Genomic DNA, 57,058 nt, shown 5'->3' with positions numbered 1-57,058 from the left:
CTTCAGCGCCGCATTGAAGGCGTCGATGCGGATATTGTCGATGGCCGTCGGGATGCCGCGCATGACGACGATCTTGCCGCCGTCCGGGAACTTCTTCTTGAAGTATTCGGCGGCCGCCGTGCCGTATTGCGGGTTGTCGCCGCCGACATAGAGGTCCTCGATGCCCTCTTCCGCAAGGCCGCGGTCGACGGTGGCGATAAACACGCCCTTGGCCTTCGCCGCCTTGACCGGCTCGGTCAGCGGGTCGGATTCGAAGGGCAGCACGACGAGCGCGTTGATGTTGCGCGCCATCAGGTCCTCGATGTCGTTGACCTGCTGCGTGGCGCTTGACGAGGTCGCCAGCACGAAGTCGATGTTCGGGAAGGCTTCCTTCATCCGGTCGATCGTGCGCTTGGTGTGGTAGTTGAGACCACCCGTCCAGCCGTGCGTCGCCGCCGGGATCGAGACGCCGATGACAGCATCGGCCGCGAGCGAGGGCGCTGCCCAGACACTGGCGGCGACGACGCCAGCCACTATGATCGATTTCAGTTTGTAGAACAATTCATTACCTCCCTGTTGAAATGAAGAACGGAATTCGCGCTCAGCCCTGCGAGCGGTCACGTTGCAGGAGCACGGCGATGATGATGATCGCGCCCTGGAAGGCGCCGTTGAGATAGGGGCTGACGAAGCCCGTGAGGTTGAGGATGTTGCTGATGAAGCCGAGGATCAGCACGCCGACGATGGTGCCCCAGATGCGCCCGAAGCCGCCGCTGAGCGCCGTGCCGCCGATGATGACGGCGGCGATCGCCTCCAGTTCCCACATGAGGCCCGTCGAGGGCGTGGCCGCGCCGAGCCGCGGCACATAGATGACCGTGGCGACGGCAACACAGAGACCCTGGATGACATAGGTGAGGATGCGCACGCGGCTGACCGGGATCGCCGAATAGAAGGCGACATGCCGGTTCGAGCCGGTGGCGGCGACATGCCGGCCGAAACGCATGCGCCGCAACGTCAGTTCGCCGATGACGGCGATGACGGCAAGCACGATGATCGGCACGGCGATGCCGAGGACCTGGCCGTAGTAGATCGGGCGGGCTGCGTCGCGCAACGAGAAGTCGAGCGAAATGGAGCCGCCGTCCGCAAGCCAGGTGATGGCCGAGCGGAAGATCCCCATGGCGCCGAGCGTCACGATGAAGGCCTCGACCCGGCCCTTGACGATCATGAACCCGTTTATGAAACCTGCCAGAGCGCCGATGACGAGCGCAAAGACGATGCCCGCGACAACGAGCGGCCAGCCGGGGCCAAGCGTGGCGGCAGCCGCATTCATGAACATGATCGTCATACCGGCGACGAGCGCCGAGAGCGAGCCGACGGAGAGGTCGAGCCCGCCCGCCGTGATGACGAAAGTAGCGCCGACCGCGATGATGCCGATGATGGCGCTGCGCGTGAAGACGTTCGAGAGGTTTTCCGCGCCGAGAAAGCTGTCGCTCATCAGCGAGCCGATGAGCATCAATAGAATAAGGGCGATGAGCGGGCCGGCGGCCTCGAAAATACCCGCGAGGGTACGGCCCGGCGACGCGACGGCGTTGCTTGCGGACGTAGCGGTGATGTCAGTCAATGGCTTGCCTCCTCCTGCGGGATCCTGTCTTCAAGACCCATGGCAAATCGTATGATGTCGGTCTCGCTGATCGCGTCGCCGGAAAGCTCGCCAGTAATGCGGCCGCGGCGCATGACGAGCACGCGGTCGGAAAGGCCGACGATCTCCTGCATTTCGGAAGAGATGACGACGATTGCCTTTCCTTCGGCAGCCAGCGTGGCGATGATCTCGTAGATCTGCTGCTTGGCGCCGATATCGACCCCGCGCGTCGGCTCGTCGAAGACGATGAGATCGGGTTCCACCCCTAACGTCTTGGCGATCAGTACCTTCTGCTGGTTGCCGCCGCTGAGCGCGCCGGCCGCTACATCGAGGCGGCCGGTCCGGATGTCGTATCGCCCGATGGCCGCTTCGAGATCGCGCCGCTCCGCCCGCCGGTCGATCCAGCTCGCCCCGTTGATCGCGCCCTTGGTCAGCGCCACGTTCTGGTCGAGCGACTTGCCGAGCAGCAGGCCCTTACCCTTTCGGTCTTCCGTCAGATAGGCGAGTTTCAACGCCCAGGCCTCGCGCGCGGCCGGCAGCTTGCGCTCCACGCCGCGCAGCACGAAGGACCTGCACTTTGCCGGACGCAGCCCCAAGAGCGCTTCGAAAAGTTCGGTGCGGCCGGAGCCGACGAGCCCCGAAATGCCGAGAACCTCGCCTTCCCGGATATCGAGCGTCGCCTCCTCCACGGCTCCTGGAGCCGTGAGGCCAATAACGCTGAGAAGCACCTTGCGCGCCGCCCCGCCCCGCCGCGTCGGATAGATTTCCGAGAGCGGCCGCCCGACCATCGCCTCGGCCATTTCCTCCTCGGAGATATCGCGCGCATTCTCGACGCGCACGATCTGGCCGTCACGCAGCACGGCGACCCGATCCGCAATGTCCTTCACCTCGTCGAGGCGATGCGAGGTGAAGATGACTGAGCCGCCCACATTCCGGAAGGCACGCACACATGCGAACAGGTTGCCCGCCTCCATCGCCGAAAGCACGGCGGTCGGCTCGTCCATGAGTATGAGCTTCGGCTGGCGGGCGAAGGCCTTGGCGAGCTCGATCATCTGCCAGTCGGAAACCGGCAGGTCGCTAAGTCGCGCCCGGACGGGAGCCGCAGATCCGAGTTCGGCCAAGAGGTTCCGTGCCCGCGTTTCCATGGCCTTGCGGTCGGTAAAGAGACCGCGTGTGAGTTCACGACCAAGGAAGACGTTTTCCGCCACCGTCAGATGCGGCGCCAGGCAGAACTCCTGGTGCACCATGACGATGCCCGCGCGCTCGGCCGCATACAGCGCTGCCGGAGCCGGCCCACCCTCAAACATCAGCGTGCCGGAAGTCGGAGCGGCGAGCCCCGCGGCAATGCGCATGAGCGTCGATTTCCCCGCACCGTTCTCCCCGACGAGCGCCAGCACCTCGCCCGGCTCGACGGCCAATTCAATACCCTTCAGCACCGGCACGATGCCGTAGGCTTTGGCAACCTCGTGAAACGACAGCAGCGACATCGCTAGTTTCCGACCGCCGAGACCCTGTTCTCTGCCAACTCCGATCCGTTCACCACTAGCGCGGCATCCAGCGTGTCGTTGAAAAAGTCGAGGATGTTTTGGGCCGCCGATATCGCCATGCGGCGCGCGCACGCTTCCGTAAGGCCCGCATTGTGGGGGGACAGGACGATCCGCTCATTGGCGAGCAACGCGGAGCCCGGCCTTGGCGGTTCATCCTCGAACACGTCAAGGGCCGCGGCTGCGATTCGACCCTCTTCAAGAGCGTCAAGCAATGCCCCTTCATCGATCAGCCCGCCACGTGCGGTGTTCACGAGGATGGCGGAAGGCTTCATTACCGCCAGTTCCTTCGCGCCGATGAGGGCGTCGTCACTAGCTTTCGGGACATGAAGCGAAACGACATCGGCCGAGCGGAGTGCTTCGATCAGGTCTGCCACGGGTGTCGCGCCTTGGGCACGAATGGCTGCGGGATCCTGAAACTTGTCATAGGCGAGCACGCTCATCCCGAGCGCGGTCGCGATCTGCGCCAGTCGCTTCCCGATGCGGCCGAAACCGATGAGCAGCAAGGTGCCACCGTCCAATTCCGCGGCGTCCAGGCTGTTGCGATAGTTCCAGTCCCCGGCGCGCATCTTCTTGTCAAAAAGCACCGTGCGCCTCGCCGCAGAAAGCATGAGCATGGCGGCATGTTCCGCCACGGCCCGGGAGTTGACGTCTCCGATCACGGCGAGAGAAATGCCACGCCCGTTCAGCGCCGCCACATCGACGGAATCGTAGCCGACCCCGTGGCGCGACACGATCTTGAGATTGGGCGCCTCCTCGACATGCGCGCCAGTGAGGGGCTGCGTACGGATGAGCAACGCATCGGCGACGGGCAGAAACGGACGGTAGCTTTCCGCCGAAACTTCCTCGACGTAATCGACCTCGACACCCGGCGCCTGACGGAGAATGGCCAGTCCGTCCGCGTGAATTTTACCGGCGACCAGAACCCTTGGCATTCAATATCCTCCCGTATCGATTTTGTTCGCAGGAGCGACTTCTTGCGTAAGCTCCCGGAATTTTCGGACGCTCGCTTCGGCGGCGCCGGCAAGAAGACGGACGTCGTTTGAAACTGTCACGAAATCGAAGCCCCAGCCGACCGCTTCCGCCGCATAGTCGGGCGTGCCGTTGTGCAGGGCAGCGCGCTTGCCGGCCCTGTGGGCGGCGTGGAGGATGGTCTTGATCGCCTCGATCATCTCCGGCTCGCGGCGGTCGAAGCCGGGTGCATAACGCTTTCCCTGCAGCCCGAGCGTCAGGTCGGCCGGGCCGATATAGACGCCGTCGAGGCCGGGAGTCGCGAGGATGTCCTCCAGGTTCTCGTAGGCCTGCGCTGTCTCGATCATGGCGAGGCAGATCATTTCGTCATCCGCTTCGGCAGCATAATCCGGACCGGCGGAAAACAGCGCCCGGCTCGGGCCGAAGCTGCGCACGCCGGCGGGCGGGTAGCGCACATAGGATACAAGCCGCTCGGCCTCGGCGCGGGTGTTGATCATCGGGCAGATCACGCCGTAGGCACCGGCATCCAGCGCCTTCATGATGTCGGCGGGATCGAGCCAGGGCACCCGCACCAGCGGCGTCACGCCGTTCGCCCGCATGGCCTGGAGCATCGGCACCGCACCGTCATAGCCGACGATGCCGTGCTGCATGTCGATGGTGACCGAGTCGTAGCCCTGCGCGGCCATGATCTCCGCGCTGAATGAATTGGCGATGGAGAGCCACCCGTTGAGGACGGGCTTGCCTTCGGCCCAGCGCTGCTTGACACCGTTCTTGATCATGGCTGCCTCCTCAGACCATCATCTGCGCGTGCTTGACGTTGGAATAGTCGAGGATGCCTTCTGTGCCGCCTTCGCGGCCCATGCCGCTCGCCTTGATGCCGCCGAAGGGTGCCTCGGCCGCCGCGAGCGCAAAGCTGTTGACACCGACCATGCCGGCCTCCAGCCGCGCCGCCGCCTCGCGTGCACGTCCGGCATCGCGGGTGAAGACATAGGCGGAAAGGCCCATTTCCGAGGTATTCGCCCGCTCGAAGACCTCGTCGGCCGACGAGAAGGGCGTGATGGCAGCGATCGGGCCGAAATTCTCCTCGGCGATCGCCTTGGCATCATCCGGCAGGCCGGTGATGACGGTCGGCTCGAAGAAGAAGCCGGCATTCATATCGGCCGGACGGCGGCCGCCAGCGAGAATCTTGCCACCGCGGTCGCTGGCATCGGCGATGATCTCCTCGATCGCCAGCCTGCGGCGCTCGTTGATCAGCGACCCCATCTGTGTCGTCTCATCGAGGCCGTGGCCCAGCTTCAACGCCTTCGCGCGGGCGGCAAAACCCTCGGCGAAACGGTCGTGCAGCGATTCGTGCACGTAGAAGCGGTCGGGCGTGACGCAGACCTGGCCGGCATTGGCGTATTTCGTCGGCACGGCAAGATCGAGCGCCCTCTCGAGATCGGCGTCGTCGAAGACGATCATCGGCGCATTGCCGCCGAGTTCCATGCTGACGCGCTTCACCGTCTCGGCGCTGTCGCGGATCATCTGCTGGCCGACCCGGGTCGACCCCGTCAGCGACACCTTGCGCACGACCGGCGAGGCCATGATGGGCTTGTAGGTGTTGCCCGTCGGGCCGATGAGAAGGTTTGCGACGCCTGCGGGAAGTCCGGCCTCACGCAGGCAGTCGAAGAGGATCATCGCGACGCCCGGCACCTCGACGGAGGGCCTAACGATGACGGAGCAGCCGGCGGCAAGCGCCGGTGCCACCTTGCGGGCAATCAGCGCCGCTGGAAAATTCCACGCCGTGAAGGCCGCGGCAACGCCGACCGGCTCATGCGTGACTTCAATGCGCCCACCCGGCGCACGGCTTTCGACGATGCGGCCATAGATTCGGCGCGCCTCTTCCGCGTACCAGCGGAACTGGTCGACGGCGAGGCCCCATTCACGACCGGCCTGCGCCAACGGCTTGCCGGTTTCGAGCGTCATCTGTCGGGCAGCTTCCGCCGTTCGAGCCGCCATCACATCGGCGACCTTGTGCAACAGATCGGACCGCGTCCAGGCGGGTGTCGCCTTCCAGGTGAGGAAGGCGCGAGATGCCACGGAAATTGCTCGTTCCGTATCCTCGACGGTGGCCACGGGTACGGCACCGAGGATCTTGCCATTGCCGGGATCGGTGATCTCCGTCGAAGCCCCACGCGCCGGGCCGGACCAAGCGCCGTCAATGAACAAACCGTATGAGCCGTACATGTTTCCTCCTTCAGCAGCCGCAACTCTACGGCCGCAAAGCAATTTTTGTTTCCTATTAGATCGAAGGGCAAATTTTGTTGCGCGTCAAGTGCAAACACTGCCGATCAGTCAGCTCGCGCGCTTAACTCAGCGCGCGAAAGACATTCCTGGCGCCTCCTCCTCCCGTCTCAGAAATTATTATTGCATTCCATTATGATTTGCAAGATAAGTTGCCCCGCAAATGTGGACGGCGGTGGGGTTCGATATGCGCCCAGTTGGCATAGCGATAATCGGAGCGGGAGCCGCCGGCCACCGGTTGGCAGCGGCATCCTCCAAGTTGGTGCGCGACTATCGCGAAAGTAGCGAGCGACCAAGGCTCATGACGATTGCCGATCACGACGGACCGCGTGCGGCCGAACTCGCTCGCAAATTCCAGTTTGCACGATGGCGGGTACACTGGCCGATTGTGCTGGAGGATCCGGAAATCGACGTTGTGAGTATTTCCGAGCCCAACAACGAACGAATTGCGTTCGCGGCTGCCAAAGCCGGCAAGAACATACACCTGGAGTACCATCCGTTCAGCTCATCATCCGGTGTAGAACTGGTCATTGCGGCCCAAGAGGCGGGCATATCGGCGAATGTCAGCTACCCTCACCTGTCGAATCCGTCGATTGCGCTTCTCCGCGATATGATTTCGGCCGGTGAACTTGGAAGCATCGTCCATGTTCGCGCTCGTTTGATTGCAACAGACGCACCTCGTTGCATGGCTGAAGATTTCCGTCAGGGCACGGACAATCGACAAGAGTTGAAGGCTATTTTGCTTGCGGTACTGGCGATTGCAACAAAAGCCGTAGGCGAAATCAGAACTATCGCCATTCAGGGCAGCGGCAATGGACCAGGTAGACCGCACGTAGCCCTGCGGTTCGGACCGGGTTTCAACGGAACGATCGAGTTCTGCGACGGCTTTCTGGGTGCCACCCCTTCGTTTCAGATCGAGGTGCAAGGCATCCTTGGAACGGCCGCATTCGACACCAACGAACCGGGCGTGCTGAAGTACCAGAAAGAGCTGGATGGCAAGTCCGCCGAACTTCCGACAACCATGTATCCCACCTCAAGACACCTCCCGGCGAACGTGCATTGGGAGTTCCGAAACCCCCATTTCGACTTGGTGGAATTGAAATCGATTGAAATGGCTTCATTCCTCTCGGTGGGCGAAGCAGGCGGTTGTTTGGGAGCCAATCTGCATGACGCTCGGCGTTTGCAGGATTTGATCAACGATGCGCTCGTGCAGTCCACTCCGCATCCGTTCGGGATCTGAGCGCCCGTCACCATTTTCCATTGGGGAGTTCCAATGCCCATTTCCAAGATTCTTGGCGCCAACCGTTCCGAAATCGCCATTCGCGTGTTCCGCGCGGCCAATGAACTGGGGCTCAAAACGGTCGCGATATGGGCGGAAGAGGACAAACTGGCACTGCACCGTTTCAAGGCGGACGAGAGCTACCAGATCGGCCGCGGCCCGCATCTTTCCCGCGATCTCGGGCCGATCGAGAGCTATCTGTCGATCGACGAGGTGATCCGCGTCGCCAAGCTCTCGGGCGCCGACGCCATTCATCCCGGCTACGGCCTTCTGTCGGAAAGCCCGGAATTCGTCGATGCCTGCGATGCGGCCGGCATCACCTTCATCGGCCCGCGGCCCGACACGATGCGCCAGCTCGGCAACAAGGTGGCCGCGCGCAATCTCGCCATTTCCGTCGGCGTTCCGGTCGTGCCGGCGACCGATCCGCTGCCGGACGACGAGGCGGAAATCCACCGTCTCGCCGCCAGGATCGGCTATCCCGTCATGCTGAAGGCCTCCTGGGGCGGCGGCGGACGCGGCATGCGCGCCATCCGCGATGCCAAGGACCTGATCCGCGAGGTGACGGAAGCCAAGCGCGAGGCCAAGGCCGCCTTCGGCAAGGACGAGGTCTATCTCGAAAAGCTCGTCGAGCGCGCCCGCCATGTCGAAAGCCAGATCCTCGGCGATACACACGGCAATGTCGTCCATCTCTTCGAGCGCGACTGCTCCATCCAGCGCCGCAACCAGAAGGTCGTCGAACGTGCGCCCGCACCCTACCTTTCCGAGGCGCAGCGCCAGGAACTGGCCGGCTATTCGCTGAAGATCGCCCATGCCACCAACTATGTCGGCGCCGGCACGGTCGAGTACCTGATGGATGCCGACAGCGGCAAGTTCTACTTCATCGAGGTGAACCCGCGCATCCAGGTCGAGCACACGGTCACGGAGGTCGTGACCGGCATCGACATCGTCAAGGCACAGATCCACATCCTCGACGGCGCGGCGATCGGCACGCCGGAATCGGGCGTGCCGGCGCAGGACGATATCCGCCTCAACGGACACGCCTTGCAGTGCCGCATCACCACGGAAGACCCGGAACAGAATTTCATCCCCGACTACGGCCGGATCACCGGCTATCGCTCGGCCTCGGGCTTCGGCATCCGCCTCGACGGCGGCACGGCCTATCCGGGCGCGGTCATCACCCGCTTCTACGATCCGCTGCTCGTCAAGGTCACGGCCTGGGCACCGAACCCGCTGGAAGCCATCACCCGCATGGACCGAGCGCTGCGCGAATTCCGCATCCGGGGCGTCGCGACCAACCTCACCTTCCTGGAAGCGATCATCGGCCACGAGGCCTTCCGCCACAACAGCTACACGACGCGCTTCATCGACACGACGCCGGAGCTCTTCCAGCAGGTCAAGCGCCAGGACCGCGCGACGAAGCTCTTGACCTACCTCGCCGACGTCACCGTCAACGGCCATCCGGAGGCCAAGGGCCGCCCGAAGCCGCCGGCCGACGTCGCAAAGCCCGCCGTGCCCTTCATCGAGGGCGAGATCGTCGCCGGCACCAAGCAGAAGCTCGACGAGCTTGGGCCGAAGAAGTTCGCCGAATGGGTGCGCGGCGAAACCCAGGTCTTCCTCACCGACACGACCATGCGCGACGGCCACCAGTCGCTGCTGGCGACGCGCATGCGCACGCACGACATCGCCCGCGTCGCCGGCACCTATGCGCGGGCGCTTCCGCAGCTCTTCTCGCTGGAATGTTGGGGCGGCGCCACCTTCGACGTCTCCATGCGGTTCCTGACGGAAGACCCGTGGGACCGCCTCGCCCGCATCCGCGAGGACGCGCCGAACCTGCTTCTCCAGATGCTGCTGCGCGGGGCGAACGGCGTCGGTTACAAGAACTATCCCGACAATGTCGTGAAGTATTTCGTCCGCCAGGCGGCGAAGGGCGGCATCGACGTCTTCCGCGTCTTCGACTGCCTGAACTGGGTCGACAACATGCGCGTCTCGATGGACGCGGTTGCAGAAGAGAACCGGATCTGCGAGGCGGCGATCTGCTATACCGGCGATCTCCTCAACTCCGCCCGTCCGAAGTATGACCTGAAATACTATACCGCGCTTGCGAGCGACCTGGAAAAGGCCGGCGCGCACATGATCGCGGTCAAGGACATGGCGGGCCTCCTGAAGCCGGCCGCCGCCCGCGTGCTCTTCAAGGCGCTGCGCGAGGCGACCGACCTGCCGATCCATTTCCACACCCATGACACGTCGGGCATTGCCGCCGCGACCGTCCTTGCCGCCGTCGAATCCGGCGTCGACGTGGTGGATGCCGCCATGGACGCGCTGTCGGGCAACACCTCCCAGCCCTGCCTCGGCTCGATCGTCGAGGCGCTGAAGGGTTCCGAACGCGATCCGGGCCTCGATCCGGAATGGATCCGCCGCATCTCCTTCTACTGGGAGGCCGTGCGCTTCCAGTACGCCGCCTTCGAGAGCGACCTCAAGGGGCCGGCCTCGGAGGTCTATCTCCACGAGATGCCCGGCGGCCAGTTCACCAATCTCAAGGAACAGGCCCGCTCGCTCGGCCTCGAGACCAAGTGGCACAAGGTCGCCCAGGCCTATGCCGACGCCAACCGGATGTTCGGCGACATCGTCAAGGTGACGCCGTCCTCCAAGGTGGTGGGCGACATGGCGCTGATGATGGTCTCCCAGGACCTCACCGTCGCCGATGTGGAGAACCCGGCGAAGGACGTCTCCTTCCCCGAATCCGTCGTCTCCATGCTGAAGGGCGACCTCGGCCAACCCCCGGGCGGGTGGCCGGCAGCACTCCAGAAGAAGGCGCTCAAGGGCGAGCAGGCCTATACCGCCGTGCCGGGCTCGCTGCTGCCGCCGGCCGATCTCGATGCCGAGCGCAAGGCCATCGAGGACAAGCTGGAGCGCAAGGTCGACGATTTCGAGTTCGCCTCCTATCTCATGTATCCTAAGGTCTTCACCGACTATGCGCTGGCCGCCGATACCTACGGCCCGGTCAGCGTGCTACCGACGCCGGCCTATTTCTACGGCCTTGCCCCCGGCGAGGAGCTTCAGCCGGAACTGGAGAAGGGCGTCTCCCTCGTCATCCTGCACCAGGCGAAAAGCGAGCCGGATGCACAGGGCATGGTCAAGGTGTTCTTCGAGCTGAACGGCCAGCCGCGCCTCATCAAGGTACCGGACCGCAACCGCGCGGCCACCTCGGCCGTCCGCCGCAAGGCCGATACCGCCAATACCGCCCATCTCGGCGCGCCGATGCCGGGCGTGATCTCCACGGTCTCGGTCTCCGCCGGCCAGACGGTCAAGGCGGGCGACGTCCTGCTCTCCATCGAGGCCATGAAGATGGAGACGGCGCTGCATGCGGAAAAGGACGGCACGGTCTCCGAGGTGCTGGTCAAGGCCGGCGACCAGATCGACGCCAAGGACCTCCTTATCGTCTACGGCGCTTGAAACAGAAAGGACTTATCATGCCGCTTTTGAAAATCCACACGATCGAGGGCCGCACGCCGGAGGAAATCTCCACCCTGCTCGATGTTCTCCATCGCGCCATGGTCGATTCCTTCGGTGTCCCGGAGGACGATCGCTACCAGATCCTGTCCCAGCATCCGGCGGACCATTTGCGGGCGCTCGACACCGGCCTCGGATTCACGAGGACGAAGAAATTCGTGCTCGTCGAGATTGTTTCAAGGCCGCGGACCCGTGCGCAAAAGGAACTGTTCTATGAAAAGGCATGCTCCGGTTTGCTCCGGGCGTGCGGCATCGGCTCAACCGACGTGATGTTCACGTTCGTGACGAATTCAGACGAGGACTGGTCTTTCGGGCTCGGCCAGGCGCAGTTCCTGACCGGCGCTCTCTGACACAAACGACGCTAGAGAGCGGTCGCCAGATAGTCCCAGACCAGCTTCAGCGACAGGCCGAGAAGCGTGATCTCGATCAGGCGGAAGAAGATGCCGTCGGGGATCATCATGGTCAGCCGCCGCCCGACGACGGTCCCGGCAATCGCCGGGACGGCAAGCCATAGCGCAAGCGGGATATCGAAGTTCTCGAACTGCCGCATCTGCCAGTAGGGGACGATCTTCGCCGCGTTGACGATGGCGAACAGGATCGTCGCCGTCCCGGCGAAGGTCATCTTCGAAAGCCGCTGCGGCAAGACATACATCTGGAACGTCGGCCCGCCCGAGTGCGATACAAAACTCGTCAGGCCCGTCAGCACGCCCCAGAACAGGCCGCGCCCGACATCCGCCGGCCTTGCGGTTTCGCGGAAACGTTTCCCGAACCACACATTGGCGCAGAAGAGCACGCCGACGAGGCCGACGAGCATGCCGATGAACAGGCTCGACAGGTTGGCGCTGAAGAGCCAGCCGATCCCGACGCCGACCAATGCCGCCGGGATCAGGATCAGCAGGTTCCGGCCCGAATATTCCTTCCGGTAGAGATAGAGGCCGACGAAATCGCTCGCTACGAAGATCGGCGACAGCAAGGCGGCCGCCGTGATCGGCGGTATGGCCATGGCGAGGATCGGCACGGCCAATGTCCCGACCGATGGAAGCCCGCCTTTCGACATGCCGACGAAGAAACAGGCGATGGCTGCAACGGCCAGCAACCCTGGAGAATGTTCCATCGACCCGTTCTCCGATTCAGGCGAGTGCCGGGAGCAACTGATCGATGCTCTTCTTGGCATCGCCATAGAACATGCGGGTATTGTCCTTGTAGAAGAGCGGGTTCTCGATGCCAGAGTAGCCGGTGCCCTGGCCGCGCTTGGAGACGAACACCTGCCTGGCCTTCCACACTTCGAGGACGGGCATGCCCGAGATCGGCGAGTTCGGGTCTTCCTGGGCGGCCGGGTTGACGATGTCGTTCGAGCCGATGACGATGACGACGTCGGTGTTCGGGAAGTCCTCGTTGATCTCGTCCATCTCCAGCACGATGTCATAGGGGACCTTGGCTTCGGCGAGCAGCACGTTCATGTGGCCCGGCAGGCGGCCGGCGACGGGGTGGATGGCGAAGCGCACGGTCTTGCCGGAAGCCCGCAGTTTTCGCGTGAGTTCCGAGACCGATTGCTGGGCCTGCGCCACCGCCATGCCGTAGCCCGGCACGATGACGATGCTGTCGGCCTCGTTGAGCGCCGCGACCACGCCCTCCGCATCTATGGCCACCTGCTCGCCTGATATCTCCATCTGCGGGCCGGTCGTCGCGCCGAAGCCGCCGAGGATGACCGAGATGAAGGAGCGGTTCATCGCCTTGCACATGATGTAGGAGAGGATCGCACCCGACGAGCCGACCAGCGCGCCGGTGACGATGAGAAGGTCGTTGCCGAGCGTGAAGCCGATGGCCGCGGCCGCCCAGCCGGAATAGCTGTTCAGCATCGACACCACCACCGGCATGTCGGCCCCGCCGATGCCCATGATCAGGTGATAGCCGATGAAGAAGGCGGCAAGCGTCATGACGACCAGCGTCCAGGCCCCGGCGCCGTTGACGTAGAGGATGAGCAGGACGAGCGACAGCAGCGCCGCACCGGCATTGAGGGCGTGCCCGCCCGGCAGCTTCCTGGCCTTGCCGTCCACCTTGCCGGCCAGCTTGCCGAAGGCGACGACCGAGCCGGTGAAGGTGACCGCCCCGATGAACACGCCGAGGAACACCTCGACCTTCAGGATCGTGAGTTCGACGGGCTCCTTGTGGGCGAGGAGCGCGGCAAAGCCGGTCAGCGCGGAGCGGCCGGCTTCGTCGAGGCTTGCGACATGCGCCGCCTCGATATGGGCGTTGAAGCCGATAAAGACGGCGGCAAGGCCGACGAAGGAGTGCAGCGCCGCGACGAGCTGCGGCATCTCGGTCATCTGCACGCGCGAGGCGACGTAAGACCCGAGCACCGCGCCGCCCGATATCATCAGCACGATGATGAACCAGTTGCCGACATCGGGCCCGATGACCGTGGCGACGACGGCGAGCGCCATGCCCACGATGCCGTACCAGACGGCGCGCTTGGCGCTTTCCTGGCCGGACAGACCGCCGAGGGAGAGGATGAAGAGGATGGCTGCCGCGATATAGGCGGCCGAAACGATACCGATGGTCATGATGCAAATCCCCCGATCACGACTTCTGGAACATGGCGAGCATGCGCCGGGTGACGAGGAAGCCGCCGACGATGTTGACCGTGGCGATCAGCACCGAGAGCGCCGACAGCACCACCACCAGCCCGTTGCCGGAGCCGATCTGCAGCAGCGCGCCGAGGATGACGATGCCGGAGACGGCATTGGTGACGGCCATCAGCGGCGTGTGCAGCGCGTGGCTGACGTTCCAGATGACCTGGAAGCCGACGAAGCAGGCGAGCACGAAGACGATGAAGTGGCTCATGAAGGCGGCGGGCGCGAAGGCCCCGACGATCAGCAGCAGCGCCGTGCCGACGGCCAACAGCGCCAGCTGGTTCTTCGTCCCGGCCTTGAAGGCGGCCGCTTCCGCCGCGCGCTTTTCCTCCGGCGTCGGTTCCTTGACCTTTTCCTTCGGTTTCTGCGCGGCGATCGCCGCGATCTTCGGCGGCGGCGGGGGATAGGTGATCGCCCCATCGAAGGTGACCGTCGCCCCACGGATGACGTCGTCCTCCATATTGTGCACGATCTGGCCGTCCTTGCCGGGCGTCAGGTCGGTCAGCATGTGGCGGATATTGGTGGCGTAGAGCGCCGAGGACTGCGCGGCCATGCGGCTCGGGAAGTCCGTATAGCCGATGACGGTGACGCCGTTGTCCGAGACGATCTTCTGGTCGGCGACGGTGAGGTCGCAATTGCCGCCGCGCTCGGCGGCGAGGTCGACGACGACCGAGCCCGGCTTCATCGCCGCCACCATGTCGGCAAGCCACAGTTTCGGCGCGTCACGGCCGGGGATCAGCGCCGTGGTGATGACGATATCCATCTGCGGGGCAAGCTCACGGAACTTGGCAAGCTGCTTCTCGCGGAACTCCGGCGAGGACGGGGCGGCATAGCCGCCGGTCGCCGCGCCATCCTGTACGCCGCCGCCCTGACCTTCGGCGAAATCGAGATAGACGAACTCCGCGCCCATGCTCTCGATCTGCTCGGCAACCTCGGGGCGCACGTCGAAGGCATAGGTCTGCGCGCCGAGCGAGGTGGCGACACCGGTGGCGGCAAGGCCCGCGACGCCCGCGCCGATCACCAGCACCCTGGCCGGCGGCACCTTGCCGGCGGCCGTGATTTGGCCGGTGAAGAAGCGGCCGAAATGGTTGCCCGCCTCGATGACCGCGCGGTAGCCGGCGATATTGGCCATCGACGACAGCGCGTCCATCTTCTGGGCTCGGCTGATACGCGGCACCATGTCCATGGCGATGACGGTCGCGCCCTTCGAACGGGCCTGCTCCAGCAGTTCGGCATTCTGGCCGGGATAGAAGAACGAGATCAGCGTCTTGCCCGGAGACAGGAGGTCGACTTCCGCCGTCGTGGGCGGGCGGACCTTGACGATGACGTCCGCCGCCGCCAGCGCAGCCGCGTCATCGACCACCGTCACGCCGGCAGCCCGGTAGGCATCGTCCGATATGCCGGCCAGAAGACCCGCGCCGGCCTCGATGAGGCAGGCATAGCCCAGCTTGCCGAGCTGAACCGCGCTGTCCGGTGTCAGTGCGACACGGGCTTCTCCCCGGAACACCTCGCATGGCGAACCAATCTTCATCTTGTTTGTCCCTATGTCTATGCTGTCGAGGGGGGTAGGTTCGCCGATTGAGCGATATGTGTTGTGAAACTAGAACTAGACAGCTTCACTTGGCAGCGGCTTGGGAGGAAGTTTGAACTCTACGCGCTGACGCCCGGTCAAGGCCTCGACAATCTGGTCCGCAAGGCATGTCGCGACGAGCCCATCCCACGCAGTCGCGCCTTCCACCGGCGGCGTGCCGCTATGGATGCCATCGATCCACGCCTGGTTCTGTATGCGGTATGCGTCGAGGAATCTCGGAATCCAGTTGGACGGAAACGAACCGCATTCGGCCCGCTGGTGACGGATACGAGTCAGTGCGGGGTGCGCCAGTCCGATGGTCCCTTTCGCACAGACGGCCTCCGCTTGGACATGGTAGCCGTAGGCCGCGTTCATGAAAATCTCCACTGAGACCAGTGTGCCGGCTTTCGTTTCTAGAACGAAGAGAGCCGGATCAGCGGTCTTCCCCTCCTCCGAAGGGTATGGGAAAGCGGTGACCGCTGTATATTCGGTGGACAGGAGCCAGCGAGAAATATCGAGCTCGTGAACAAGGGAGTTCGTGACGGCCATTGCGCCCGTAAACCAGGGCGGCGCCGCCGCATTGCGGTGCTGGCAGTGCAGGATGTGCACGCCGCCGAGCGCCTTCCCCTCGATCACCGCTTTCATCTCACGGTAGGCCGGGTCGAAACGGCGCATGAACCCGGTCTGGACCAATTGTCGGCCGGACCGGATTTCCGCCTGCACGATCTCCATACATTCGGCGCTGCTGGTGGCTAGGGGCTTCTCGCAGAGGACCGGCTTGCCCGCGGCGATTGCCGCGAGCACGAGGCGGTGATGCGTCGAATCCGGCGAAGCGACGAGGACCGCTTCGACGGCAGGATCGGCAATCAGCCCCTCGGCATTCGTCATAGCCTTCGCACCGTTCGCCGCCGCTTGCGCCCGAGGTAGGTCCGCATCGGCGACAGCCACGAGATGCCCACCGGAAACCTCCGTGGCGAGGATGCGGGCATGCTCCGCTCCCATCACGCCCGCGCCGATGACGCCTATCCCTATACTTGCCATGATCCCCTCCCCCCGCACCTTTGTGTCATGAGCGGTCCACGTCGAGCCAGTTGCCCGCGCGGGAAGATTTCTGGATCGTCTCCACCAGCGTCTGGATGCGCAGGCCCGCGCGGAAATTGAATGGCTCCGGCCGCAGGCCGGCAATCGCCTCCAGATAGCCCGCGACCTCGATCGCCTTCAGGTCGTTGAAGCCGAGCTGATGGCCGGGGGCGACGCAGAAGCGGCCATAGGGCACATGGTCGGGACCGGCCTCGATACGGCGGAAACCCTGCCGGCCCTTGGCATCCGCCGTCGAATAGAAGTGAAGTTCGTTGAACCGCTCCTGCGAGAAGGCGAGCGCGCCCCTGGTGCCGTAGACCTCGAAATCGTGCTGCATCTTGCGGCCGGTCGCGATCCAGTTGCCCTCGATCGAACCCGTGGCACCGTTTTCGAAGCGCAGGAAGGCACGGCCGACGTCGTCCGTCTCGACGGCACGGACACCGCCCTTGCCGTCGGGGCGGCCGGCGATCATCGTGACGCAATCGCCCATGACCTTGCTGATCGGCCCGAGCAGGAATTCGGCGGTCGCCAGCGCATGGCTGCCGATATCCGCCAGCGCGCCGCCGCCGGCCGGATCGTGCCGGAAGGTGAAAGGCGCATTCGCATCGGCCATGTAGTCCTCCGCATGGAGGCCGCGGTAGCCGCGGATTTCGCCGAGTTCCCCGCCCTCGATCATCTCCTTCGCGAGGCTGAGCATCGGATTGCAAAGATAGTTGAAACCGACCTGCGTCCTGATGCCGGCCTTTTCCGCCGCCTCCGCCATTTCCCGTGCATCGGTAGCAAGCGGGGCGAGCGGCTTCTCACAATAAACGTGCTTGCCCGCAGCGATTGCGGCCAGCGCCATTTCCTTATGCAGGGCATTGGGGGCCGTGATGTCGATGATGTCGATCGTCGGGTCCGTCACCAGGCTGTGCCAGTCATCCGTGGCATGCGCGAAGCCAAAGGCAGCCTGTGCGGCTTCCGCCTGTGCAATAGTCACGTCGGCGATGGTGGCAAGCTCCACATCGTAGGGCAGGTCGAAGACCCGCTCCGCGGCGGCGAAGCCGAACACATGCGTCTTGCCCATGAAACCCGACCCGATGAGGCCAAGACGGAGCTTCTTCTTCATTCTCTCAATTCCTCGGATGATGTGCCTGCGGCCTCCTCCGGCCGCTCGAATGCAATTATCTTTGCACTGATATTGAATTGTCAATATTTGTTTTGTATGAAACCTCCATGCGAGGAGGAGGCGACAGTGAAGGCCGTTTTTCGGCGGGTCGGACTTCGCGCAGACGAAAGACCGACCCTTTGACGCGGAGAACGACCATGAAAGCCAGACTCGGCATTGCGCCCATCGCATGGTGGAACGACGACCTGCCGGAAATCAGCAGCGACATCTCGCTGGAAGGCTGCCTTGCCGAAGCCGCGGAGGCCGGCTTTACCGGCATGGAGACCGGCCGCCGCTTCCCGATGGACGCAAAGATCCTGCGTCCCATCCTCGACAAGCACGGCATCCAGGTCTGCGGCGGCTGGTTCTCCGGCCTGCTGCTCGATGGCGACATCGAGGCGGAGAAAGACCGGATCGCCGAGCAGATGGCGCTGTTCAAGGCGGTCGGCGCCCCCTGCATCGTATATGGCGAGACGGCCGGCACCATCCAGGGCGATCGCCATGCGCCCCTTTCGACCAAGCGCCGACTCTCCGAGGACGAGATCGCGGTCTACGGCCGCAAGATGACGGTCTTCGGCGAGTGGTGCGGCGACCAGGGCATGCCGATCTCCTATCATCACCACATGGCAGCCCCCATCGAGACCGAGGAGGAACTCGACCTCCTGATGAAACATTCCGGCGAAGGCCTGCCGCTACTCTTCGACGCCGGCCACATGGCCTTTGCCGGCGGCGACGTGCTGCGCGTCATCGACAAGCATCACAAGCGCATCACCCACGTCCACACCAAGGACGTCCGCCTGTCCGTCATCAACGCGCTCGACCGCACGAGGGAAAGCTTTCTCGACGCCGTCATAAAAGGCGCCTTCACGGTCCCCGGCGACGGCAGCCTCGATTTCGAGGCCATCGTCAAGCGCCTCGCCTCCTACGGCTATGAAGGCTGGTTCGTCGTCGAAGCGGAGCAGAACCCCGCCCACAACGCGCCACTCGACATGGCCAAGATCGGCCATAAGGAACTCCTGCGCGTCATGGCCGCCGCCGGCTATGAGGTGATCCGCTAAGGATGCGGCGCGCCGGCTGGCGCGCCGTTCAGCCTACTTTCGGGCCAACGTGGAGACCGCGGCAGTGGCACACTATGCCGCTCGCTTTTTGCCCCCGACGTCGAATGCCTCATCAAGGCACGCGTGGTCCCAGCCTTATTCCACCGCCCGAACGGCGAGCGGCAAGAGTAAGCGGGATCAACACGGAATCACCCCTTCTGCCCGAAATCATCCGTTACCAGGAACGCATGTGAAGTGAGCGACACGACAATTTGGCAATCCGCCGACCACATTGCGCGCGCCCCCGATCCGGATTGATCGGAGACGCGCGCCTTTGCCTTGGGAGGCTAAGCCATTGCAGTTCTGAAACCTGATCGCTATCGGCAATCAGGCTCAATGCGCATTCGACGTGACGCTTTGCCTTACTTGTAGTCGTTGGCGTTGTCCTTGATCACCAGGACAGTGCCAGGGTCCGTAACCAACGGCACATCTTTTCCGGCCTTCATGTCGACGAGGATCTGGATACCGAGGCCGGCCATCTCGGCTGGCGCTTGTGCGATAGACGCCGTCATCTCACCCGCAAGAATGGAGTTGGCCGCATCCGGATTGGCATCGTAGCCGACGACCATCACCTTATCGAGCTTCTCCGCGGCCTTGAGGGCTTCGACAGCACCGAGCGCCATGTTGTCATTGGAGCCGAAGATGCCTGCGATGTTCGGGTTGCCGCTCAGGATCGTCTCCGTCACCGCCAGTCCCTTGGCCCGGTCCCAATCCGCGGGCTGTGCGGACACGATCTTCATTCCGCAGGCCTCAAGTGCCTTTTTGGCCCCGTTGTAGCGGTCCGCGCCGTTCGTCGTCGTCATCACACCCTGGAGGATGGCAACTTCAGAGCCTTCAGGCAGGTTCTTGCACATGAACTCGCCGGCAAGCTTGCCGCCTGAAAGGTTGTTGGTCCCGACGAACGGAACCCCTTCGTTAGTCCCGACACCATCGACGAACACGACCGGAATTCCGGCTTCCTTCGCCTGATCGACCACCGGTCCTAGTGCCGCCGGGTCGGTCGGCGCGAGGGCGATGCCTGAGACCTTCTGCGCGATCAGGTCTTCGATCTGGCTGATCTGCGCCTGAATGTCGGTCTCGCTCGGCGGCGCAACAACAATGACCTCGACGCCGAGTTCCTGGCCCTTTTCCTTTGCGCCTTTCTCGAAGGCGGCCCAGTACGGATTGCCCGATGCAGGTCCCTTCATGCTGACTACATAGGTGTCAGCAAATGCCGCGCCCATCATCATGGTCAGGGCAACACCAGACAGAAGAATGCTTTTCATTTCCAAATCCTCCCAGGTCTCTGAAAGATTTCTCCGGGTGCGCTGAGACAAACACGCCTCCGGACTTGGTTCGTTACTTCCGCGTCGCGGCCTTCCGGCGGATGACGTCGATGTAGACCGCGACAATGATGACGATGCCGATCAGGATCATCTGCCAAAAGGCGCTCACGTTGTTTATGTTGAGGCCGTTGCGGAGGAGGCCCATGATAAGGACGCCCGCGAGGACACCGAGCACGCTGCCCCGGCCGCCGAAGAACGATGCGCCACCGATGATGACTGCCGCGATCGCATCGAGCTCGATGCCGATACCCGCGTTCGGGAAGCCGCTTCCGGTGCGACCGACCAATAGAAGTCCGGCGAGCCCCGCGAAGGAGCCGCAGATCATGTAGACGATGATAAGGACCTTATCGACATTGACGCCCGAAACGCGCGCAGCATGGGAATTGCCGCCGATCGCAAAAATATGCCGGCCAGTCGAGGTGTAGTTCAGGAACAACCAGAGACCCAGAGCGCAGATCGCCACCAGGACGATACTCACCGGAATGCCTGCGGGAGCCTGGAATATCCCCAGCGTCCAGTATTTGACGCCGAGGTAACGGATTTCCGGGGAGAGGCCGGTGACGGGCGATCCACCGGTGACGAGATAGGTCACGCCGCGCGCGATGTTGAGCGTTCCGAGCGTCATGATGAATGGATGCGGCAGGGTGAGCCAAGTTAGTCCGGCTCCGTTTATGAACCCGACGGCGAGACCCACGGCAGGCCCGATCAGAAGACACAATTCCCACGGCACTCCGGCCTGCGCCGCAAGCGCGATGCATACCATGGCGAGAGCCATGATGGAGCCGACCGACAGGTCGATACCCCCGGTGATGATGACCACAAGCATTCCCAAAGCCAGCAACGCCAGTGAGGCGTTTTGCTTCAAGATGTTCGACAGGTTCTCCGCAGAAAGAAACACGTCCGGTTTGATGAGGGCCAGAACGATCATCATAACCACGACGACCGCGATGATGCCGTATGTTTCGAGGAATTTCGAAAGTTTGGGATGATAAAACATGGTCATTTCACCTGGTCATGAGCAAGTTGCGCTGAGTGACCCTTGGTACCCATGATCCAGCCGATAACTTCGTTGCGGTTCGTGTCGGCGAGCTGCGCTTCAGCGAAGTTCGTGCCCTGATAGAGCGCGATCACGCGGTCGCAGCAGTAGAAAATGTCGTCCATCCGGTGCGAGATGATGATGACGGCCACGCCGTGCTCCTTGAGCGACCGGATGAGATCGAGCACCTTGCCGACCTCCTTGATCGCAAGCGCGGCGGTTGGCTCATCCATGATAACCAGCTTGGCGTCGAACGCGGTCGCCCGTGCGATTGCCACGGCCTGGCGCTGCCCGCCGCTGAGGTTCTCAGTGTTCTGGTCGATCGACTTGACGTGGATTTTAAGCTTGTCGAGGTGCTCGGCTGCCATTTGACGGGCTTTGGCGTGGTCCACGATACGCAATGGCCCGATCTTCGGACCGGGCTCGCGACCAAGAAAAATGTTCTCGTAAATCGGCATGTTTCCGGCGAGAGCGAAGTCCTGGTACACCATCTCGATACCGAGCCGGCGTGCCTCTTTCGGACTTGAGAAGTGAACCGGGCCGCCTTGAAAGATGAGTTGTCCCTCACTCGGCGTATAGAGCCCAGACAGGATCTTCATCAGGGTGCTCTTGCCCGCACCATTGTCCCCGACCACGCCGAGTACCTCCCCATGATCGACATGGAAGTTGATGTTGTTCAGGGCGGTGATGGCGCCGAAGTATTTCGATATACCCTTGGCTTCCAGCAACACGCCTCCCCTCGGCTGCACTGTGCTCACTATCTCTCCTCCCTTGTGGTCCAGCATGGCCGAGACCACAACGTTATTTTCAATATATTATTTCAAGCACAATTCATTGCGAATTTTGACAACGCGAATTCCGCCAATGCCTTAAAACTTAGGACGGCGAGAGGTTAGAAATTCGATCCGTCTCTCAACCTGCAAGACGCTCCCTTCGATCGGCTCCAAACTGGAGCCTTTGGACGTCGAAACAATTGGAACACCTCCTCGTCCAATGTCGCGGTTGCCATGTGCGCAAGATTAATTGCATACTCAATGATATGTCAACATTTGTTCCGCAAAGACTTCGCACTTCCGACTTTATCCCTCGAATAGACATGGGACCAGGTAAAGCGGTCGAGGGGCGGCAATCCTGCAGGTTTTGATCGCGGTTGCCATCGGCGAGATATAGCGTCTGAACGGGCACCTAAAGCCCGCAATTGTATCGCGTGTGAACGAGGATCTGCGAGTGGCCCGGCTCGATCGTCACACCATGCAGATTGTCCTTGATCCACCTTGCCGCCGATGCGAGCTCGGCTCCGAAATCATGAGAGATCACATAGTTCATCGTTCCGCTCTCCAGCAGGTGGCGGGAGTGGTTCGACAGTTCGTGCCCAACAAAGATGGTTTCGTCCGCTTTGCCGGCATTTTCCAGCGCTTTGGCGACGCCGCGATTTCCGCCGGCGACGTTGTAGATTGCGGCGGGTTGCCCATTCGCCTCGAAGTATCGCGTCAGTTGATCGCAGGTGCTCTCCGATCTCTCGTCGGAGATTACCCGCTCCTCGATCTTGAGATAAGGAAAGTCGGACCGCAAAACGCGCCGGAACCCCATCTCGCGCTCTTGCTGGCACCGGAATGGCACGCTCATGACGATCAGGATGCTCTTGTGCTCCTTCGGCAACGCGTTGCCGATCAGCAGAGCAGCCACGCTTCCGGCGGCATATTGGTCGTTGCCGACATAGGCGCTTCTTCGCGAGCTCGGCAGATCCGTGGTGAGGCAGATCACCGGCCTGCCGATCGTGCGCAGCTTGCGGATCGCCCTGTTGACCGACGGGTGTTCCCGGGCGATGACGACGACACCGTCGGCTTCGCTGCCCTCCTGCTCGACGCGCCTTGCAAAGGCGAGCGGATCGACCTCGCTGGTCGTCACGTAGGCACCCTGGATGTCTACGCCAGCCAAGGTCCGGTTCACTTCTGAAACCGCCGCCGCTATGGCCGCATTGAATGTTTCACCCGAGTCGCAGAACAGGCGGATCAGCACCGGAATCTCCCTGCCGGTGTTCTCGTCGCGAAGTTTCTCCAGGGCGCCAAGGACACGCGCCCTGGTCTTTTCCCTGACCCCGCTGCGGTTGTTGAGCACCCGGTCCACGGTCGCCGAGCCAACGCCCGCGAGCCTGGCGATTTCCTGGACCGATGGTCCTTTCCACGTTCGCACCTGCACAGGCTCCGCCATTTTCACTCCCGTTTCCTGATGTGTTCCCGATCACCACGCGGAAAGCCGGCCTTGGAAGAACAGGTTTCCGAACACGTTACTGCAAAATGGTGCCGCGCAGCATAGTTGATGGAAAGTACATCGCCAAAGGCCCTCGGTTTCGTTGAATGATGGCATTTCAATCGGGATAATCAAGCTGTCAATTGGAGGAGGAGGATCCGATGAACTTCAACAAGCCCTTACTGGTTTCTGCCTTGCTGGCCGCAACCGCTCTCGGTGGCGCTGTCCACGCACAGGACAGCGAGAAGCAGTACCGTTTCGTCATGGTCTCGCATATCGGCTCGAACGACCCGAACATGGGTTGGCTGACGACGTCGATGGCGGAGTTCGAAAAGCGATATCCGAACGTCAAGACCGAGTATATTTCGACCAACAACTACTCCGTCCAGGAGCACGTCCGTCTTCTGGAGCAGGCGATCTCGACCCAGCCGGACGGCATCGCCGTGCCGATCGTTAGTTCCGACGCCTTCGAAGGCCCGCTGCGCAAGGCGATCGAGGCCGGCATTCCGGTCGTCGCCTTCAACATTCCCGATAGCCGCCCGGATGGCGAGCGCATTCCCTACCTCACCTATGTCGGCGGCGACGAGTTCCTGACGGGCAAAAAGCTCGGCGAATATGCACTCCAGAAGGTGGAAGCCGGCGAGATCCCGAAGCCGACCCACATGGTCTGCGCAAGCCATGACTCGGCCCACCAGGGCCTCAAGGCGCGCTGCGCAGGCATGAGGGAAGTGATGGAGGCGGCAGGCGCCAAGTTCGACGAGCTCTTCATCGGCGCGGAGCCGGCGACGGCGCGCAACACGCTGCAATCCTTCCTGCAGGCCAACCCGGACACCAACTATATCTTCACGGTCGCCGGCTGGTCGTCTCCCTGGGCCTGGGGCGTCGCCAACGAGATGAATCTCGATCCCGATGTCGACGACAAGGGCGTGACCGTGCTCACCGTCGACGAAGGCCCGGTGTCAATCGAAGGCGTGCGCGCCGGGCACATTCTCGCGACGAACAGCCAGGGCTTCTGGCTGCAGGGCTACGCGCCCATGGAATGGCTCTACTGGAATAAGCAGTTCGGCTATGCGCCGCAGTCGGACATCCTGACCGGCCCCGTGGTGATCAACAAGGACAATGCCGACAAGTGGGCCGAGCTGGTTCGCGGCGTCTTCGGCGACAAGGCCTACGACGAGCAGAACACCTGGTAAGGTTTCCTCCCGGGAAGGCAGCGGGATACCCGTAGGGACCCGCTGTCCTTTTTCCTGTGCGCGTGCCTTGCGCGCACGCTGAAACCACTGGGCAGAGTATCATGAAACAGCTTGTTCGAGGCCAGGGCTTCGGCGCGATCATCGGTGCCGTCGTCATGCTGGCCGTCTTTACCCTCATCGATTTTTCCGGCTGGTGGACGATCCAGACCATTTCCAACGTCACCCAGTTCACCGCCATCCTCGCCTTCGTGGCGATGGGTCAGGCCCTGGTGATCATGACGAAGGAGATCGACCTGTCGGTGGGCTCGGTCTACGGCCTTGCGGGCGTTGCCTTCATCACGATGGAGCCGGCGCTCGGTGTTCCAGGCTCATTCCTCGTCGCACTCGGTGTCGCCGCGCTTGTCGGGCTCGTCCAGGCGATCGCCGTGGTCAAGCGCGAGCTTCCCTCGATGATCGTGACGCTGGGCGGCCTGTTCACGGCACGCGGCATCATCTATGTCTGGACAGGCGGCTCCGTGCACAACTTTTCGCCGGATGCGCGCAGCCACCCGCTGACCCGCCTGTTCGGCGGCGAGCTTTTCGGCATCGAGGCCGCCATTCTCTGGCTGGTCGCGATCGCCGCCATCCTCAGCCTTGTTCTCTGGGCGACCCCATTCGGAAACCGGCTGCTGGCCACGGGCGGCAGCCGGGAGAGCGCGGAATCGCGCGGGGTGCGCACGGATCGCGTCAAGATCGCCGCGTTCGTCCTGTGCTCCCTGCTGGCCGGCTTCGCGGGAATCCTGACGCTCTGCAACCAGCCCCAGACCCATGTGACGCTCGGCGAGAACATGGAGTTGGAGGCGATCGCCGCAGCCGTCATCGGCGGCTGCCTGCTGACGGGCGGACGCGGCTCGATCCTCGGCGCCATTCTCGGCGCGCTCATCGTCGTCAGCTTCCGCTACGAGCTGATCGCACTCGGCGCGCCGTCGTCCTGGTACATCACCTTCGTCGGCGTGGTGCTCATCGCGGCGGTCATCTTCAACCAGAAACTGGCCCGGTTCCTCGGGCACAGCGTTTGACGCGGGAGGACGCGCACATGACCGGCACTCACCCCCTTATCCAGGTCCGGAACCTCGACCTCCACTTCGGCGCCTTCCATGCGCTCAAGAACGTCTCGGTGGACTTTCACGCCGGCGAGCTGATCGGCCTCGTCGGCGACAACGGCGCCGGCAAGACGACGCTGATCCGCGTTCTCTGCGGTATCTATGCCCCAAGTTCCGGAGAGGTGTTCTTCGACGGGAAGAAGGTGGAAAAGTTTCATCCGAAGCTCGCCATCGACCAGGGCATCGAGACGATCCAGCAATCCGTCGGGCTTTGCGACAATCTGTCGATCGCGCGCAATTTCTATCTCGGCCGCGAGCCCGTGAAACGGATCCTCGGCATCCCGTTCCTCGATTTTGCCAGGATGCGGGAGAAATCCACCCGCGTCATCAGGCAGTTCGGCCTGCGCGAAAACGTGTCTGCCGACGACGAGGTGGAACGCCTTTCCGGCGGCGAGCGCCAGTCCGTCAAGATCGGCCGGGCCGTCGAATTCAAGAACCGCGTCGTCATCATGGACGAGCCGACGAACCACCTGTCGGTGCGCGAGCGCGAGCATGTCAACGAGCTCGCCGTGCAACTCAAGGAGCAGGGCCTGCTCGTCATCTACATCACCCACGACATCTTCCAGGTGCACAGGCTCGCCGACCGTATCGTCATCATGGAAAACGGCGAGAAGGTCGCGGACGCATCGACCAGCTCCATGACGGCGGAAGAGCTCGAGGAGGTCATCCGCCAGGGCGGCCGCATGGTCGAGAAGCGGGAGGCCGTCTGATGGCCCTTTCCGCCGCCAAGCCCCTCATCCGTCGCCATTCGGAACTCGGCATCTTCCTCATCGGTGCCGTCCTGATCGTCCTGTTTTCGACCACCTCGGACGGCAAGTGGGCCAATCTCTACAACCTCGCCACCATCCTCCAGGTGACGGCAACGCTCGGGCTGATGAGTCTCGGCGTGGCGCTGGTCATCGGCACGGGCGAGATCGACATCTCGGTCGGCTCGACCTTCGGCATGGGGGCGCTCGCCTATCTGTGGCTCGCCGCGCAGGTCGATCCCTCGCTTGCCGCCGTTGCGGCGATTGCCGTCGGGGCGGCGATCGGTCTTGTCAACGGGCTGCTCGTCACGAAAACCGGCGCCCCGTCGCTGATCATCACCCTCGGCACGCTGATGATCTTCCGCGGCATCGCCATCGCGCTGACCGAGGGCTTTTCGTTTTCCATCCCCTATGCGGAGCGCAACGGCTGGACCTACCATGTGCTGGGCGGCGGCGATTTCCTTCGCTTCAACACCGCGCTCTACTGGCTGATCGCCGTTCTCGCCGTCCTGATGGTGATGCTGAAGGCGATGCCCTTCGGCAACCGGCTGCTCGCCGTCGGCGGTTCGGCCGAGAGCGCCCATTCCCGCGGCGTTCGCGTCGACAGGATCAAGCGCGCCACCTTCATCCTCTGCGGCATGCTGGCCGCCTTTGCCGGAACGCTGGAGGCGGGCAAGCTCGGCTTTGCCGACGGGTCGATGGGGCGCCTCATGGAGCTGCAGGCGATTGCCTCCTGCGTGCTCGGCGGCTGCCTTCTCGCCGGCGGGCGGATCTCGCTCCCCGGCGCGCTGATGGGCGCCTTCGTGCTCTCGTCGATCCAGTCCTACCTCGTCGTGACGGGCGTGCGCCCGCAATGGTTCATCCTCATCCTCGGCCTCATCGTGGTCGCCGCCGCCTATGGCGACCGGTCGCTGCGCCAATGGGCACTTCGAAAATAAGGGATCCTGAATGTCTGTCAGAATAGCCATCATCGGCGCCGGCATCATGGGCGCCGACCATGCCCGGATCGTCTCCGAGGACCTGCCGGGGGCCAACCTGCACGTCGTCTGCGACGCGTCCGCTGCGCGCGCGCGGACGGTGGCGGACGATTTCGGCGCGGCCGACGTCTCCACCGACCCGCTTGAGACCGTCCGGCGCAGCGACATCGACGCCGTGCTGATCGCCAGCCCGGACGAGACGCATGCGCCGATGTCGCTCGCCGCAATCGAGGCCGGAAAGCCGGTCCTGTGCGAAAAACCGTTGTCGCAGAATTCCGGGGAATGCCTCAAGGTCATCGAAGCGGAAGTCGCGCGCGGCCGGCGCTTCGTCCAGCTCGGCTTCATGCGCCGCTTCGACCCATCCTACCGGGAGATGAAGGCCGCGCTCGCGGATGGCGCGCTTGGCCACGCGACCATGATGCACAATTTCCACCGGAACGTCGAAGCGCCGGCGAACTTCACCGGCCAGATGGCGATCACCAATTCGGCGCCGCACGAATTCGACGTCGCCCGTTTCGTCCTCGATGCCGACTATACGGCCATCTCCGTCTTCCAGCCCGCCGGCGTCGATGCGTCGAAGACCGGGGCTCCCGTCTTCATGGTCCTCGAAACCGACAAGGGCCAGCTCGTCAATGTCGAGATCAACAACAATGCCGCCTATGGCTACGACGTGCGCGGCGAGCTTGTCGGCGAAAAGGGATCGATCGTCCTCAACACACCCGTCCACACGCGCCACAACGGCCGGCTCATGGCCTTCGAGCGCTATGCGCCCGATTGGCGCCCGCGGTTTGCGGAAGCCTACCGCTTGCAGAACAAGGCCTTCCTGACTTTCGTTCGGACCGGCGTGTTCCCGACAATCGCGTCCGATTGCTGGGACGGCTACTGCGCCGCGCTTGTCGCCGAAGCCGGGGTCGAGGCGCTTCGGACGGGCCGACGCATCGGCATCGACAGGACGGACATGCCGTCGCTCTACATCAGACAACAGGGAATTCTGCAATGAAACTCGGTTTCGTTTCCGACAGCCTCGGCGGCATGCCGTTCGAAGCGCTTCTCGACAACGCCGCGCGGCTCGGCGTCTCGGGCGTCGAGGTCAATACCGGCGGCTGGTCCACCGCCCCCCATTTCGATCTTCAGGCGATGAAGGCCAGCGCCGATGCGCGCCGGGACCTCGTCAATGCCTTCGAAAGCCGTGGCCTGGAGATCGTCGCCCTCAATGCCAACGGCAATCCGCTGCATCCCACGCAGCCAGAACAGGCCGAGTGCCTCAAGGACACGATCCGCCTTGCCGGGGACATGGGCATCAAGACCGTCTGCACCATGTCCGGCCTGCCGGCAGCGCGCGCGGGCGACCTGATGCCGAACTGGGTCGTCTCCTCCTGGCCGCCGGAAACGCAGGAGATCTTGCGCTATCAGTGGGAGGAAAAGCTCCTGCCCTTCTGGACGGAGATCGCCACCCTCGCGAAGGAATACGGTGTGGAGCGCATCGCGCTCGAACTCCACGGCAACCAGTGCGTCTACAACGTTCCCTCGCTCCTGAAGCTGCGCGCTGCCGTCGGCCCGCTCGTCGGCGCCAATCTCGATCCCTCGCACCTCTTCTGGATGGGCGCCGATCCGCTCGTCGCGGCCGAAGCGCTGGGTGACGCGATCTATCATGTCCACGCCAAGGACACGATGCTGAACGCCCCGGTCCAGGCGAAGACGTCGCTCCTGGAGAACGGCTCGCTGACCGACATCGCCGCGCGGAGCTGGTCCTACATCACGCTGGGCTTCGGCCATGGCGAGGAATGGTGGCGGCAGTTCTGCTATCGCCTCAGAATGGCGGGTTATGACGGCTGGCTGTCGGTCGAGCACGAGGACGTGCTGCTGAACAGCCTCGAAGGGCTGGAGAAGTCGATTGCGCTGCTGAAGGGCGTCATGCCGGTCGCCGGGAGCGATTTCAAGCCGCAGGCGATCTGACCGCCGTGCCGGCGGCGATGGCAGCCCCGTGGCTCCCGTTGGGGTGCAAGGCGGGGCTACTTCATCGTTCCGGTGACGACCGAAAATTCAGTTGTGCTGTCGGAATATCCATTCGCGGATGGGTTCGATCGTATAGGCCACGCGCCATGTGTTGCGGTGGCCGCTGGCGCCGGCGGCAGTTTCGCCTTCGGGAACGACCGTGCCGGGGGCGAAGGTCACGTAGTTGATCCGGCTTGCCTCAGCGTCGATCTCATCGAACGCAGCAAGGAATTCCTAGGCCGACCAGCGCGCGTCCCAGATGGCACGGCTGATCTTCGCGCCTTCGGCCTCCAGAACCGCGGTAATGGCGTTCTGGCCGGGAAAAGCCTTGGCGTCGTCCTGCGATACCAGGATCCAGAGCTTCTGCTTCGCCATCGGCTTCACCAGCGCCGGATCCCATTTCCCGGCAACGAGGAAGGAAGCCGCGAAGAAGTCCGGATATTTGATGTTCATGGCGATCGACATCATGCCGCCGCCCGACTGGCCGGTCGTATAGAGCCGGTTTGTATCGATGCTGTATTCCCCGGCAAGCGCCTTGATGAGATTGATCGTGGCGTCGAGTGCGTCGGAGGCTCGGGAATCGTCGTCCGCGATGATCTCGGCGAATTGCGGCGCCAGCACGAAGGCGGGGCGCTTCTCCTGGTCCTCGTGGCTCGCCCAGGAGAGCGCGCCGAGCCCCTGGAACAGGGTTGTGCGTGTCTGGTCACTGGTCGCGCCCGCATCGTGCATGAAAAGCACCAGCGGATAGGATGCTGCGGCGTCCTCGTCCTTCGGCACGAACAGATTATAGCGCAGGCGCTTGCCCGTCTCGAGATCGTTGAACTCCAATTGACGGAAATCGTCGACGACAAGGTTCTCGATAGCCGTCGTCCCGATGGCGCTGCCGCCGCCCTCGATCACACGGCCATCCGCCAGCCCGACCGGCCCGGACTGGACGAGCGTCGCCGAGGCCGGCGGGTAGGTCGTGTCGTAAGCCGGGATATCGCCCGCCTGACCGGGACCACGGCCGCCAGCACCGCCCGGCCCCTCCTCCGGCTCGCCGCCCCCTTGCTGCCCGCTCTTTTGGGCAAGCCCTGCGTTTGCATCCACGGGCGAGAGGGCGACGATGACGAACGATCCCTCTCCCGCCCGGTCCGCCGGGTCGGCGGTGGCGCTGGCAAAGACTTCGGTGACGGTGCGCCCCTCGATCGTGAAGCTGTCCACGGAGAGAGAGGCACCATCGACCGGTGCGTCGTATTCGACCGCCACGGCCACCAGTTTGACGCCTTCGCCGAAGACCTGCGTGACCGCCGTCGCGGACTTCGCATGGTTGCCGCCGCCCTGTGCGAAAGCCGGCACGCCAACCGCAAGCAACGCCCCGGCGCCCGCGCTCATCATCAGAAAATCCCTGCGGTTCTGCATTGAACTGTTCTCCTTCAATATCGTCTGCACGAACTCCAGGACGATCAGCCGCCAGGAACTGGTTGCAGAAGGTTGTCATGCGCCCCCTCTGACGGCAAGTCTGCCGACCTGACGATCCGGAGCACCAAAACGACTACGCCCGCCATGTTAGAGCGGGCGAGCTGAAGGGACAGAAGGAGGAGGTTGACTGGAAGCGGTTACAAATCTCATTGGTTGCGAGGGCTCTTGAAAATGAGCCGGTGACCCTCTGATCAGCGCTGCCTACTAATCTCCAATCAGAAGTCTTCGTGCAAGTGCAGAGACCTGCTCTTCCGTGAGAGCTTTTATCGACTTTCCATCAAGCAACAAGACAAGCTTCGCAGTTTCCTCGAGTTCCTCGATCGCATATTGAGCTTCACGCAGGGTGTGGCCAGCGACGACTGGACCATGGTTCGCCATCAGCACAGCATGGTGGTCTCGCGCGGCGGCCTCCACGGCGAGCGCCAACTGTCTGTCGCCCGGAGCGAAGTAAGGCACCAGGGGCAAACGCCCGACACGCATGACATAGTATGCGGTTAGCGGCGGAAGCACATTCGATGTGTCCACATCGGCACGGATGGATGCGGCGACGGAGTAAGTGGAATGAAGGTGCACGACCGCCTGCGCATTCGACCGTTGGCAATACATGCATGTATGCAGGAACGCCTCCTTCGTCGGCTTGTCGCCGGCGATATGGTTGCACAGATGATCGAGATGCGAGAGCCGTTCGGGCTCCAATGCGCCGAGGGATGCGTTGGTGGGGGTCATCAGCATGGTGCCGTCGGACAGGCGCACGGAAATGTTGCCTGTCGAACCATGCGTATAGCCCCTGTCGAACAGGGAGCGTCCCACCTCGGCGATCAGGTCCCGCACCCGGGTCGCTTCCGAAAGAAGAGCGGTCACGGCAGCATCCTCCAGGCTTTCAGGAAGAAATCGTCCGCTCCGAAGTTGCCGGACTTGAGGGCAAGCGCCAACGGGATGCGCGTGCCTCGCGCCCGTGTCCAGGGGACGCCCGGATCGATCTCGGGGCCGATTTCCAGCGCCGCGACGCCCAAACGGTTGACCACCGCACCGGACGTCTCGCCGCCCGCGACGATAAAGCGGTTGAACCCTTCGCCGACGAGGGCGCCGGCCAGTTCCGCCAGGAAGGCCTCGACCAGCGCGCCGGCGTGCTCACGCCCCAGCCGGTCCTGCGCCAGCCTGACCTCTTGCGGATCGGCGCTGGACCAGATCAGCGGCGGCAGGCCGCCCTCGCCTTGCAGGATGAAATCCAGCGCGTGGCGCACCGCTATGCGCCCCTCGGCGATCGCAATCGCATCGAGCTTCAACGCGGGGACGCCTGCCTCGATGGCGGAAGCGACCTGGCGGCGTGTCGCCGTGGAGCACGACCCGGCGAGAAGAACCGTGCGCCCCGGCGGGACCGGCAGAGGCGCCGTGGCGCGCGCTCGCCCAGGCGGCAGGAAATTCGCGGGCAGGCCAAGCGCGATGCCGGACCCGCCGGTAATCAGCCGCAAATCCCGCGCGGCGCGGCCGATCACCCGAAGGTCGCCATCGTCGATTGCATCGACGATGGCGATGCCGCAGACCGCGTCGAGCGCCGCCTTCAGCGCCACCTCGCCGGCTGCGACCACGTCGCGGGGGACCAGGCCTATGGCGTTCCGGCTCTGGCGGCCGAGTACGCGGACCAGGTTCGCATCGCGCATCGGGGTCAGCGGATGATCCTTCATACTGCTTTCCGAAAGCAGCTGGTCGCCGACGAAGAGATGCCCCCGATAGACGGTGCGCCCCGTCGCGGGAAAGGCGGGGCATGCGATCGTCCGGTCGGTCTCCAGGAAATCCATCAGGGCATCCGCGACGGGGCCGATATTGCCGTGATCGGTCGAATCGAACGTCGAGCAATATTTGAACAGGAACTGGCGTGCACCGCGCGCATGCAGCATCCTCGCGGAGGCCAGCGACAGGTCGACCGCCGCCTGCGCCGGGATGGTGCGGGATTTCAGCGAAACCACCACAGCTTCCGCATCGCCGAAATCCAGATCGGCGGCCGGAACGCCGACCACCTGAAGGACCTTAATTCCCTCGCGCGCCAGCGTCAGCGACAAATCCGTCGCGCCGGTGAGGTCGTCCGCGATTGCACCGATGAACATTCATGCGCCTCCCATGTCCGTCGTCTTTCCAAGCCAGGCCAGCCCCTCGTGCGTCGAAGCGAGCGGCCGGTACTCACAGCCGACATGACCGCAATAGCCGATCTCGTCGAGGAGGCGGAAAATCTGGAAATCATCGAGTTCGCCCGTGCCCGGCTCGTTGCGGCCCGGCACCGAAGCGGTCTGGATATGCCCGATCACCGGCAGCAGCCGTTTCAGCGCCGCGGTCACGTCGCCATGCAGGATCTGGCGATGATAGATATCGAACTGCAACTTCACGTTCGGCAGGCCGAGCGCCGCGATGATGTCCTCGGCCTGGGCGAAATCGGAAAGAAAATAGCTTGGCATGTCCCGCTTGTTGAGCGGTTCCAGCAGGATGTCGATACCATGGGGCGCGGCCAGTTCGGCCGCCTCCCGGATCGCGACGTGAAAGCGCTCGTTGGAGGCTGACGAGACCGGAACGAGGCCCGCCATCAGGTGCAGCCGCGGCACGGCGAGCGCAAGGGCGTATTCGATACCGCGCCGGAGTGCAGCGGAAAGCTCTCCGGCCCTGTCCGGCAATGCCGCGATCCCGCGCTCGCCCGCCGACCAGTCGCCGGGCGGAAAATTGAACAGCACCATGTCGACGCCGGCGCGATCGGCCGCGGCGCGAACGGCGTCGGCCGGATGATCGTAGGGGAACAGGAATTCCACCGATTTGAAACCGGCATCCGCCGCCGCCGCGAAGCGGTCGAGGAAGGGCAGTTCGGTGAACATCATCGTCAGATTGGCCGCAAAGCGAGGCATGGGAGGAGCCCTCATCTGCCGCGCGGGCTCCGGTCGGCCGGGGCCTGCACATCGATATTTCGACGGTTCGGCCGACGAACCCCGGCCGGTTACGTTGCGGCGACCGCTTCGCCGGCCTGATGCAATCGGATGATCTCGTCCATCGAAGCATCGGCGACAAAGCCCAGCTCTTCCGCGCGCTTCGTTTCGAAGCTGCGCGGCCAGCCGGCGATGATCGCGGCGATCGCGGGGTCCTCCTCGCGGCAGATGAGGGCGACCGCTTCGTCTCCGGCGGTGCGGCGCAGCGCTTCGATCTGCTCGGCCACGCTGGCGCACACGCCGGGCATCGTCAGGTTGCGGCGGTTTCCGAGCAGCGCGCTGTCGAGCGCGGCGGCATGAAGGATGAAGCCGACCGCGGCCTGCGGGCTGGCGAACCAGTGCCGCACGGAAGGATCGACCGGCAGCACTGCCGGCTCACCCTTCAATGGCTCACGCAGGATATTGGAGAAGAAGCCGGATGCCGCGCGGTTCGGCTTGCCCGGACGGATACAGATCGTCGGCAGGCGGATTCCGATGCCGTCGAAGATGCCGCGGCGGCTGTAATCGGAAAGCAGGAGTTCACCGATCGCCTTCTGTGTGCCGTAGCTGGTGAGCGGGGCGAGGATGTGGTCGTCGCCGATGGGATCGGGCAACGGCGCGCCGAACACGGCGAGCGACGAGGTGAAGACGACGCGCGGGCGGTAGTCGTCGCCTTCCAGGCGGACCGCCTCGAAGAGATTGCGGGTCCCGTCGAGATTGACGGCATATCCCTTGTCGAAATCGGCCTCCGCCTCGGACGAGACGATGGCGGCCAGATGAATGATGACGTCGGGACGGCGCGCGGCGAGGTCGGCGGCGACGCCCGGCTGCGACAGGTCCTTTCGCTCAAGGCTGAGCTTTCCCGAAAAGCCGGCCGGCGCCGGCGGGTCGAAGACATCGACGAGCGTCAGCGCGCTGACGGCTTCCTGCGCCAGGGCGCCGTCCTCAACCAGCCTCTCGGCAACCTTGCGGCCGAGCATGCCGGCGCCGCCGATGATCATGATATGCATGCCGTTTCCTCACTTGGCTTGGCGGCCCCCTCGGGGCTCATTCCTCGATGCCGAAAAAGCGCAGCAGCGCCGTGGCCTGCCCGTCCGTCATGGCGCTGCCGGCAATGGTGGCGGCGCCTTCGGCGCTCGCCTTGCGCAACAGGGCGGTGGGCGCCGGGGCGGGCACGATGTCGACGACGGTCATGCCTGCGGCGAAGTCGCCGACCTCTCCCGGCAGGCCGTCGTCGGGGTTCATGCCGACCGGCGTCGCATTGACGACGATGTCGTGCCCTGCCGCGTGCGGCGGGCCGCGGCGGATGACGCAACCGGGAAAAGCCGCGACGAGGCCGCTGACGAGGCCGTCCGCGCGGGCATCGTCCAGTTCGGCCACGGTGATGGCAGCGGCTCCCGCCTCGGCGAAGGAGACGGCGATGGCGCGGCCCGCGCCGCCCGCGCCGATCAGCAGGACACGGGCGCCGCGCGGATCATGCTGCGCCTTGACGGCATTCAGCAGGCCGACCCCGTCGAAGATGTCCGCCGTCCAGGTGCCGTCCTCCTCGCGTCGCATCGCATTCAGCCCGCCGACCAGCCTGGCGCCGGTGCTGATGCGGTCCGCGAAGGCAAGGCAGCCTTCCTTGAAAGGATAGGTGACGATGAAGCCCGCCATGTTGCCGAGCGTGAGCAGCGCCGGGAAAACCGTGCCGAAAGCCCCGGCGGGAATGTGGAGCGGCACGATGGCGAGGTCCGCGCCCGCCGCGGCGATGCGCGGATTGAGCAGCGCCGGCGTGCGCGCCTTCGCGATGGGATCGCCGATCATGCCGATAAGTCTGGTCGTTCCTTTCAGGGGCATCGTCGTCTCCATGGGTTGGTCAGGCTGTCGGGCTGACCGGATGCTCACCCTTGCCGAGCGAGAATTGCAATCTGTAGGAACCGCGACGGATCTCGCGACCGGCCCCGGCCGCGTGCAGGCCATCGTTGGAAAGCGGGCCGGCGGAGCGCAACGCCGGCAGGAAGGCGGCATCCGTCAGTTCCAGGAGAAGCACGATGTCGGCGGTCGCGTCCGGGCCTTCGCGCAACCGGGTTTCGGCGGTCGCCTGACGACCGAGGCCGCCCTGCCCCTGAAGCAGATGCACGCCGACGACGCCGTGTTTTTCCGCCATTTCGGGCAGGGCAGTCTCGACGAGATTTGCCAACAGGGCCTCGGGACGGTCGCGGCCGGACAGTTGCAGGGTTTCCACGACCGCGCCTTCACCCTGCCCTCGGCTTGCCACCACGCGGCAAACCGTGCGCGAAGTGTCGGTGAAATGGCGGACGACCTGTTGCGTCCACGGCGAGGGTGCGTTCAGCGCCGCGCGATATTCCTCCGAGGCGAAATCTTCGATCCGGTCGGCCTCGTAGAAATTGAAGAACGTCGGGTGCCCGTCGAGCGCGACATAGCGGCGCCCCCGGCGGAATCCCGGCAGGGCGACGCGCTCGGGGATATGTTCGTGGACGTGCCAGTTGAGGAAATCCGTCTCGGCGCCGTCCCTGATGCCGTTCCAGATCGCCAGCACCGCTTGACCGTGAATTGCCATTGCCAATCCTGCCTATCCGGCGCCGGCCCGACTGCCGACGCCATTCCTGTGATCGAGAGGGTTATACGGTCCGGCGGGCGGCGTGGGCCGTACGCCAGGCGGCGACGACATCGCCGGTCAGCGGCACGACCGCCTGCTCCTGCTCGCCGAGCCCGGTGATCCCGAGCCGCATCACGTCGCCCGGCTTCATGAAGTTCGGCGGGACCTTGCCGAGGCCGACGCCCGGCGGGGTGCCGGTGGTGACGATGTCGCCCGGCTGGAGCGCCATGTAGCGGCTGAGATAGGACAGGAGGAAAGCGCATGTGAAGATCATCCGGCTGGTGGTGCCGGTCTGCACGCGGGTCCCGTTCAGGTCGAGCCAGAGATCGAGGGTCTGCGGATCTCCCACCTCGTCCGCCGTCACGATCCAGGGGCCGCAGGGGGCAAACCCCGGATGGCTCTTCCCCTTGGTCCACTGGCCCTCGCGCTGCAACTGGTAGTGGCGCTCCGAAACGTCGTTGAGAACCGTGTAGCCGGCGATATGGTTCAGGGCCTCGGCCTCGGTCACATTCCAGCAGGGCGTGCCGATGACGAAGGCAAGCTCGACCTCCCAATCGAGCTGGGTCGAATCGTCGGGGAACCAGACAGGATCGTTCGCCCCGCAAAGCGCCCCGGTATGCTTGTTGAAGAGGATCGGCTCTTTCGGGATCGGCGCGTTCGTTTCCTCGGCATGGTCGGTATAGTTCAGACCGATGCAGACGAGGTTCGGGACCGACGCGACCGGCACGCCGTAGCGCACCTTTCCGGAAATCTCGGGCAATCGGCCGGCATCGACGGCGGCGATCGTCGCCAGCCCTTCCGGCGAAAGAGCCCAGGCATCGATGTCGTCCACCACGGACGAGAGATCGCGCAGCTTCCCTTCGGCATCGACAATGCCCGGACGCTCGGCACCAGGCTCGCCATAACGGAACAGTTTCATCGTGGTCTTCCTTCGTTGTCTGATTTCTGCCGCACGCGAAGGCACAGCGTCTCCGGTGCCGGAAGCGGTTGCCGCCGGCAGTCGAAACGATATGGACGGGGCGGTGTGCGCCGCCCCATGCCGGGGGATCAGGCCGGAAGCATGCGGCGCGGTTTACGCCGCCCGTCCGGCACGCGGGCAAGTTCCGCGGCAAGTCCCATCGGGGCTTGCGAAAACAGTCTTGCGTCCATCGTCTTCAGGTCTGTCGCCACCTCTGGCTTGAAGGCCATCTGGGCGAGGACATGCTTTTCAAGATCGATGCCCGGCGCGATCTCGATCAGGCGCAAGCCGTTCGGCCCGACGTCGAAGACGGCGCGTTCCGTCACGAAGAGAGCGATGCGTCCCTCCTCGGCGGCGAAGGCGGCGTTGTAGCAGATCTGCTCGATAGCCGGGACGAACTTGCGGTGCCGTCCTTCCTGGACGATCTCCAGCCGGTTGTCCCGGCAGGCGACCTGAAGCCCGCCGGAGGTGAACGTACCGCTGAACACGACCTTGCGGGCGTTCTGGCTGATATTGATGAAGCCGCCGACCCCAACGATCTTGTCGCCGAAGCGGCTGATGTTGACATTGCCGGACGGGTCGACCTCCGCGAAAGACAGGAAGGCGACATCAAGGCCGCCCCCGTCGTAGAAGTCGAACTGGTAGGGCTGGTCCACGACGGCATCGTAGTTCTGGGCGGTGCCGGAATCGACCCCGGTCAGGGGCGCGCCGCCGATGAAGCCCTGTTCGTTGGAAAGAACGATGTCGTCGATGATGCCCTCTTCCGAGGCAACCGCCGAAACCCCCGTCGAAATGCCCGCGCCGAGATTGCAGACCGCGCCCTTGCACAGTTCGAGCGCGGCACGGCGGGCGACGATCTTGCGCTCGGTGAAGGGAAGCCGGACGAGGCTGTCCATCGGCACCCGCAACGCGCCCGAATAGGCGGGATTGTAGGCCGAGGCATAGGTCTGGCGCTGTTCCGGATCAACCACGACATAATCTACGAGAATGCCCGGGATTTTCACATCACGCGCCGACAGCGTGTTGGCCTTTGCGAGGCGCTTGACCTGCACCACGACCGTCGCGCCCTGACGGCGCGCGGCCTGCGCCGTGGAAAGCATTTCGCCGGGAATCGCCTCCTCCTCCATCGTCACGTTGCCGTTCTCGTCGGCCGTCGTGCCGCGCAGGAAGACGATGTCGAGCGGCAACGGACGGAAGAGCAGCCAGTCCTGTCCGTCGATATCAAGGAGGCGGACAAGATCCTCCTTCGCGCTCGGGCTCTGCCGGGCACCGAGCTGGCGGGGGTCGATGAATGTGTGCAGGCCGGTGCGGGTGACCAGGCCGGGCCGGCCGGCCGCCATCTCGCGCATGAGCTGCGAAATCACCCCCTGCGGCAGGGTCCAGGATTCGATGACGTCGTCACGCGCAAGGTCGACGAGCGGTGGGGAATCGATCAGGGCGCTGGTGATGCTGCGGCGCAACATGCCGGGATGGCGGAAGCAGGCCGCCCCCTTCAGCTTGCGGTCGCCGATGCCCACGGCATGGATCAGGCACAGGTCGCGCGGCGCGCCGCTCTCCAGGAAGCGGCGCTCGACGGCATCGAGGATCGCCTGCGGCACGCCATGGCCGCCGCCGGACCCGCTGGCAAGCACATTGTCGCCGTTCTGGATCAGGCTGGCCGCCTCGTCCGCCGTTATCGTCTTGGTCTTCACTTTGCTCTCCGAACGGATGGCGCGGGGATCGAAACCCGCTGACTTCAGGATATCGGTTCAACCGGCGCTTCGATGCAGCCGTGATGGCTCCGTCAACGGCCCCCTGCGCAGCCTGGCGGGCCACAGGGCGGAGATCTCCGCCGCGGTCGCTTTCAAGGCCGGTGCCAGCTCGTGCATCCGCGCGTCCGTCATCCGGGCGGAGGGGCCTGCGATGCTGACGGTTCCGGCAACGGCCCCGCTCTCCCCGGCCGAGACGACAGCCGCCATCGCGGAGACGCCCTGTTCGGCCTCATTGCGGGCGATGCCATAGCCGCGCTCCATCGTGTGGCGCAGTTCCGCGATCACCATGTCGACGGAACGGGCGACGGACGGGCCATAGCCGTGCGGGTTCTGGAAAGCGGGACTGTTGAGCGCCAGTTGCACCGCATGCTCGGTTTGCAGGGTGGAAAGCCAGGCCTTGCCGCTCGCCGTCGCATGCAGCGGCACGGTGTTGCTCTGAAGCGCCGGCTGATACATCAGCCCGCTACGGGCGCCTTGCGCATGGGCGACCCAGACGAGCTGGTCGCCATCGACGACGGCGAGCCTCACATATTCCGCGCTCAACGCCGCGAGCTGGTCGAGGAGCGGCTGGCAGATATCCGGTATTCCCGTGGCGATGTAGAAGCGCTGGCCGAGAATGGCGAGCCGCATGGTGAGCCGGTAATATCCCGTCTGCGCGTCCTGCTGGACCCAGCCCTGCTCCACCAGGGCGGACAACAGGCGGTGCGTTCCGCTCTTGGGCAGGTCGAGGGTCTCGGCAATCGTGCCGAGCGGGAGTTCGGCCGCCTCTTCCGACAGGAGCTGAATGATCGACAGGCAACGCTCGGCTGGAATATGGCTCATCTGAAACTCCGATCCATCGTGGGCACGAATATGTGTGCCGCATTTTCATATGTTGAAATGCTCATATCACGTCCCCCCGAATTCGGGTTCGCGCTTCGCGAAGAAGGCGCGCATGCCCTCGTGGAGGTCGGCCGAATCGAATATGCGCTGCTGCAGCCGGGTCGAAACCGATAGCGCCTCATCAAGCGGCCGGTCGAGCGCCGCATCGACGAGTTGCTTGGCAAAGCGGTTGGACAGCGGCCCGCGCTGCTGGATCTCGCCCGCGAGGATCCGTGCGGCCTCCAGCGCGGATCCGGGCGTGACCCGGTTCACGATGCCCCAGGACAAGGCCGCATCGGCGTCCAGGATCGCGCCGGTGAACAGCATCTCCTTGGCGCGGGCCGGCCCGACCAGCCTGGCAAGCCGGACCGAGCCGTTTCCGGCAAGTCCGCCCAGCCGCGCCTCGGTAAGGCCCAGCTTCACCCCCTCGCGCATCACCCGCAGATCGCAGGCCAGCGCCAGCTCCAGCCCTCCACCCATGGCCGGCCCGTCCATGGCGGCGATGGTGGGAACCTCGATCTGCGCAAGGTTCCGCAGCACCATGTCCTCGAACAGGATCTTCCGTTCGCTGGCATCGGCGCGCAGATCGGCGAACTCGCGAATGTCGCTGCCCGCGCAGAAGGCTTTCGCCGTTCCTCCATGCAGGATGACGCAGCGCAGGCCAGCATGCTCCCGAACCGCCCCGATCGCCGCATTCAGATCGCGCAGCATCGGCCGCGTCACCAGATTGAGCGGCCCGTTCGACAGGGTGATTTCCGCGCGCGCGGCGGAGAACGTCACGCTGACAAGCGGTTCGACGGGTTGTGGAAGGGGCGATGCGGACATGACGAACCCTGCTCAAGCGCTTTGCGGAAGTTTTCCGAGGCCGTGCAGGACGCCCAGGCGCTCGAAATGCCGGTGGATGCGATCCACATAGGCGCTGAATTCCGGGGCATCCCCCAGGGTGATCGGACGCGGCCGCTCCAGCTCCACGCGAATGTCGTCCACGACTTCGCCGGGGCTCGGGCTCATGACGATGATGCGATCTGAAAGACCGACCGCCTCTTCCACGCTATGGGTGATGAAGAGAACGGTGGGACGACGACGCATCCAGAGCGATTCCAGGTCCATGCGCACCTGAAGGCGCGTGAGCGCGTCGAGGGCGCCGAAGGGCTCGTCCATCATCAGGACCGCCGGATCGTGCACCAGGCTGCGGATCAGCGAGACGCGCTGGCGCATGCCGCCGGAAAGCTGCTTGGGATACTTGTCCACGGCGCGTTCGAGGCGCAATTGCGCGAACAGTTCCTTTGCCCGCTCCTCGATCTGCTTGCGCGGCAGGCCGCGGATATCCGAATGCAGCATGACATTCTGCATCGCCGTTCGGAAATCCAGCAGAAGGTGGTCCTGAAAGGCGATGCCGACATCGGTGAGCGGCTTGTCGACCACGCGCCCATCGACCGAGATCGTGCCCGTCGTCTGCTGCAGGAGACCGGCGACCATCAGCATGAGCGTGCTCTTGCCGCAGCCCGATGCGCCGACGACCGACACGAATTCGCCGGCCTTGATCGACAGCGTGACCTCCTTCAGGGCGCGAAACGGCTTCTCCAGCTCGGGGCCGAAGATCTTGGATACGCCATCGATGGTTATCGGCACGCCGGAAACGGCCTGATCGTCATACATAGTCATCTTGCGGTCCTTTCGGCGACGTGCTGTTCAGGTGGAGGCGGACACTGCATTCAACGGGGTCTTGGAGACCAGCAATGCCTTCTGTCCGCGCTGGACCACCGCCCCGTGCTGGTTGACGACCTCGACGTCGAAGGTCGCGATGGCCTGGTGGGGCCGCGATCTGCTGTCGCGAAGCTCGGCCAGCCGATAGTTCACGAAAATGGTGTCGCCGACGAAGACCGGACCGACGAAACGCCAGTCGTTGATCCCGAGGAACGCGATGGCGGTTTCGCGCAGTTCGCCGGTGCGGGCCCACATGAGGCCATGGGCATAGGCAAGGCCCAGCATTCCATGGGCGACCCGGCGGCCGAACTGGCTGGCCTCGGCGTAGACATCGCTGGTATGCAGCTCGGAGAAATCGCCCGTGAGGCCGGCGAAACCGACCAGGTCGGCATCGGTGATCGTGCGGCCGGGGCTGCGAAAGGCAAGACCGACGCTCAGGTCTTCATAGCGATAGGACGTTCGAATGGTCATGGCCACCCACTCATCGGGTTGAGGGAGGGGATGCCGTACCGGCATCCCCGGTTGCGTTACTTGCAGGGGCGCAAGGCCGAATCCGCCGGCAGGAATTCGTTGGTGTAGTAGGTCGTCGGATCGTTTCCTTCAGGCAACAGCTTCACCTGGGACAGGAGCTTCTGCGTATTCGCCCAATGTGCATCGGTCGCCTTGCCGACGAAGGCCGCCCCACCGCTGCAAAGCAGTTCGGGAATGGCCGCCAATTGCGCGGCTGCCAGCTTCTCGTCCATGTCCGGGAAGGTCGCCTTGAGATCGGCGACGGCCTTCTCGGGATTGTCCAGCGCAAAGCTCCAGCCGCGCAGGCTCGCTTCGATGAATTTCTTCAGCACGTCCGGGTTTTCGGCGATGTATTCCTCGGATGCGAAGATCGACGTGCTGGCCGTCGCGACGCCGTGGCTCGCGAAGGTGAAGCGGTCGAGTTCGGCGCCCTTGGACGTCGCCTGGATCTGGTAGTCGTCGACCGATCCGAGGATGGCGTCGACACTGCCCTGAAGCAGGGCGGGCACCATCGAGGACGGCGGCATGTTCACGAGCGTCAGCGTCGACTCGTCGATATTGTTGGCCGCAAAGAACAGCGGCAGCATGGTGGCCTGCGAGCTGCCGGCCGGCACGCCGATCTTCTTGCCTTCGATATCCTTGACGGACTTCACGCCCGTCGCCTTGAGCGCTTCGACCTCGTTGGGGTTGGACTGGTAGACGGTCGATACGATCCGCATCGGCGCACCCTTGGCGATCAGCTGGCTGACCGCGACGGCATCGGCATAGGCAAGGTCCGCCTGGCCCGACGCCACCATCTGCGCCGTGTTGCCCGAGCCGTTGCCCTGCACGATCGTGACATCCAGGCCGGCTTCCTTGTAGTAGCCTTCGACTAGCGCCGCGGCAAAGCCGGCATTCGCCCCGCCTGCGTACCAGTTCAGCTGGAACGTGACCGGCGTATCCGCCGCCGCCGTGCCCGCCATTGCCAGCCCCGCGAGCATGGTGCCGGCCGTGAGAAATCCCTTGATATTCATGGCGTCATTTCCTCCCTTTTGACGTGTGTGTTCACTTCAGTTTGCGCTGCCATGGGGCGAGGAGCCATTCGCTGAACTCCACGAGATAGTTGATCGCCAGACCGATGACCGTCAGGATCACTAGGACGGCGAAGGTCAATTCAATGTTCATGGTGCTGGTACCGCGCAGCAGGACATAGCCCAGCCCCTCGTTGGCGCCGACGAATTCGGCGACGATGGCGGCGGTCGCAGCGATGGTCGCCGACGTCTTGATCCCCGAGAAGATGACCGGAAGCGCAGCGGGAACGCGCAGATAGCGGAAGGTCTGCCAGGTGTTGGCCCCCATGGAGCGGGTCAGGTAAAGCAGCCTGGCGTCCAGGATCTGGAACCCGCTGATGCTCGCGATCAGCAAGGGAAAGAACGTCATCAGAAGCGTGAGAATGACCTTGGACTCGATGCCGAAACCGAACCAGACCAGAAACAGCGGCGCCATGGCGATCTTCGGCACGAGCTGAAGCAGCATCGCCGGCGGATAGAGCACCTGCTTGGCCAGCGGCGACAGCGCGATGACGAGGCCGAGGGGGATGGCCGTCAGCAGCGTCAGGCCGAAACCGAGAAGGATCTCCAGCAGCGTCACCTTGGTGTTCGCCCACAGCATGGGCGCTTCCGCAATGAGCAGGCTGAAGACGGCACCGGGGGCCGGCAGCAGATAGGAAGGAACCTCGAAGACAGAAACGCTTAGCGACCACAGGCCGACAATGGCCACGAAGGTCATGGGCGGGATGAGGTTCCAAAGGACCTCTCGAACGAGGCGCAATCCGGGATTTCGGTGACGCGGGGCAATATCATTGCCGCCCGCCGACGTGGCAGGAGTATGGGAACTCATTGATTTCTAAAGCCTCCTCCGCAGCTGCACGAAGATTGTTTCGAGGCGTTTTCCATTTCCGCCCTCAGCAGCTCCAATATGGAACGTTATTCCATCTTACCGATGTTCAGTCAAGATGGAATTGTGTTCCATCTTAAAAAAATTGCAACGGTATGAGTGTGCGGGAAGCGACGCAGATGCGTCGCAGGCAGGAAGGACGGAGGACGTCGACCGTAGCGGCTTCTACGGCTGCAAAGGCGTTTGATCCGGCGGCTGCAGCGCTTGCCGCGCCCGACGCCGTTCGGACTGCGCATCGGGGTCGACCACCGGACTCGCCGCGATCAGCCGCCGGGTGTACGGGTGCCCGGGCGCATCGAACAGGGCGGCCGCCGGCCCCTGCTCCACGATCCGGCCGGCCTGCATGACCAGCACGCTGTCCGCGAAACTCCTGACCAGGTTGAGATCGTGGCAGATAAACAGAAGCGCCACATTCAAGCGGTCCCGAAGATCGCGCAACAGCGCGATGACCTGTGCTTGCACCATCAGGTCGAGCGCGGAGATGGCTTCGTCGCACACGATGATTTCGGACGACATGGCAAGTGCTCTGGCAATCGCAATGCGCTGCCTTTGGCCGCCCGAAAACTCGCCGGGAAATTTCTCCAGTGCCTTGGCGTCAAGACCCACGCTTTCCAGCAGGTGGATTGCCTTGTCCCGCCATTGCGCGCGGGGCAAGACGTCCTTCTGGATCGTCCATGGTTCGCAGATGACATCCAGGATCGTCATGCGGGGATTGAGGGAGCTGTAAGGATCCTGGAACACGGCCTGGACGGCCCGCTGGTATCGGCGAATGCCCGCTTTATCGAGGCGGGTGATATCGTCGCCATGAAATCTGATCGCCCCGGACGAGGGGGCCATGAGGCGCAGGATCGAACGGGCAAGCGTCGATTTTCCGGAGCCGGATTCCCCGACGATGCACATGATCTCTCCCTTGTGCAGCGTCAGATTTACGTCATGGACGACCTTCATCTCGCCGTATTGGAGGCAGGTCATTCGATGACGGAAAATGGCGGCAACTCCGGCAGCGCACAATCAGCATTCTGATTGAATTCAATCAGCGGGTCCAGAATCTAGAACGGTAGCGGGTCGGGCAGGTTTTCCGGGCCGTAAAGCACTATCGGGACCTGGACATCCGGCGGAACAGATGATCGGCTCGTATCCAGCATCTCGAAGTGACGAAGTATCAGATTGACCGACTGGCGAACCTGAAGTTCCGGGCTCTGGTCGATAGCAATCGCCATGATCCCTTCCCTCAGGAATTCGGCCGTGTGGCGTGTAAGCTCGTGACCCACGAATAACGGCCTTTTAGGCAGAATTTCAGCTTTGATGGCGCGCGCCACCGATGTTCGCCGCGCCCACGTTGTAAACTGCAGCGATATCGGGGCACTCCTTGAACACCTTTCGCAAAGCCAGCTCGGATCGGTCCCGGTCGTCCAGCCCCTCGATCACGCCGGTAATGCTCCAGCCCGCGGCTCTTTGCTCAGGGTACTCCGAAAAACCGCGTATCCGGTCAGCGTGCGATTGAAAGTTCAAGTGATTGCAGAGGATGACCGTCGGTCCCGGTTCTCGCGTCATCGTGGTGATGAAGTACGCTGCGGAGCGGCCTGCCTGGACATGATCGGTTCCCGCGTACGCCAACCTGGTAGACCCGGGGACATCGGACACCACCGTTACGACGGGAACACACCTCTTACTAAGCCGATCTACGGCTTGGTGAACGAGCGGATGATCCGGCAGATAGGAAACCACGGCGTCAGACGTGCTCTTAGACAGGGCATTGGCGAGGGTTTCCGGTTGCTCGTCCTCGAGGATGGTACGATGTATGGAGATCGATCTATCGAGGAACGGCGCGATCCGCCGGAACTCGTAGCCAAGACGGGCTATCAAAGGCAGTCCCGGCCTGGCGAGTATGACCTCGATCCTGATCTGCCGCCGATGTGCGTCTGGCAGCATTCGGTTGAGACCAAGCTCGCGGGCAGCTTCGAGAACGCGCCGTCTTACCCCCTCGCTCACATTTCCCCGATCGTGAATGACCCTGTCCACACTCGCGGTCCCGACGCCCGCTCGCTGCGCTACGTCGGTAAAGGTAATGCGCTTGGTGGGACGCGGCATGCGGACGAAGCCTCCAGGCGACAGGATTAGAAACCTGGCCAAATGAGTTCGGAAACTGGAATTTTAATAGCGGAATTAAGCCCTTGCCAGATGGGCAAACGGTTTTTTTCATTAGGGCGGCGTGTTCAACATTACGCTGGGAGATCCGCGTTTTTCAACGATGACGGAGGAAGTGTCTGTTCCTGCGTTGCCATCGCGAGGAGTATGGGGCGAGATAGCAAGACGCTGGACATCCTCCGCGAGATCGGCCGCTCCGCGCAGGAGATCGAGTCCCTGCTGGCGCGGAAGATCGTCGCGTGCGCATGGAGCCGCGACTATCTCAGCGACTGACCTCCCGCTCGCTCAGAGCACCTTGAGGCCGAGCGCCGAATCCGTCTCGGGCGAGAGGATGCCGTCGGCCCAGCCGAGTTTTTCCTGCTGCCGCGCGATGAGCGCCAGCCGCGTGACCGGCCCGACAAGCTGGCTCGCGTCGGGAGCCAGGCCGAGCTTTTGCTGGAGTTTCGTCACATCCGGCCCCTTCGAGCCGAAGCGCAGGCGCTTGAGGGCGGCGGCCGCCTTGGCTTTGTCGTCGATCTCGCCGGAGGTGCGCATCGTCGAGGCAAGCGCGGCGTCGAGCCCGGTGAGGAGGACGACGGTGAACTGCCTGCCGTTGTCGGTGTTGGCGAAGGTCTTGCCCATGCCGAGCGCGACGCGGAAGTCGGCCCAGATTCCGGTATGCGTCTTGCTCGACTTGACGTAGTCCCCGGGCAGCGTCAGGCAACCGAGCGAGGAAAAGCCGGTCTGCCGGCGGCCGGGATGAATGTTGTCGGCCGGCGCGCATTTGTGCCAGAAGTCGCGGCGGTCGTAGACCACGTCGTTGACGCTGCGCAGCGCGATGACGACCGAGGCACCGGTCGAATCCTTCGAGAGGCGGAGGACGCCGCGGATCTCGCCGTCGGTGCCGGCGCGATGGATGCCCACCGTATAGATATAGGCGCCGGTCGGCAGCACATTGCCTTCGTAACGGCCCTGCTTGGCGAGCTGGTAGCCTGTCAGCAACGCGTTGACGTTGGGCACCGTCGAGGCCTTGTAGGCCCAAAGTCGCTTGCTCTCGCGATCGAGCACGCCCATGACGCAGCGGAAATCGCGGTGGTTGGGCCGCTGATCGGCGAGCGTGATCGCGGTGACGTTCTCGCGCTTGTCGGCGCCGACGATGCGGGCCCCGCGCAGCGCGAAGACGAGGAGACCGGGAAGCGTGGCAAAGGCGTTGTACTTGACGAGGGCCTCGATGTCGGCGGCGGTGAAATCGAACTCCGTGCCGGGCCGCAGCTTGGGCAGGTGCCGGTAGTCGGGCTGGTCGTCGTCGTTGGGGTTCCACTTGACGTCGGCCGCACTCGGCCCAGGGGCCTCCAGCCCGTCGAACAGGGCCTCGGTCCCATCGACCTCGTCGCCGATATCGGTCTGCTCGGGCACGTCGGCATGGTCCTCGGCGAGCGTCGTGCCGGGCGCCTCTGGCGCGGCGAAGGTCGAGAGCGCGGCAAGGCTCTCGGTGAGCCCGGTTTCCGCCAGGCCCGCCTTAAACAGATCGGCCTCTTCCTCGCGGCGCCTGGAGAGGCTCGACGCGGACCCCCAGATGCGGCGCATGGACAGGAGCTGCTCCGGTATCGCCTCGAAATCCCGCCGCTTGCCCGACGCCATGAGCTTGCGGATTTCGCGCAGCTCGCGATACCGGTCCTCGCTCCGCGTGAAGCCGCCGTTGCCGCGGTTGAAGACGAGGCTGAGGAGCGCGCCGCGCGCATGCGGGTGAAGCCTGTCGAGATTGTCGAGCGCGCCGTAGAGGTCGCTCACGAGCTTGGGCATCTTTGCCGCGTCGAACTGCGCGATGGCCACGTCCCAGCCGATGACGATGTCCTTGAGCGACTGGACCAGCGCCTTGGCCCTGGTGACCTTGGCCGGGCGGTTGGGATCGGCGGTGTTGAAGCCGATCGTCGCCTTCAGCCGGTCGAACTCGGCCCGCGGGATGCGCTGCCCCCAATCCGCGGTGAACTGTGCAAGCCTGTGGTAGCCAAGATCGTAGCCGCAACCAATGGTAATGCCCGAAGCATAACCCGGCCAAACCGGCCGGCCTTTTATGACCTGCTCGTAATAGGCGCGTCCGCCGGTTTCCCACCGGACGACGAAATCGTAGGCCTTGCGGGAGATGACGTCCGGCCACGGCCTGTCGAGCACGGTCGCCTCGAGCCCCTCCATGCTTCCGCCCGCGGCGACGTCGGGAGATTCGCGGTAGCCGAGCGCCTCGGCCAACGCGTCTTCGCTCAAGGGCGGATAGTCTGGAAATGCGGACGATGTGAGCATGGGATGCCTTTCTTGCGCATCTGCGCATGAAATCTCGCCGACAAAAACGCTTTGCCACATTGACACGCTGTAGTTGAGTATGTCAATCTAATTTAGAACTTTGGCAAAACATATGTGCAAGTTGTCTCGCATCAATACGGCAGACACGGCCTGAAGACGAAAACAACACCATAAGTCGTATCATGGCTTGGAAGCCTAGGGGCGGAGGGGCAATCTTGCCCGTGGGGACTTTGTTTCGACCCGGGAACGGGGGAGCAAGCTGTGGCCAGACATGATCGCCTCGACGTGGAAAGACTGGCGCTGCGGCTTGGCCGGCGGCTCGCGCGGCCCGGCGGCTCGCCGCTTGAAAGCCTTGGCGACGCCACGCAGGCGGCGGACCTTTCTCCTGCGGCGATTGCGGAGCGCTGGGGCGCCTCGCGCGCCTTCCTCCTCGATTTCATCCGGCGCGAGATGGGCGACGACCCGAGCCTCGTGGCGCTCGCCGAAGAGGCGCTGCACAACGGCCGCGAGGGGCTTGAACTCATCGGCGGGCATCGCGAGGAGACGGGAACGGAACTGGGCGGTGTCGAGGCGGGGATCGAGGTCATCGTGCGCACCGACGGCTCGCGCCCGGCCTTTCTCATCCGCGACGGGCGGCTGGTCGAAAGCTCGGCGCCGGACAGCCCCTGGACGGAGCTGTTGGGCGATGTGCTTCGCGAAGCGGCGGTCGAGACGCTCATCGGCAGCGTCGGGCGGGTCGACGTGACCCATCCGTTCTATCCCTTCGCGGGGACGGCCTGGCTGATCGCGCCGGATCTTGCCGCCACCAACCGGCATGTCGCGCAGATCTTCGTCGATTTCTTCGACGACGCGGGGCCGAAGATCAGGGCGGGGCTCGATCCCCATGTCGACTTCGGCCACGAGTTCAAGGGGCAGGCCTCGGTGAACCGCCGGCCCATCGTCGAGCTGGTTTTCGCCGGCGCGGAAGCCATTCCCGCCCTTGGCATCAACCATGACCTTCTCGACATGGCGGTATTGCGCCTCGGCGCGCGGGTAACGCCCGGCCCGCCGCAGACCCCGCTCGCCATCGGCACGGGGCCGGCGCTCACCGTCCCGCAGACGCAGGTCGTCGTCACGGGTTATCCGGCAAAACCCCGCCACGACGCGCTCGGCTCGGTGTCGGAGACCGACCGCGTGCTGCAGCGGCTGTTCGGCAAGCTCTGGGGCTTCAAGCGGCTCGCGCCGGGCGAGATCATGCCCCCGAGGCTGACCGGCCGGACGCTGACCCACGACGCGTCGACGCTCGGCGGCAATTCCGGCTCGCTCGTCGCCGGCATCGACACGCTCGCCGCCGTGACGGGGCTCCACTATGGCGGCACCTGGGGCGGCGACCGGGCCAACTGGGGGCATGCCCTGGAAACCGTGCTTGACGAAGAGGGCCTCGCCGGCCTTCGTCATGCGACGCTCCGCGACCTCGCCGCGCACGAGGACGTCCGGATCGTCGCTGCCGGCGGCTAGGCCATGGCTATCGCCGCACGGCTCATCGAACCCCTCGGCATCGCCATCGGCCGGGTTTTCCGGCCGCCGGAACTCGACCTCGTCATGCTCAGGACGACGGGTGACGGGCTTTTTCAATGGGTGCCGCGCGGTCTGAGCGACCGGCAGACGGCGATCGACCTCGTGCAGGTCGTGAGCGAGGCCGATCTCGAGACGATCGTCCTTGCCGACATCCTCGCGCGCCGCCCCGGCAACGCGGCGCTGCGGGCGCTGGTGGCGCAAGCCGCACCCGGGGCACTGGCGGCGCAGGTGGAGGAGATGCCGCTCTCGGCGCAGCATGGCGGCGAGCCGATCCCCGATCCAAACCTCAGCAATGCGTTTGCCCCGGGTCTCCAGCGCAATGTCCGCCCGCATCTTGCCAAGCTCGACCTGATGGTGTGGGTGGAAAGGCTGATGCAGGTGAAGAACCGCGTCTGCCGGATCGAGATTTCGGGCCGGGCGACGGGCACCGGCTTCCTGGTCGGGCCGGAGGCGGTCCTGACCAACTGGCATGTGGTGGAAAAGGCGCATGCCGCCGGAACGCTTGGCACGTCGAAGTGCCGCTTCGACTATGTGAGGCTCCCGGACGGTACGCGCAGGCCCGGCGTCGAGGTCGGGCTCCACGCCGACGGCCTCGTCGATTGGGCGCCCTATGGCGCGGCCGAGGCGACGGACCATCCCGACGATCCACCGCCCACGCAGGACGAACTCGACTACGCGCTGTTGCGGCTCGCCGACGCCGCCGGCGAACATCCCGTCGACGGCGGCCGGCGCGGCTGGCTGACGCTTGCGGCGACCCCGTTCCCGCTTGCGGCGGACGATCCGCTGCTCATCGTCCAGCACCCCGACGGCGCGCCGATGAAGCTCGCCATGGACACCCAGGCGGTGATCGGGCTCAATGCCAACGGCACGCGCGTGCGCTACCGCACCAACACCGAGCCGGGGTCGTCGGGCTCTCCCTGCTTCAGCATGGAGTGGGACCTCGTTGCGCTCCACCACTACGGCGAAGTGGCCCGCTTCAACCAGGGCGTGCCGATCGACCTCATCGGCCGCCGTATCCGGACGGGCCGCAACGCCGCCCTGCTCGGGCCGTAGAGGACGAGGCGACACGATGATCCCCGCCCCTCTCATCGAACCGCTCAGCATCGCCATTGGGCGGCTTTTCCCGCCCGCCGATCTCGACCTCGTCATGCTCAAGACGACGGGCGACGGGCTTTTCCAATGGGTGCCGCGCGGGTTGAACGACCGGGAGACGGCGCACGCGCTCCTCGCCGTCGTCAGCGAACGCGACATGGAGCTGATCGTTCTCGCCGAGTTCGCGGCCCGCACACCCCCCGACAACGGCCTCATCCCGCTCATCGACGAGGCTTGCCCCGGCGCGCGGCAGAAGCTTCCGACCACCCGCGAGCACGTCCAGCAGCTGATCACCGGCATCGACGACATGCGGGCGCGGCTCAACGAGCCGGCGGTGCGGCAGGCGGTCGACAGCTCGAAGGCCAAGCTTCAGGAGATCGTCCGGACCATCGACAGCCTCAAGGTCTACAAGAACCTCCACGAATGCCTGCATCAATTGCAGGTGAAGCAGTTCCAGGCGCTGCGCGCCGCGGCGCGGAAGATGCCGGAAAACCGCGAGCAGGCGCTGGTGCTGCGCGATTACCGGGACCAGTTGCGGGGGGCATGCGTTGCCGCCCGCGGCACCGCGCAGGAGCTGAACGATCCGCCGCGGCGGCAAACCGAGATGTCGTGGATCGACGACCTCGAACAGGCGGGCGACCGTTTCCATGCCGCCATCGCCACGCGCAACGCGCGGGCGGCGCAGACCGCCCTCAAGGATATCCGCTTCGTCATGCGCGCCGCCCCGCCGCGGCTCAACGATCTCATCGCCGCCATCGCCAAGGTGCTGCCGCTCGACGAACTGGAGAAGGCGCTTGGCAGCATCGCGCAGGCCGGTGGCGGCGACACGGTCGCCAACGCGCTTCACGCCCTGCGGCTCATCATCCCGACGATCCGCGCCCGCGTGAACGAGCACAGGAGCTGGCAGGCGGTGGACATCCGCATTTCCGATCTTGACCGGCTGATCGAACAGCAGCCGCGCGACCTTGTCGAGGAATTCGCCAGTGACTGGCTGGAAGTGAAATCGCGCGTCCATGCGCTCGCCGTGCTCGATCCCGGCAGCGATTGGACACAGCGGATCGACGGCTATGCGGGCGAGGTGAGCGACCGGCTTGCGCAGGAGACGGTCGACGAGGCGTTCGAGGATGCCTTCGCGGACTTTCGTGGCGATGCGCAGTACCGTTTCCTCACCGTCGATTCGAAACTCAAGTACGACTGCGGCGAACTCGTCAAGATTGGCGTGCCGCTGCGCGACATGCTGGCGGAGATTGACTGATGACCGAAGGCCCTTCTTCTCCCGTGGCCCTCCCGCAAGCAGCGGATAGCGGCCGTTTCGATTCGCTTGCGGCGCTGCGCGTTGCCCATCTCGACATGATGGAGGGCCTGAAGGCCGGCCCGCGACATGGCGCAGGCGACATCCGCGCCTTCGTCGAGAAGGCGGCGGCGACGGGTACGCTCATCGCCGATGCCGAGGACCGCCGGGCGGCGCAGCGTATTCTCGACTACTGGTCGGCCGAACTCGTCGCCGATCCGGACGGCGAATGGAGCGAATCAGGGCCTGCGGCGCTTGCCCGCTACCGGGACCAGCCGGAAACCGCCGGCGCCGAGGGGCCGCTGGCGGCCGCGACAGACATCGCGCCCGCCAGCGAGGAAAGGCCGGAGAGCAATGCCACATCCGGCAGCAAGGCCGAGGCACGCCTGCACGACCGGCAGGTGCGTTCGCGCCGCTACATCCGCATTGCGGCGCAGGCGCGGCAATGGCGCGAGACCCCGTTGCAGGGATACCTGCTTTCGGGCGACGCGCTCGACGAAGCCCGCGAGTTCCGCGAGGACCCCGATATCGCCGCGCTGCTCGATGCCAGCCTGCAGGCGGAAATCGTCGAGAAACGCCGCGAGCAGCGGCTCAAGAACCACATCATCGCGGCGCTTAGCACGGTCATCCTCGTGCTTGCGGGGCTTGCCTGGTATGCGTCCGACCGCCGGGCCGAAGCGGAATGGCAGCGGATTGTCGCCGAGACAGCAAGCAACGAGGCCCAGGCGGCGCGTGCGGACGCGGAAAAGGCGCTCGCCGACGCCGAAGCCGAACGCGACGCGCTGCGCGAGCAAACGCTGCGGACGGAAGCGGCGTTCGACGACGCGCGGATGTCGCAGAACGCCGCCGAGATCGCCCGCGAGGTGGCAAGCCAGCGCGTACAGGACCTTGAAACGCGACAGGCCGCGCTCGATGCGACGCTCGGCGTCGTCACCACCGGACTGCGCGAGGGAACGCTCGCGCTCAAGGATCTGCCGGAAGCCGTGCAGACCGAAGCGATCGGGCGGCTCGCCGGTGAGATCACCGCCGGGACGCTGCAGCTCGCAGCGCTGCCGCAGGCGCTTCAGGACGCCGTGCGCGCGCTTGTGCCCGATGCCCCGCCCAGTCCGTTCAACGGTGTGCTGTCCGGCTACGATCCGTCGTTCCTGGGGGTCGATATCGCGCTGCCGTCGCTGTCGGCAGAACAGCGGGCAGGCGCTTTCGACGGCGGCCAGCCTGTCCACTATGTCAACTACAGCCTTGTCCTCGATGCCGGGCGGCGCCTGGCGCTGTTCAGCGCGGTCAACTACGATCTGGCGCTTCGCAAGGTGGTCTCGCAGATGCCGGATCAGTTCAGCCCCGATCCGCGCCCGCGGCTGCGCGGGGTGCAGGCCGATCCCGGCTGGTTCGCCGCGACCGGCATCGTGCCGGCACGCCTTGCCGGGCGGAACGACGTCTCGTGGGGCGAGGAGGAGATCACCCCCTCCTGGCTCGCCGAGCTGACCGACGTCTACACCAACGCCGTGCCGCAATATGCCGGCACGACGGGCATGACCTGGGCAGCGCTGGAAGAATGGGTGCGCACGCAGCACAACCCGGCGGCAAACCGAATAACGATCTTCAGCGGCCCGGTCTTCGCGGAGCCGGGCGGTACGATACCGCGATATTTCTGGAAGCTCGCGGTGTCGGCGGCGCCGATCTCGCAGAGGCAGATGGCAAGCCAGCAGATTCTCCTGCCACAGAAGGCTATGCCCTCCATAGGTCCGGGCGACGGTCTCCTCGTCGATGCTTTCCTCGTCCCCAATGAGCCCGGCGGGGGTTACGGCAAGTCGGCGTTCGACCCCGACGCCTACCGCGTGAGCGTTGCCGATCTCGAACGACGGACAGGCCTCTCCTTCGCCGCAGCGATCAAGGCCGGGGATTCCCGCGCCCAACTCGGCGGCGGCCCGGATGGCGAGCGGCTGTCGGCCAGGGTCGCGGGGCTTGACGGCGAGGTGGCCGCCGACCGCATGCGTCTCGCGCAGGAGCTTGTTACCGCCATCCGCGACAAGGATCTGCCGCCGGACGAACAGCAGGCCCTGGTCACGGCGCTGGTGAACATGGCGCAGGATGCCTCGATGCGGACCCTGAGCGCGACCGGGCGCCTCAACCTGCTCGTCGTCCTTGCGCAGGTGCCCGAGGCGCGCTGGGAGGCCGAGGGCTGGCTGCCGCTCAAGGCCGCAGCGCGACGGGCCGTGGCCGACCTCGAAGGCCGCGCCGCCCGCAACGAGACAACCATCGGCCCGCAGACGCGCGCGCCCCTCGACGCGCTCAAGCGACGGATCGGGCTCGCCGGGCCGCCGAAGCAAAGGGTCTACTTCCAGTTCGCCGGCATGACGCGCGGCAGCGCCGTCGCGCTTGGCCAGGCCATGCAGGCGCTTGGCTGGGATGTGCCCGGCGAGGAGCGGACGCGTGCGGCGGCGAACCTGAACGAGGTGCGTTACAATCCCGGCTCGGCCGCGGACAGGGCGGCGGCGGAACTCCTCGCCGCCGACCTCGTTGCGGCCGGGCAGGCAGATGTCGCCGCCAGGCCGGAGAGCCTCGTCGTGCCAGGACAGCTGGAAATCTGGGTCAGCATCTGACGCACGCGCGATCGCTGTCATGATTGCGGGCGCGCCTTCGCTCCGCTCGCCGTCATGTGGGCATGGTCCCTCGTTCCATGCGCTGGAAAAGCCCGCACCATGCCCCCTGGGGCCAAATAGTTTAGCGACGGAACAAAAAACTTTAAATGTAATTTCGACTTTGATAACATCCCTCGGTAGAAAATTTCTCGAGTGTTAAGCCATGACAATCGCAGCCGTTTTCGTTCCAGGCATTATGGGAAGCGAACTTGTCCGGCCGGGAGGCGAAGTCGTCTGGCCGCCGAAAGTCAGCGAGACCGTTCTCGGCTACAAGCGCATTGCCGCCTTGCAGGATCCGGCGGCCCGAGCGACCCGGATCATCGCAAATGTCAGCTGCGTGGACTTCTACGCCCCGATCCAATCGCTGTTCGCCCAGCTCGGCTTCGGCGCCTCGGGGACCAGGAGGCTGGTCGAGCATCCCTATGACTGGCGCCGCGACCTCTTCGACCTGGCCGAGGGTCTGGCGCAACGTCTGGACCACGTCGCCGCGGACGAGATCGTCCTCGTCGCGCATTCCATGGGCGGGTTGATTGCGCGGCTGATGCTGGAAACGCCCTCCTGGCGCGACCGGCCCTGGTTCGGCAGGATCAGCCGCTTTATAGCACTGGCCACGCCGCACAACGGCGCACCGTTGGCCCTGGCGCGCGTCATGGGCCTCGATTCGGCGCTGGGGATCAGCGCGCAGGACTTCGTCACCCTGTCGTCGAACCCGGCCTATCCTTCCGGCTACCAGTTGCTGCCCGCGCCGGGGGAGGATGCCTGCTGGGACACGCGCAAGAATGCGGCGCTTGCACCGCTCGATTTCTACCAGCCCCCGGTGGCCGCGCAGCTGGGCCTGAAGCCCGCCCTCGTTGCCCGTGCCAAGGCGCTCCACGATGCGTTGCGCGCCGGATCCCCGCCTTCGCATGTGCGCTACTTCTACTTCAGCGGCGCAGGCCACAAGACCGTGACGCGGGTAAACGTCGGCGCCGCGGGCGCGCAGAAGGTGGAAGCCCCCGACGCAGGCGATGGCACCGTCCCGATGTGGAGCGCATTCCCCCGCCTGGGACAGAAGCAGACCGTCATCAACGAACACGCCAACGTCTTTCGCGGCGACCCGTTCAAGCGGGTGTTCTTCCGGCTGCTGGGCGGCGATGCCGGTGTCCCGACGGAGGCCCCCGCGGAAGCCGCGTTCCAGCTGGCCGTCTCGCTGCAGAAACCCGTCTTCGTGGAAGGCGAGCCGATCGAGGTCGTCCTGTCCAGCGAGTTGCCCTTCTCGACGCTGGAGGGGCGTCTGGTCTTTGAATCGCGCACGCAGGAGGACGAGGCGGTGTCGGACGCTGCCGCGATCCCGATCGCCTATTCCGGCCCCGGCGTCTATGCGCTGGCCATGACGATGGACGTGGCGCTCGCCCCCGGCCTTTACGAACTGCGCTTCGACGGCGATCGCCAGCAGACGGAGCGCCGCGTCTTCGCGATTACCCGGAAAATGTGACTTTGGCGATCGTCTAGGGGGAGGTGCCGATGTTCCGCAGCCAGTTGGATCAGGTCCGTAGCCGGACCGACGATTTTCGCGACCGGGCCGCACGTATCCTGGCGGCGCGCCGGGCCGCGCTGATCCCCGCCGCCGCGCCGCCGCCGCCGCCGTCCGCGCTGGAACTGGCGGCCGAGGGCCGGGCCGGCACCGCACCCTCAGGCGCGGCCGATACGGCGCTGCTGGAACTCGTGCCTGAAGCGCTTGGCCAATACGGCTGGGCCGAGGCGATCGTGCTCGCGCAATTGCGCCCGGCCTTTTTCGTGTTCGAAAGCGCCATCGACGTCACCGACGCAGTCGAGGCCGACCCGCAGCTGCTGCGGCTGGTGGCCGAAAACCAGGCGACGCTGCTGTCGCGCTGCAAGGGCGTCGGACGTGTCGATCTCACCAATCACTTCAGCTTGCCTTACGGTGGGA

The 57,058-nt window shown here is 64.5% G+C and carries 52 protein-coding genes (2 of these 52 cut by a window edge); 17 read left to right on the top strand and 35 right to left on the bottom strand.

What is annotated here, in order from left to right:
- The 6 genes in view from AB3G45_RS02730 to AB3G45_RS02705 are tightly spaced (at most 40 nt apart) and all read right to left on the bottom strand, a layout consistent with a single transcriptional unit that may run on beyond the window.
- Positions 1–540, bottom strand: partial view of a substrate-binding domain-containing protein gene (locus tag AB3G45_RS02730; RefSeq protein WP_367829125.1) — the 5' portion only. 408 nt of this gene lie to the left of the window's left edge; 540 of the gene's 948 nt are visible here — the first part of the coding sequence; its start codon is at positions 538–540; its stop codon lies off the left edge, out of view.
- A 40-nt stretch (positions 541–580) separates the two neighbouring features.
- Complete coding sequence (locus AB3G45_RS02725; protein WP_367829124.1) at positions 581–1,597, bottom strand: ABC transporter permease; 1,017 nt, start codon at positions 1,595–1,597, stop codon at positions 581–583.
- Complete coding sequence (locus AB3G45_RS02720; protein WP_367829123.1) at positions 1,594–3,102, bottom strand: sugar ABC transporter ATP-binding protein; 1,509 nt, start codon at positions 3,100–3,102, stop codon at positions 1,594–1,596. The genes AB3G45_RS02725 and AB3G45_RS02720 overlap by 4 nt, the downstream gene beginning before the upstream one ends.
- A gap of 2 nt (positions 3,103–3,104) precedes the next feature.
- On the bottom strand, positions 3,105–4,094 hold the full coding sequence (locus AB3G45_RS02715; RefSeq protein WP_367829122.1) for a hydroxyacid dehydrogenase: 990 nt from the start codon (positions 4,092–4,094) through the stop codon (positions 3,105–3,107).
- Positions 4,095–4,910 carry an HpcH/HpaI aldolase/citrate lyase family protein gene (locus AB3G45_RS02710; RefSeq protein WP_367829121.1) on the bottom strand — a complete coding sequence of 272 codons (816 nt, stop codon included), beginning with the start codon at positions 4,908–4,910 and terminating at the stop codon, positions 4,095–4,097.
- Positions 4,911–4,920: 10 nt separating this feature from the next.
- A complete protein-coding gene (locus AB3G45_RS02705) occupies positions 4,921–6,357 on the bottom strand; it encodes an NAD-dependent succinate-semialdehyde dehydrogenase (RefSeq protein ID WP_367829120.1) in 1,437 nt (478 codons plus the stop codon).
- Between the two features lie 220 nt (positions 6,358–6,577).
- Here AB3G45_RS02705 and AB3G45_RS02700 point away from each other — a divergent pair, with 220 nt between their 5' ends.
- From AB3G45_RS02700 to AB3G45_RS02690, 3 genes are read left to right on the top strand one after another with little or no spacing between them, the layout of a single operon-like run.
- Positions 6,578–7,654 carry a Gfo/Idh/MocA family protein gene (locus AB3G45_RS02700; protein WP_367829119.1) on the top strand — a complete coding sequence of 359 codons (1,077 nt, stop codon included), beginning with the start codon at positions 6,578–6,580 and terminating at the stop codon, positions 7,652–7,654.
- 33 nt (positions 7,655–7,687) lie between these two features.
- Positions 7,688–11,146 (top strand): pyruvate carboxylase, encoded by a 3,459-nt coding sequence (gene pyc / locus AB3G45_RS02695; protein ID WP_367829118.1) that lies wholly within the window; start codon positions 7,688–7,690, stop codon positions 11,144–11,146.
- A gap of 17 nt (positions 11,147–11,163) precedes the next feature.
- The gene (locus tag AB3G45_RS02690) at positions 11,164–11,553 is read left to right on the top strand and encodes a tautomerase family protein (protein ID WP_367829117.1); all 390 of its coding nucleotides are present in this window, start codon (positions 11,164–11,166) and stop codon (positions 11,551–11,553) included.
- An 11-nt stretch (positions 11,554–11,564) separates the two neighbouring features.
- Here AB3G45_RS02690 and AB3G45_RS02685 read toward each other — a convergent pair whose 3' ends face one another.
- From AB3G45_RS02685 to AB3G45_RS02665, 5 genes are all read right to left on the bottom strand, one after another.
- Positions 11,565–12,317: a sulfite exporter TauE/SafE family protein gene (locus AB3G45_RS02685; protein ID WP_367829116.1), complete on the bottom strand. Its 753-nt coding sequence runs from the start codon at positions 12,315–12,317 to the stop codon at positions 11,565–11,567.
- Between the two features lie 16 nt (positions 12,318–12,333).
- Entirely contained in the window at positions 12,334–13,767 is a 1,434-nt protein-coding gene (locus AB3G45_RS02680) for an NAD(P)(+) transhydrogenase (Re/Si-specific) subunit beta (protein WP_367829115.1), read from the bottom strand.
- A gap of 16 nt (positions 13,768–13,783) precedes the next feature.
- Positions 13,784–15,367: a Re/Si-specific NAD(P)(+) transhydrogenase subunit alpha gene (locus AB3G45_RS02675; protein ID WP_367829114.1), complete on the bottom strand. Its 1,584-nt coding sequence runs from the start codon at positions 15,365–15,367 to the stop codon at positions 13,784–13,786.
- A 75-nt stretch (positions 15,368–15,442) separates the two neighbouring features.
- A complete protein-coding gene (locus tag AB3G45_RS02670; RefSeq protein WP_367829113.1) occupies positions 15,443–16,447 on the bottom strand; it encodes a Gfo/Idh/MocA family protein in 1,005 nt (334 codons plus the stop codon).
- 25 nt (positions 16,448–16,472) lie between these two features.
- On the bottom strand, positions 16,473–17,594 hold the full coding sequence (locus AB3G45_RS02665) for a Gfo/Idh/MocA family protein (RefSeq protein WP_367829112.1): 1,122 nt from the start codon (positions 17,592–17,594) through the stop codon (positions 16,473–16,475).
- A gap of 197 nt (positions 17,595–17,791) precedes the next feature.
- On the opposite strand from AB3G45_RS02665, the gene iolE reads away from it, so the two are divergent.
- Positions 17,792–18,691: a myo-inosose-2 dehydratase gene (gene iolE / locus AB3G45_RS02660; protein ID WP_367829111.1), complete on the top strand. Its 900-nt coding sequence runs from the start codon at positions 17,792–17,794 to the stop codon at positions 18,689–18,691.
- Positions 18,692–19,092: 401 nt separating this feature from the next.
- Here iolE and AB3G45_RS02655 read toward each other — a convergent pair whose 3' ends face one another.
- The 4 genes from AB3G45_RS02655 to AB3G45_RS02640 form a co-directional block, all read right to left on the bottom strand.
- The gene (locus tag AB3G45_RS02655; RefSeq protein ID WP_367829110.1) at positions 19,093–19,995 is read right to left on the bottom strand and encodes a sugar ABC transporter substrate-binding protein; all 903 of its coding nucleotides are present in this window, start codon (positions 19,993–19,995) and stop codon (positions 19,093–19,095) included.
- A gap of 73 nt (positions 19,996–20,068) precedes the next feature.
- On the bottom strand, positions 20,069–21,052 hold the full coding sequence (locus AB3G45_RS02650) for an ABC transporter permease (protein WP_367829109.1): 984 nt from the start codon (positions 21,050–21,052) through the stop codon (positions 20,069–20,071).
- A gap of 2 nt (positions 21,053–21,054) precedes the next feature.
- Positions 21,055–21,849 (bottom strand): ATP-binding cassette domain-containing protein, encoded by a 795-nt coding sequence (locus AB3G45_RS02645; protein WP_367829108.1) that lies wholly within the window; start codon positions 21,847–21,849, stop codon positions 21,055–21,057.
- 427 nt (positions 21,850–22,276) lie between these two features.
- The gene (locus AB3G45_RS02640) at positions 22,277–23,302 is read right to left on the bottom strand and encodes a LacI family DNA-binding transcriptional regulator (RefSeq protein ID WP_367829333.1); all 1,026 of its coding nucleotides are present in this window, start codon (positions 23,300–23,302) and stop codon (positions 22,277–22,279) included.
- A gap of 200 nt (positions 23,303–23,502) precedes the next feature.
- Here AB3G45_RS02640 and AB3G45_RS02635 point away from each other — a divergent pair, with 200 nt between their 5' ends.
- The 6 genes from AB3G45_RS02635 to AB3G45_RS02610 all read left to right on the top strand — a co-directional run bounded on the left by AB3G45_RS02635 (position 23,503) and on the right by AB3G45_RS02610 (position 29,355).
- Complete coding sequence (locus AB3G45_RS02635) at positions 23,503–24,534, top strand: sugar ABC transporter substrate-binding protein (RefSeq protein WP_367829107.1); 1,032 nt, start codon at positions 23,503–23,505, stop codon at positions 24,532–24,534.
- Between the two features lie 101 nt (positions 24,535–24,635).
- A complete protein-coding gene (locus tag AB3G45_RS02630) occupies positions 24,636–25,592 on the top strand; it encodes an ABC transporter permease (RefSeq protein ID WP_367829106.1) in 957 nt (318 codons plus the stop codon).
- A 17-nt stretch (positions 25,593–25,609) separates the two neighbouring features.
- Positions 25,610–26,386 (top strand): ATP-binding cassette domain-containing protein, encoded by a 777-nt coding sequence (locus AB3G45_RS02625; protein ID WP_367829105.1) that lies wholly within the window; start codon positions 25,610–25,612, stop codon positions 26,384–26,386.
- Positions 26,386–27,360, top strand: coding sequence for an ABC transporter permease (locus tag AB3G45_RS02620; RefSeq protein ID WP_367829104.1), 975 nt, complete (start codon positions 26,386–26,388; stop codon positions 27,358–27,360). The genes AB3G45_RS02625 and AB3G45_RS02620 overlap by 1 nt, the downstream gene beginning before the upstream one ends.
- Positions 27,361–27,370: 10 nt before the next feature.
- Entirely contained in the window at positions 27,371–28,399 is a 1,029-nt protein-coding gene (locus AB3G45_RS02615; protein WP_367829103.1) for a Gfo/Idh/MocA family oxidoreductase, read from the top strand.
- On the top strand, positions 28,396–29,355 hold the full coding sequence (locus AB3G45_RS02610) for a sugar phosphate isomerase/epimerase family protein (RefSeq protein WP_367829102.1): 960 nt from the start codon (positions 28,396–28,398) through the stop codon (positions 29,353–29,355). The genes AB3G45_RS02615 and AB3G45_RS02610 overlap by 4 nt, the downstream gene beginning before the upstream one ends.
- Before the next feature lie 87 nt (positions 29,356–29,442).
- Here AB3G45_RS02610 and AB3G45_RS02605 read toward each other — a convergent pair whose 3' ends face one another.
- From AB3G45_RS02605 to AB3G45_RS02515, 19 genes are all read right to left on the bottom strand, one after another.
- Positions 29,443–29,574 carry a hypothetical protein gene (locus AB3G45_RS02605; protein WP_367829101.1) on the bottom strand — a complete coding sequence of 44 codons (132 nt, stop codon included), beginning with the start codon at positions 29,572–29,574 and terminating at the stop codon, positions 29,443–29,445.
- A gap of 54 nt (positions 29,575–29,628) precedes the next feature.
- Entirely contained in the window at positions 29,629–30,795 is a 1,167-nt protein-coding gene (locus AB3G45_RS02600) for a PHB depolymerase family esterase (RefSeq protein ID WP_367829100.1), read from the bottom strand.
- Between the two features lie 264 nt (positions 30,796–31,059).
- Positions 31,060–31,716 carry a 3-oxo-tetronate 4-phosphate decarboxylase gene (gene otnC / locus AB3G45_RS02595; protein WP_367829099.1) on the bottom strand — a complete coding sequence of 219 codons (657 nt, stop codon included), beginning with the start codon at positions 31,714–31,716 and terminating at the stop codon, positions 31,060–31,062.
- Positions 31,713–32,960 (bottom strand): 3-oxo-tetronate kinase, encoded by a 1,248-nt coding sequence (otnK, locus tag AB3G45_RS02590; RefSeq protein WP_367829098.1) that lies wholly within the window; start codon positions 32,958–32,960, stop codon positions 31,713–31,715. The genes otnC and otnK overlap by 4 nt, the downstream gene beginning before the upstream one ends.
- Complete coding sequence (gene otnI / locus AB3G45_RS02585; RefSeq protein WP_367829097.1) at positions 32,961–33,743, bottom strand: 2-oxo-tetronate isomerase; 783 nt, start codon at positions 33,741–33,743, stop codon at positions 32,961–32,963.
- 89 nt (positions 33,744–33,832) lie between these two features.
- Positions 33,833–34,810, bottom strand: coding sequence for a D-erythronate dehydrogenase (gene denD, locus AB3G45_RS02580; protein WP_367829096.1), 978 nt, complete (start codon positions 34,808–34,810; stop codon positions 33,833–33,835).
- Between the two features lie 37 nt (positions 34,811–34,847).
- On the bottom strand, positions 34,848–35,639 hold the full coding sequence (locus AB3G45_RS02575; protein ID WP_367829095.1) for a shikimate dehydrogenase: 792 nt from the start codon (positions 35,637–35,639) through the stop codon (positions 34,848–34,850).
- A gap of 19 nt (positions 35,640–35,658) precedes the next feature.
- The gene (locus AB3G45_RS02570; protein ID WP_367829094.1) at positions 35,659–36,363 is read right to left on the bottom strand and encodes a hypothetical protein; all 705 of its coding nucleotides are present in this window, start codon (positions 36,361–36,363) and stop codon (positions 35,659–35,661) included.
- A 61-nt stretch (positions 36,364–36,424) separates the two neighbouring features.
- Positions 36,425–37,321, bottom strand: coding sequence for a fumarylacetoacetate hydrolase family protein (locus AB3G45_RS02565; RefSeq protein WP_367829093.1), 897 nt, complete (start codon positions 37,319–37,321; stop codon positions 36,425–36,427).
- 128 nt (positions 37,322–37,449) lie between these two features.
- Positions 37,450–39,051, bottom strand: a complete 1,602-nt coding sequence (locus tag AB3G45_RS02560; protein WP_367829092.1) for an acyl CoA:acetate/3-ketoacid CoA transferase — start codon at positions 39,049–39,051, stop codon at positions 37,450–37,452.
- A gap of 57 nt (positions 39,052–39,108) precedes the next feature.
- On the bottom strand, positions 39,109–39,933 hold the full coding sequence (locus AB3G45_RS02555) for an IclR family transcriptional regulator (RefSeq protein WP_367829091.1): 825 nt from the start codon (positions 39,931–39,933) through the stop codon (positions 39,109–39,111).
- A gap of 66 nt (positions 39,934–39,999) precedes the next feature.
- Positions 40,000–40,797: an enoyl-CoA hydratase/isomerase family protein gene (locus tag AB3G45_RS02550; RefSeq protein WP_367829090.1), complete on the bottom strand. Its 798-nt coding sequence runs from the start codon at positions 40,795–40,797 to the stop codon at positions 40,000–40,002.
- 12 nt (positions 40,798–40,809) lie between these two features.
- Positions 40,810–41,637: an ABC transporter ATP-binding protein gene (locus AB3G45_RS02545; RefSeq protein WP_367829089.1), complete on the bottom strand. Its 828-nt coding sequence runs from the start codon at positions 41,635–41,637 to the stop codon at positions 40,810–40,812.
- Between the two features lie 27 nt (positions 41,638–41,664).
- Positions 41,665–42,150 (bottom strand): MaoC/PaaZ C-terminal domain-containing protein, encoded by a 486-nt coding sequence (locus tag AB3G45_RS02540; RefSeq protein WP_367829088.1) that lies wholly within the window; start codon positions 42,148–42,150, stop codon positions 41,665–41,667.
- Between the two features lie 56 nt (positions 42,151–42,206).
- A complete protein-coding gene (locus AB3G45_RS02535) occupies positions 42,207–43,202 on the bottom strand; it encodes an ABC transporter substrate-binding protein (protein WP_367829087.1) in 996 nt (331 codons plus the stop codon).
- 31 nt (positions 43,203–43,233) lie between these two features.
- The gene (locus tag AB3G45_RS02530; protein WP_367829086.1) at positions 43,234–43,956 is read right to left on the bottom strand and encodes an ABC transporter permease; all 723 of its coding nucleotides are present in this window, start codon (positions 43,954–43,956) and stop codon (positions 43,234–43,236) included.
- Positions 43,957–44,289: 333 nt separating this feature from the next.
- On the bottom strand, positions 44,290–45,072 hold the full coding sequence (locus AB3G45_RS02525) for an ATP-binding cassette domain-containing protein (RefSeq protein WP_367829085.1): 783 nt from the start codon (positions 45,070–45,072) through the stop codon (positions 44,290–44,292).
- A 101-nt stretch (positions 45,073–45,173) separates the two neighbouring features.
- Positions 45,174–45,344 carry a hypothetical protein gene (locus AB3G45_RS02520; RefSeq protein ID WP_367829084.1) on the bottom strand — a complete coding sequence of 57 codons (171 nt, stop codon included), beginning with the start codon at positions 45,342–45,344 and terminating at the stop codon, positions 45,174–45,176.
- Positions 45,345–45,420: 76 nt separating this feature from the next.
- Positions 45,421–46,215, bottom strand: coding sequence for a LacI family DNA-binding transcriptional regulator (locus AB3G45_RS02515; protein ID WP_367829083.1), 795 nt, complete (start codon positions 46,213–46,215; stop codon positions 45,421–45,423).
- Between the two features lie 204 nt (positions 46,216–46,419).
- Between AB3G45_RS02515 and AB3G45_RS02510 the strand changes: the two genes are divergently transcribed.
- Entirely contained in the window at positions 46,420–46,545 is a 126-nt protein-coding gene (locus tag AB3G45_RS02510) for a hypothetical protein (protein WP_367829082.1), read from the top strand.
- Positions 46,546–46,557: 12 nt separating this feature from the next.
- Here AB3G45_RS02510 and AB3G45_RS02505 read toward each other — a convergent pair whose 3' ends face one another.
- Positions 46,558–48,549: a hypothetical protein gene (locus AB3G45_RS02505; protein WP_367829081.1), complete on the bottom strand. Its 1,992-nt coding sequence runs from the start codon at positions 48,547–48,549 to the stop codon at positions 46,558–46,560.
- A 261-nt stretch (positions 48,550–48,810) separates the two neighbouring features.
- Between AB3G45_RS02505 and AB3G45_RS02500 the strand changes: the two genes are divergently transcribed.
- From AB3G45_RS02500 to AB3G45_RS02475, 6 genes are all read left to right on the top strand, one after another.
- Complete coding sequence (locus tag AB3G45_RS02500; protein WP_367829080.1) at positions 48,811–50,046, top strand: serine protease; 1,236 nt, start codon at positions 48,811–48,813, stop codon at positions 50,044–50,046.
- Between the two features lie 3 nt (positions 50,047–50,049).
- Entirely contained in the window at positions 50,050–51,159 is a 1,110-nt protein-coding gene (locus tag AB3G45_RS02495; protein ID WP_367829079.1) for a serine protease, read from the top strand.
- A 16-nt stretch (positions 51,160–51,175) separates the two neighbouring features.
- Complete coding sequence (locus AB3G45_RS02490) at positions 51,176–52,453, top strand: hypothetical protein (protein ID WP_367829078.1); 1,278 nt, start codon at positions 51,176–51,178, stop codon at positions 52,451–52,453.
- Positions 52,453–55,089, top strand: a complete 2,637-nt coding sequence (locus AB3G45_RS02485) for a DNA/RNA non-specific endonuclease (protein ID WP_367829077.1) — start codon at positions 52,453–52,455, stop codon at positions 55,087–55,089. Before AB3G45_RS02490 ends, AB3G45_RS02485 begins: the two co-directional genes overlap by 1 nt.
- A 202-nt stretch (positions 55,090–55,291) precedes the next feature.
- Positions 55,292–56,602 carry an esterase/lipase family protein gene (locus AB3G45_RS02480; protein WP_367829076.1) on the top strand — a complete coding sequence of 437 codons (1,311 nt, stop codon included), beginning with the start codon at positions 55,292–55,294 and terminating at the stop codon, positions 56,600–56,602.
- Positions 56,603–56,631: 29 nt separating this feature from the next.
- Positions 56,632–57,058, top strand: the start of a protein-coding gene (locus AB3G45_RS02475) for a DNA/RNA non-specific endonuclease (RefSeq protein WP_367829075.1). It continues 1,526 nt past the right edge of the window; 427 of the gene's 1,953 nt are visible here — the first part of the coding sequence; it begins with the start codon at positions 56,632–56,634; its stop codon lies beyond the right edge, outside the window.

Source organism: Shinella sp. S4-D37, assembly GCF_040812195.1.
In the GTDB taxonomy this organism is placed as follows: domain Bacteria; phylum Pseudomonadota; class Alphaproteobacteria; order Rhizobiales; family Rhizobiaceae; genus Shinella.
Note: the sequence above shows the minus strand (reverse complement) of the source record. Positions and strands in the feature narration are given on the sequence as shown.

Excerpts from the sequence above, each read along its gene's own strand:
- AB3G45_RS02710 (WP_367829121.1), bottom strand. The coding sequence starts at position 4,910 with ATGATCAAGAACGGTGTCAAGCAGCGCTGGGCCGAAGGCAAGCCCGTC.
- pyc (WP_367829118.1), top strand. The coding sequence starts at position 7,688 with ATGCCCATTTCCAAGATTCTTGGCGCCAACCGTTCCGAAATCGCCATT.
- AB3G45_RS02490 (WP_367829078.1), top strand. The coding sequence starts at position 51,176 with ATGATCCCCGCCCCTCTCATCGAACCGCTCAGCATCGCCATTGGGCGG.
- AB3G45_RS02555 (WP_367829091.1), bottom strand. The coding sequence starts at position 39,933 with ATGAGCCATATTCCAGCCGAGCGTTGCCTGTCGATCATTCAGCTCCTG.
- AB3G45_RS02505 (WP_367829081.1), bottom strand. The coding sequence starts at position 48,549 with ATGCTCACATCGTCCGCATTTCCAGACTATCCGCCCTTGAGCGAAGAC.
- AB3G45_RS02715 (WP_367829122.1), bottom strand. The coding sequence starts at position 4,094 with ATGCCAAGGGTTCTGGTCGCCGGTAAAATTCACGCGGACGGACTGGCC.
- AB3G45_RS02520 (WP_367829084.1), bottom strand. The coding sequence starts at position 45,344 with ATGGCGATTGCTATCGACCAGAGCCCGGAACTTCAGGTTCGCCAGTCG.
- AB3G45_RS02600 (WP_367829100.1), bottom strand. The coding sequence starts at position 30,795 with ATGCAGAACCGCAGGGATTTTCTGATGATGAGCGCGGGCGCCGGGGCG.
- AB3G45_RS02495 (WP_367829079.1), top strand. The coding sequence starts at position 50,050 with ATGGCTATCGCCGCACGGCTCATCGAACCCCTCGGCATCGCCATCGGC.
- otnK (WP_367829098.1), bottom strand. The coding sequence starts at position 32,960 with ATGTTCATCGGTGCAATCGCGGACGACCTCACCGGCGCGACGGATTTG.
- AB3G45_RS02675 (WP_367829114.1), bottom strand. The coding sequence starts at position 15,367 with ATGAAGATTGGTTCGCCATGCGAGGTGTTCCGGGGAGAAGCCCGTGTC.
- AB3G45_RS02485 (WP_367829077.1), top strand. The coding sequence starts at position 52,453 with ATGACCGAAGGCCCTTCTTCTCCCGTGGCCCTCCCGCAAGCAGCGGAT.
- denD (WP_367829096.1), bottom strand. The coding sequence starts at position 34,810 with ATGCATATCATGATCATCGGCGGCGCCGGCATGCTCGGCCGCAAGGTT.
- AB3G45_RS02625 (WP_367829105.1), top strand. The coding sequence starts at position 25,610 with ATGACCGGCACTCACCCCCTTATCCAGGTCCGGAACCTCGACCTCCAC.
- AB3G45_RS02615 (WP_367829103.1), top strand. The coding sequence starts at position 27,371 with ATGTCTGTCAGAATAGCCATCATCGGCGCCGGCATCATGGGCGCCGAC.
- AB3G45_RS02655 (WP_367829110.1), bottom strand. The coding sequence starts at position 19,995 with ATGAAAAGCATTCTTCTGTCTGGTGTTGCCCTGACCATGATGATGGGC.
- AB3G45_RS02705 (WP_367829120.1), bottom strand. The coding sequence starts at position 6,357 with ATGTACGGCTCATACGGTTTGTTCATTGACGGCGCTTGGTCCGGCCCG.
- AB3G45_RS02480 (WP_367829076.1), top strand. The coding sequence starts at position 55,292 with ATGACAATCGCAGCCGTTTTCGTTCCAGGCATTATGGGAAGCGAACTT.
- AB3G45_RS02610 (WP_367829102.1), top strand. The coding sequence starts at position 28,396 with ATGAAACTCGGTTTCGTTTCCGACAGCCTCGGCGGCATGCCGTTCGAA.
- AB3G45_RS02635 (WP_367829107.1), top strand. The coding sequence starts at position 23,503 with ATGAACTTCAACAAGCCCTTACTGGTTTCTGCCTTGCTGGCCGCAACC.
- AB3G45_RS02690 (WP_367829117.1), top strand. The coding sequence starts at position 11,164 with ATGCCGCTTTTGAAAATCCACACGATCGAGGGCCGCACGCCGGAGGAA.
- iolE (WP_367829111.1), top strand. The coding sequence starts at position 17,792 with ATGAAAGCCAGACTCGGCATTGCGCCCATCGCATGGTGGAACGACGAC.
- AB3G45_RS02665 (WP_367829112.1), bottom strand. The coding sequence starts at position 17,594 with ATGAAGAAGAAGCTCCGTCTTGGCCTCATCGGGTCGGGTTTCATGGGC.
- AB3G45_RS02575 (WP_367829095.1), bottom strand. The coding sequence starts at position 35,639 with ATGCCCCTGAAAGGAACGACCAGACTTATCGGCATGATCGGCGATCCC.
- AB3G45_RS02650 (WP_367829109.1), bottom strand. The coding sequence starts at position 21,052 with ATGTTTTATCATCCCAAACTTTCGAAATTCCTCGAAACATACGGCATC.
- AB3G45_RS02550 (WP_367829090.1), bottom strand. The coding sequence starts at position 40,797 with ATGTCCGCATCGCCCCTTCCACAACCCGTCGAACCGCTTGTCAGCGTG.
- AB3G45_RS02530 (WP_367829086.1), bottom strand. The coding sequence starts at position 43,956 with ATGACCTTCGTGGCCATTGTCGGCCTGTGGTCGCTAAGCGTTTCTGTC.
- AB3G45_RS02565 (WP_367829093.1), bottom strand. The coding sequence starts at position 37,321 with ATGAAACTGTTCCGTTATGGCGAGCCTGGTGCCGAGCGTCCGGGCATT.
- AB3G45_RS02510 (WP_367829082.1), top strand. The coding sequence starts at position 46,420 with ATGGGGCGAGATAGCAAGACGCTGGACATCCTCCGCGAGATCGGCCGC.
- AB3G45_RS02525 (WP_367829085.1), bottom strand. The coding sequence starts at position 45,072 with ATGAAGGTCGTCCATGACGTAAATCTGACGCTGCACAAGGGAGAGATC.
- AB3G45_RS02700 (WP_367829119.1), top strand. The coding sequence starts at position 6,578 with ATGTGGACGGCGGTGGGGTTCGATATGCGCCCAGTTGGCATAGCGATA.
- AB3G45_RS02685 (WP_367829116.1), bottom strand. The coding sequence starts at position 12,317 with ATGGAACATTCTCCAGGGTTGCTGGCCGTTGCAGCCATCGCCTGTTTC.
- otnI (WP_367829097.1), bottom strand. The coding sequence starts at position 33,743 with ATGCCTCGCTTTGCGGCCAATCTGACGATGATGTTCACCGAACTGCCC.
- AB3G45_RS02570 (WP_367829094.1), bottom strand. The coding sequence starts at position 36,363 with ATGGCAATTCACGGTCAAGCGGTGCTGGCGATCTGGAACGGCATCAGG.
- AB3G45_RS02640 (WP_367829333.1), bottom strand. The coding sequence starts at position 23,302 with ATGGCGGAGCCTGTGCAGGTGCGAACGTGGAAAGGACCATCGGTCCAG.
- AB3G45_RS02545 (WP_367829089.1), bottom strand. The coding sequence starts at position 41,637 with ATGACTATGTATGACGATCAGGCCGTTTCCGGCGTGCCGATAACCATC.
- AB3G45_RS02620 (WP_367829104.1), top strand. The coding sequence starts at position 26,386 with ATGGCCCTTTCCGCCGCCAAGCCCCTCATCCGTCGCCATTCGGAACTC.
- AB3G45_RS02535 (WP_367829087.1), bottom strand. The coding sequence starts at position 43,202 with ATGAATATCAAGGGATTTCTCACGGCCGGCACCATGCTCGCGGGGCTG.
- AB3G45_RS02630 (WP_367829106.1), top strand. The coding sequence starts at position 24,636 with ATGAAACAGCTTGTTCGAGGCCAGGGCTTCGGCGCGATCATCGGTGCC.
- AB3G45_RS02680 (WP_367829115.1), bottom strand. The coding sequence starts at position 13,767 with ATGACCATCGGTATCGTTTCGGCCGCCTATATCGCGGCAGCCATCCTC.
- AB3G45_RS02515 (WP_367829083.1), bottom strand. The coding sequence starts at position 46,215 with ATGCCGCGTCCCACCAAGCGCATTACCTTTACCGACGTAGCGCAGCGA.
- AB3G45_RS02720 (WP_367829123.1), bottom strand. The coding sequence starts at position 3,102 with ATGTCGCTGCTGTCGTTTCACGAGGTTGCCAAAGCCTACGGCATCGTG.
- AB3G45_RS02540 (WP_367829088.1), bottom strand. The coding sequence starts at position 42,150 with ATGACCATTCGAACGTCCTATCGCTATGAAGACCTGAGCGTCGGTCTT.
- AB3G45_RS02670 (WP_367829113.1), bottom strand. The coding sequence starts at position 16,447 with ATGGCAAGTATAGGGATAGGCGTCATCGGCGCGGGCGTGATGGGAGCG.